Source organism: Campylobacter concisus, assembly GCF_002165815.1.
GTDB classification, from domain to species: Bacteria; Campylobacterota; Campylobacteria; order Campylobacterales; family Campylobacteraceae; genus Campylobacter_A; species Campylobacter_A concisus_BH.
Genome location: NZ_NDYN01000008.1, coordinates 1 through 54,790 on the forward strand (window position 1 = coordinate 1; position 54,790 = coordinate 54,790).

The window sequence follows — 54,790 nt, forward strand, 5'->3', positions numbered from 1 at the left end:
ACTAAACAAGGCGAGCATAAATTTACAGCTATAGCTAAGAACGAATTTGGTACTAGCGTATCAAGCAATGAAGTTACAATTGATCTTGATACAACAGCTCCAACTGTTGAAAACGTTAAAGTAACTCCAATAGATATGAGCAACCCAGCTGATAGTACACCAGAAAAAGGTAGAGTAGAGGGTAGATCTGACACTCCAGGTGCTATAGTAGTTATCAAAGATCAAGCTGGCAAAGAAATAATAGGCAGCGGTAAAGTAGGTAACGATGGTAAATTTAACATAGAAACTACTAAACCAATCAATACAGGTGATAAAGTTAAAGTGGAGATCACTGATGATGCAGGCAATACTGGCAAAGGCGAAGGAATAGCTGGTGATATAAAACATGAAGGCGACTTTGCTGCTCCTTGCGATCCAACAATCACATTTGTTGAAGACATAGCTCCAAAAGATGGCAAGCTAAATAAAGCAGAAAATAGCAGTGATAGTGATAACGCTAGTACAAAAGCGCATATTTCTTTCTTCCCAGATGTAGTTGAAGGTGATGTGATCAAATACACTATCAATAATGGCAAAGAAGAGAGCCACAATGTAACTGCAGATGACGTAAAAGCTGGCTACATAGAAGTTAAAGTACCAGTAGTTGATGGTAAAACTTCAAGTGTAACAGCTAAGATCGTTGATCAAGCAGGCAATGCAAGTGAAGCAGTAACTAGCAGTATAGATGTGGATCTAACCTCTATGACTCCGACTATCGATCAAGTAACAGATAATCAATATGGCGGAATACAAGATGGCAACAACGTTCTTGGCATTGACGATGGCTTAACAAACGACAGTACGCCTACATTTAAAGGTACAGCTGAGCCTGGTGCAACAATCGTTCTTAAAAATGGTAACGATATTATTAGTAAAGACATCATTATAAAAGCTGACGCTAATGGCAACTGGGAATTTACACCAAAAACTGCACTTGCTGATGGTGAGTATAATGTAACAGCTATAGCAACAGATAAAGCTGGCAATGTTAGCGATCCATCAAATGTTGCAACGATTAACATTGACACCAACTGCCCTAAACCTGTTATTACTGAGATTGTAGATAATACGGCCGGTGGTGTAGTAAATGGTGATGTTAAAAATGGCCTAACAAATGATAGCACTCCAACACTAAAAGGTACAGCTGAGCCTGGTTCAACTGTTAAAGTTTGGATAGATGGTTTAACTAAAGCTTCTCTTGTTAATGGTGAAGTTATTTATGATTGGACTACAACTACCAAAGGAGATGGTACTTGGGAATTTGTACTTCCAAAACTAGAAGATGGTCGTCATTTATTTGTTGTTAAAGCAACCGATAAAGCAGGCACAAATAGCCCAGATTCTGATACTGTTGGTGTAACTGTTGATACTACTGCAGGAGCTCCAAAAGTAATGATCACAGCTGATAAAGATGATAACAGCATCTTGACAGCCACTGAAGCTTCTGCTCTAACTGATGGCAAATTAAAATGGGTTATCAAGCTACCAGAGGATGCAAAAGAAGGCGATAGAATCGAAGTGACTAATAGCCATAGAGAGTGGGTGACTATATTAACCCTAAGCGCTGCTGACATAGCTAAAGGTGAAGTTGCAAGAGATGATTTTAGTGCGAATTTTGTAAAAAGCAAACCTGGCTTCGAAACTCCATCTTATAGGATAGTAGATCAAGCTGGTAATGTCAGTACAGAGCATTGGGATACAGTTAAATTTGACAAGGCTGCTCCTACAGCCCCAGTTATCAAAGAGGTTATTGATGACCATAAAGGCTATGATGATGATACTAGAGTAGGCGATGTGCTTAAAGTAGAAGGTGGTCTAACAAATGACAACACCCCAACTATCAAAGGTACAGCTGAGGCTGGTATAAAAGTTGATATTTATGACAACGGCAAGTTTATCGGAACTACAAAAGCTGATACTAATGGCAACTGGGACTTTACACCAAGCACAAGCGCAGTACTACCTGATGGCAAACATAGCATTACTGCAGTAGCTAAAAATGCTCTAGATGTAGAAAGCGCATCTAGCAATGTAGCCAACATAGATGTCGATACTGTAACACTTAAACCAACTATAGATAGCATTACCGACAATGTAGAAGGTGGTATATATAAAGGTGACGTTAAAGGTGGTTTAACAAACGACAATAGACCGGTATTTGAAGGTAAGGCTGAAAAAGGTGCATTTATTGAGCTTTTCGATAATGACAAAGTAATAGGCACAACTAAAGCTGGTGAAGATGGTAAATGGACAATACAGCCAAAAGAGCCAATGGCTGATGGCAAGCATAATATGGTCGTACAAGCAACTGACCTAGCTGGAAACAGAAGTAGATCCGACCAAACATCTTCAGATGTAGACACAACAAGTCCTGGCGTTGTCAAGATCACAGCAGTTTGTGACGATGTGGCTGGCTATAACGGTAAAGTAGGAAATATCCTTGGTGTAAATAATGGTCTGACAGACGATAGTACACCAACTATCAAAGGTACAGCAAAACCTGGTGTAACTATAACAATCAAAGATGGTGACAAGGTTGTTGATGGAGATATCAAATATAATGGTGATGGTTCTTGGGAATTTACACCAAAAACTCCACTTGCTGAGGGTAAACATGAGTTAACCGCAATAGCTACAAGCAAGACCGGTGTAGTAAGCAACCCTTCAAATGTGGCAGCTATAGATGTTGATACTAAGATAGCAGATGCGAAAGTTGAATTTATCGAAGATACAAATAACGATGGTAAATTTAGCTGGAAAGAAAATATAGAAAATACTCACACAGGACGTCTATCATGGAAGGCTCTTATACCAGATGATGGTAGCATAAAAGCTGGTGATATATTCCACTATAAATGGGATGAAACAGGCTGGCATGAGCGCGCTATAAGTCAAGCTGAAATTGATAGAGGCTACATTGGTGAGATGAAAAATAACCAAATTGACAAAGATCAGCCGGATGCTGGTAAGCCTATGCCTTATGGTAAAAATGCAAACGGAAGCGTTTATGTTGCTGAAGCATTCTTTAGTGATGCGGCTGGCAATAAAGGTGCTAAGGGTAGCGATAAAGTGGTATTTGACTTTAGTGATAATCAGCAAGTTGCGACAACTAACGTTAAGATCACAAGCATCTATGATGATGTTAGGGGCGGTCATGTAGGCAACCTTATCACAAATGAGGCTGCGCAAGTTGCAGGCTTAACAAATGATAAGACACCAACTATAAGTGGAACAGCTGAGGCTAATGCAAGCGTAAAAGTATCTGTAGTTGATGGTAAGTCACATAGTGTTTGGGAGAAAACTATAACAGCTGAAAGTGATGGTAGCTGGAAGGTAACAACTGATGATATTGCCGACGGTAACTACTCTGTAACAGCAGTAGCTACAAATAAAGCTGGTGCGGTTTCAAATCCTTATACAGTATCAAATCTTGAGATAGATACAACTATTGCTCAACCGAACATTTGGATTAAAGAAGATGCAAATCAAGATAAAATCTATGATAAAGCAGATTATGAAAATCCAGCAAATGGCAATGGTGATATAACATTTGTTGTAGATATACCACAAGACCGCGTAACTATAAAAGCTGGGGATGTTTTCCACTATATGATCAATACTAATAATCCAAGATGGGGCAGAATAAACGGTTATACCGAAGATATTACTATAACTGAAGCAGATATCAAGAGCGGTAGTATAAGTCGAGTGGTAACTCTTTGCGATGATGGCAAAGACTTTAATATGAGTCATGACGGTATGATAGTATCTATGAATGGATACTTTAAAGACCTAGCCGGTAATGCACTTTCTAATGATACAATGGTAAGGTTTGATCTAAAGAACACTTATGGTGGTAAAGTAAGAAGCACTAGAAGCTTGCCAGATGATATCTTAGACAATGATAGTGTTGATCTAAGCAATGCTGCTCGTATAAATGAGCCAAAAGCTGAGCCAAATGTTCTAAATAATAATAAAATAGGCGTTAGCGCAAATGATCTGTTAGAAACACCAAAAGATCATATCATGAATGAAGGTAAGTCAGAAGCTAAACCTTCTTATGCTACTGCAAGCTCACATGCTGGCGAAGAAAATATAGCTACAACTCATCCTATCCAAATCGAAGAGAAAGTAGAAAACCACTTCTAATTTCTTAAAAGCAGGGCGGATAAAGTCTGCCTTGCTTCGAATTTGTTTGCGGTGAAGGGAGTTTGTATGCAAAGCGAGAAGACAAAAAATTTACTCGATGAAGTAAATGAAACAATAGATTTTATATTTAGAACATGTAACAGAAATGGTGGCACAAAGAAGGCTTTAGAAGATAAAAAGCTAAGTAGAGAAATTTTAAAAGATAAATTTAAATCGATCTTTTTAAAATTTGGCCAGATAGATGAGGCTAGTTTTAAGAGTGCGATCCTCGCAAATGAGGAAGCAAAAGAGCTAAATGAGATAGCGATGGCTCTTGAGATAGATAAAGATGTAAGCTTGCTAGAGCTAGAGCGAGCGATAAATTTTGACCTAACTAGCGTCAAAGAAGAAATTTATAAATTTCAAAATAATAACTAATACACTAGGTGTGAGAGGGGGTCTCACACCAAAATTTAATAACTAAACACTTCAGGATCGATAACCATCGCTCTATAAGCGACATCATCTCTTGAAGCAGAATCCACATCCATCTCAAATTTTATATCATTTGTCTTTGGGTCGATCTCAACTAAGACCATTTTGATAGTCTTGTCAGGGCGAAGTAAATTTACATTTGAGCTTGAGATAAAGTAGGTATTTTTATCCTTTTGCCACTCGACATTGCTGGTGACTGCACTGTAAAAGTCAAAGCCACGCTCCTTGCCAAACTGCCAAGTCTGCTCAACCGTGCCCTTTTTCTCATCTATCTTATATTCAACCGCACGTGAATATTTCTCCTCTTTAAGTGCTGGCTGCTCCATACCTCTGCCATCGCCATTGTCAAAGACGCTTAGATGTTTTACGCTACCTTTGTTGTCATATCTTGGTGTTAGCCACGCAGTGTGCTGAGTCCATGACCAGTCAAATTCGCCTTCGCATTTTGAGTTTTCACATTTTATTTTATTGCCGTTGCTATCGACTGGAGTAAGCACTTTGGCTTTAAACTCTTCACTCCAGCCTTCAGGCGAAGCTAATATCCATTTTACTTTTTTATCGCGTCCTATCTTTATGATGCCTTGGTGACGAAGCGAAAGGATGATGCTATCATCGCTCTCATCGTATGAGATAGAATTTACATGCGCCCAGTTTCTGCCTGTGCCAGTGGAGGTGACATCGCCAAATGGCTGATCGTCGCTTATTTTTATCTCTTTTGCGTCCATATCGATATTTAGGCAAACAGCCCTAGCATCAAGCGCCTTTATGAGGTTGCTGCGATATACGTTGTTGCCAAAAATTTCATTTAGATCCCACTCTTCGACCACCTTGCCGGTGTTATCGACCTCGATGATGTGGTCTCTTATGGTGTGAGAAATTTTGCCATTTTTGTGGTGGTAGTTGTATTTTGCTACTCTAAGAAGTGCGTGATCATCTTTTAGTGGCATCACCTCGTGGCTTAGATCGATGTAGCCTCTAGGTAGTGGGCGGTTGTAAATTTCTTTTCCCATGAGGTCATATCTAAGATATCTTTGAGCCATGCCAAAGCTGATATCGCCGTTTTTGAGCTGATGAAAGCCCATCATCATGCCCCCATCCATCACTCTTCTCTCGCTGCGGTCGTAAAATTTCTGATAGTCAAGGTACCATCTGACCTCGCCCTTGGTATCTACGATGTAGTTTTCGGTAAAGTCGTTCCAACTAGCAGCCCCGCCATTTTTCCAATCAAGCGGTTTATAGACGCTTGTGATCGTGTTGTTTATGAGATAGAGCCTGTTTTTAAAGGCAGGATCGACCTTTTTGACGCGAGTTTTTTGCATGTGTGAGAACCTAAAATCACGGCTATATGTTACGATCGGTTGGGCGTAAATTTTATATGTCTCAACCTTTTTAGCTCCGTTAAATGTATAACTAAGCACGACCTCGTTTAGATAGTCAGGATAAAGCCCCCAAATAGGCACGCCATCATGCGTGAGCAAGGCATGCTCTGAGACGTTGTAGTCGATATCTATGCCGCCATCTGGCTTGCCCTTTACTTTGACGTGGATATCTTTGATGTCCTTGCCAGCTCTATCGATGATAGCAGTTAGCGGCGATACATCGTAGGGGTTTATAAAGACTGATCCAAGCTCGCCTTGAACCTTTACTTGATGAGCCAAGACTCCAGCGTTTAGTGGAGCACTAAAGCCAAAACCACTCACCAAAACAGCCGCAAGGGCAACAGAACCTAAGAAATTCTTGCTCATTTTCGCTCCTTTGTGAAATTTAATGATATCTTACTCCCCAAATTTCACACAAAACTAACGCTTATATAAAAAGATGCTTAAGTAAATTTATAAAGAAGTGGTTTTAAAGGGTGAAAATAAAAGAAGAATTTAGGAGCAAATGCCCCTAAATTTTAGTTATTTGCGTCAAATTTCTTAAGAGAAAAAAGAACAAATTTGTAGCTAATAAATAGCGTTACTGGCCAAAGTACCAAAAAAATTCCTGCTTCTAACATCTTTTATCCTTAGTATGCGTGAAGATCGTTTTTGATCTCATCTTGCGTGATCTTCTTGCTATCTATCGCTCTCCAGACGATGAAGATATAGGCAAGTACTACTGGCACTAGCAAGCTAACATAGGCCATAACGCCAAGTGTGTAGTGGCTAGAGCTTGCATTTTTGATAGTTAGCGAGCTAGAAAGGTCGCTAAATGACGGATAAAATGCTGTACCATTTAGTCCTGTTATCAAAAATAGTGCGGTCACAGCTAGCGTAACGCCAACGCCGTAAGCAAAAATTCCGCGAATACTTTTTGTAAATGCTCCTTGGAAAATTCCAACAAGCACCAAAAGCACGCCAACAAGTAGTAGTGCGCCAGCGACAGGCATCTCGATCAAATTTATAGCGTATTTGTAAGCAACAAGGCTAACTACGCCGTTTGCGTCATAGGCAAAGCCATCTTTTGTAAGTATCCACGCAAGAAATCCTAAGAAAAATGGCAAGAATAGCACGGTGTTGATAAGTAGCTGTTTTCTAGCGTTTTGTATAAATTCGCCATCAGCAATGTTATTCATAAGATATAAGCAGCCGCCTATGCGAGATAAGAAAAACATCGCTATGCCAAGCAAGTACAAGTAAGGATTTGATAAAGCTTCAAGACCACGAAATGGAGTCTTCCACTCGACAAAGTTGTGTTCATTTAGCACAAAATCACTACCGCTAAAAAATGTACTAACTGCCATGCCGATAAGGATAACGCCAAGTGAGCCATTTATGAAAAGGAAAATTTCATAAGTTCTAGCGCCTAAGAAGTTATCAGGCTTTTTGCGGTACTCGTAGCTTACAGCTTGGACGATAAAGCAAAATAAAATAGCCAGCCAAACCCAGTAAGCGCCACCAAAACTAGTAGCGTAAAATAGCGGGAACGCCGCAAAGCATGCACCACCAAACATAACAAGCGTCGTAAATGTAAGCTCCCATTTTCTACCGATAGAATTTATGAGCATATCTTTTTTAAGCTCGTCCTTACCAAGGCTAAAGATGAGCGTTTGACCGCCTTGAACAAACATCATAAATACCAAAAGTCCGCCAAGAAGGCTAACTATAAACCACCAATAAATTTGTAAATTTTCTAAGCTTAAACTATGCATGGTCGTTAAATCCTATCTTTATTTGCTTAAGCATGATCTTGATCTCGGCAATCAGCAAGACCGTAAATAAAACAGCAAATAATATAAATGAAATTTTGACATTTGAGTCAGATAAATTTGTAGCTCCTACGCCAACGGTCATGAGATCTTGTATCGCCCATGGCTGACGGCCGACCTCTGCTACTATCCAGCCAGCCTCAGCTGCGATGTAGCCAAGCGGTATGGTAAAGAGGCAGATCCACAAAAAGGCTCTTATGTTTTCAAATTTATATTTTCTTGAGAGATTTAGATAAAGAGTGATAACAAAAAGAGCTATGAAGTAAGTGCCAAGCGCGACCATGATGTGGAAGCTATAAAATGTAAGTGCAACTGGTGGCACAGCATCTTTTGCGTCCTTAAGATAGCCATATCCTAAGAAATTTAGATTGCTCTCTAAATTTGAAAGTGAGCTTGTCATAAGGCTCTCGTCATTTGTTTTTTTAGCCTCTTTGTAGTTTTTAAGAGCTTCGATAGCTACTTTACCTTTTGCCATCTTCTCTTCTACGCTTATTAGATTGTGCTCGCTGTTGCCGTAAAGTAGGTCGTTTATGCCTGGTGTAAATGAGTCAAGCTCTCTGTTTGCCATGATGCCAAGTGCGTAAGGCACCTTTATCTCAAGCAAAAATGGCTCAGTGTCATCGCCAAGCTTTTTAGATGGGTTTAAAATGCCAGCAGCAACTAGGCCAGCGTTTTTCTCGCCCTTGTAAAGTCCCTCCATGGCTGCTAGCTTCATAGGCTGCTTTTGAGCTGCAAGATATGCGTTCTCATCGCCACTAAGTAGCAAAAATGCCGATGTGATAAGGCCAAATGCACTAGCAACGACGATGCTTTTTTTAGCAAGCAAGATGTAGCGTTTTTGGATCAAAAACCAAGCAGAAATTCCTATCACAAAGATAGCTGAGATAGTGTAGCCGCTAGTTACTGTGTGTAAAAATTTGCTAATGCCAAGTGGATTTAGCGCGACTTCGAAGAAATTTTGCATCTCCATTCTAGCGGTATCTGGGTTAAATTTCATGCCTATTGGATACTGCATCCAGCCATTTGCGATCAAGATCCAAAGTGCGCTTAAATTTGAACCGATCGCAACAAGCCAAGTTGAAAGCAGGTGAAATTTCTTACTAACCTTCTCCCAGCCAAAAAACATAATGGCAAAAAATGTACTCTCCATGAAAAATGCGAGTATGCCCTCGATCGCAAGTGGAGCGCCAAATATATCACCGACAAACCAGCTATAGTTTGCCCAGTTTGTACCAAACTCAAACTCCATAATAATGCCAGTTGCCACACCGATAGCGAAATTTATACCAAAGAGCTTTAGCCAAAATTTCGTTATCTCAAGCCAGGCCTTATCGCCAGTTTTGACATATATCGTCTCCATAATGGCGATGATAAAACTTAGCCCCAACGTAAGCGGGACAAACAAAAAGTGGTAAATGGCAGTCAGCGCAAACTGAGCCCTAGACCAATCAACAAAATCCATCTCAGACATTTTATTCCTTTATTAAATTACGAATTACAAATTCGCTTTTTTCTTCGTCGGTTTGAAATTTGGTATTAAGAGTTTCATCAAAGATGAAGACCTTTAATATCCCAAACATAATGATAAGCTTTATCGCTATGAGAAGCCATAGTTTCTTGCCTATTTTCATATTTTTAAAGCCGTCTATATATAAAGAGGCGATGTTTTTTAAGCAGTTTTTAATCATGATGTCGAAGTCTATAACAAAAAAACTTAAAGAATAATTTTTAAAAATTGCAAGATTAATGCCTTACTAAATATTTAAGGGGTATAATCGGCAGATTAAAAAATAACTAAAGTTAAGGAAATTTTGATGGCAAAAGAGACGAAGTATATTTTTATCACAGGTGGCGTTTTAAGCTCACTTGGAAAAGGCATCGCAGCTGCGTCTATCGCGACATTACTTAAAAATTCTGGCTTAAAGGTGAGCGTTTTAAAAGCTGACCCATATATCAACGTAGACCCAGGCACGATGAGCCCGCTAGAACACGGCGAAGTCTTCGTCACAGACGATGGCGCTGAAACAGACCTAGACCTTGGTCACTACGAGAGATTTTTAGATGAGAGCCTAAGTCAGGATAATAACTTCACAACAGGCAGAGTTTATAGCTCGGTTATCGAAAAAGAACGAAGAGGCGACTACCTTGGAAAGACTATACAAGTGATCCCTCACATCGTTGGCGAGATAGTTGATCGTATCAAAAAAGCAGGCGAGGGCAAAGATGTACTCATCGTTGAGATCGGCGGAACCGTTGGTGACATCGAGGGACTACCATTTTTAGAGGCGATAAGGGCGCTAAGAGTAGAAGTTGGTAAAAAAAGAGCGCTAAATATCCACCTAACGCTCGTGCCATTTATCAAAGTAGCTGGCGAGCTAAAGACAAAGCCAACCCAGCACAGCGTAGGCGAGTTAAGACGCATAGGCATAACCCCAGATATTATCATCTGCAGATCTGAAATGCCGCTAAACCGCGAGCTAAAAGATAAGATCGCAGCAAGCTGTGGCGTGGAGAAAAACTGCGTCATAGAGAGCTTAGATAGCGCAAGTATCTATCAAATTCCACTCTCATTTTTAAAGCAAGATATATTAACGCCGATCGCTGAAAATTTAGGCTTTGGCGAGCTAAAACCAGACATGGCAAACTGGGATAGCCTAGTAAAAAGGATCATCGCCCCAACAAACGAAACTACAATCGCCTTTGTAGGCAAATATATCGATCTAAAAGAGAGCTACAAGAGCCTAACTGAGGGCATCATCCACGCTGGAGCAAATTTGGACGCTAGGGTAAATTTACGCTGGATAGATAGCGAAAAGATAGAAGAGAGCAATGTAAATGAGCTTTTAAAGGACGTGGATGGCATCTTAGTAGCTGGCGGCTTTGGAGAAAGAGGCGTTTTAGGCAAGATGCAGGCTATAAAATTTGCTCGTGAAAATAAGATCCCATATCTTGGAATTTGCCTTGGTATGCAGCTAGCGATGATCGAGTTTGCAAGGGATGTTTTGGGCTTAGAAGATGCAAATTCTATGGAATTTAACAAAGAGTGCAAAAATCCTATCATCTATCTAATAGATAGCTTCATCGATGCTCACGGCAAAAAGCAGATAAGAACGCACACAAGCCCACTTGGCGGCACTATGAGGCTAGGTGCTTACAACTGCGACATCAAGCCAAAGACACTTTTGGCTGAAATTTATGGCAACGCAAAGAGCGTAAAAGAGCGTCACCGCCACCGCTACGAGGCAAATCCAAAATATAAAGAGACCTTTGAAAAGGCTGGTCTAATAGTAAGTGGCGAAAGCGACGGACTGGTAGAGGCGGTCGAGCTAAAAGGCCATCCGTGGTTTGTAGGCGTGCAGTGTCACCCTGAATTTACTAGCCGCTTAACTAGACCAAACCCTGTGATACTAGGCTTTATAAAAGCAAGCTTGGCTAATCACGTAAAATGATAAATTTGGCAAGCTTTCTTGCCAAATTTTCTCTTTAAATTTCTCTCAAATTTATATTAAAAATAAAAGTAAATGTATTATTGATAAAATTTAAATCATTTAAGTATTTTTTAATCTTGCTAAACATACAATGCTTATGCAATCATTTATAAAGGAGAAAAAATGAAAAATTGCGTTTTAAAAAGTGTTTTGGCACTTTCACTTGCTGGCTCATTTGCTTTAGCACAAGGTGGATTTGTCGGAGTTGAGGGTGGCTATGATTTTAGCTCAAAGCTAACAGACGATACTGGTAGCGCAAAGGATAGCAGACCTAATATTGGTATCAAAGGCGGTTATGACTTTGGAGTAGCTAGAGTTTATGGTGGATACTTCTATCATACAGAGGGCAAGAAGAGCAATAAAGGCTCAGTTAATGGTGTTAGTGGCACAATAGATGCAAAATGGACTAATCATAAACTTGTAGTAGGTGGTGATTATACCCCAGCAATAACAGACAACTTTAAACTAATTGCTGGTCTTTATACAGGTATCTCAATTATTGACCTAAATTTAGAAGCTAGATCATCTACTGTAAGAGCTACTTATGACCTTACACAAGCTGGATGGTTATTTGGTGCAAGACTTGGTGCTGAGTATAGTTTTGATGAACACAATGCACTTGAGTTTGGTGTAAAAGCTGATAGATCTTGGTATGACACAGATGAAATTAAAAATCTTAAATCAACAGATATCGGCGCTTACCTAGGCTACACATATAAATTTTAATTTTTGGGGTCTTATGACCCCTTATTTTTACTTAAAATTTCTCTCATTTTTTACTTCAAATTTACAATGGCTAATTTATAAAGAGTATCAATTTAACAAAAGTTTTTTGCCCTAAAAATCTTACTTTCAATGAAAATTATAAGAAATTAAATTTCAAAAAGATATAATCAAAGCATTCAAAATAAAGACGAAAGATTACGATGAAAAAAAAGCATTTTTATTGCCAAAATTTTGGCAGTTTGGGCGTAAATTTAAGTGAGCAAATGGCATTAGTAAAAGTTGGCAGGGCGTCAAAAAGTCCTTGCCAAAGCTATGTTAACTAAAGAGGATATTAGGAATTTACTAGCACGTAGATTTTGTAACGACATACACAAAAAACTTAGTGAAATTCCAACGCCAAGCGCTCTAAAGGATATCTACAAAGGCGCTAATCGCATCAAAGAAGCGATCGAGAGAAACGAACACATCGCTATTGTTGGCGATTATGACGTTGATGGCGTAGTTTCAAGTGTGATTTTAGCCGAGTTTTTTGATGATCTTGGCGTAAAAAACTACCTAGTAAAGATCCCAAACCGCTTTAAGGACGGATACGGCTTAAACCCTGAGATCATTGACGAGCTTGCAAGCGATGTGAGCTTAATAATCACAGTTGATAATGGCATCTCGGCAAATGAGGCAGCTAGCATCTGCAAAGAAAAAGGCATTGATCTTATCATCACAGATCACCACATGCCACCAGCCATTTTGCCAGAAGCATACGCCATAATCAATCCAAAACAAGAGGACTGCAACTTTCCAAATATCGAAATTTGCGGTGCTGAAGTGGCTTGGTATTTGGTTGGAGCGCTAAAGGATGTTTGCAAGCTAAACTACGATATGAGTAAGTTTTTAGAGCTTTTAGCCATCGCGATAATCGCTGATATGATGGAGCTAAGAGATATGAACAGGATGCTCGTTCGCATGGGTATTTGCAAGCTAAATGCCTCGAAGCGCTCGGCATTTTGTGTCATAAAAGAGTTTTACGGTAAGGATAAATTTGAGTGTGATGATATCAGCTTTCTTATAGCGCCTCTTATAAATTCAGCCGGACGCATGGACGATGCGATGAATTCATTTAACTTCTTGCGTGCAAAGAGCATCGAAGAGGCTTACAACTACCTTGATACGATTATCGAGTTTAACAACTCCAGAAAAGAGGAGGAGCGCCAACTCTTTGATTGCTCACTAAAGGACGTAAAAGAGGACGATGAGGTCATCATTACTTGGGGAGAGCAGTGGCATGAGGGCGTGATAGGCATCGTGGCTAGCCGCCTGGCAAAGCACTTTGCAAAGCCAGCCATCGTCTTTAGTATCGATAAAGGCCGCGCAAAAGGCAGTGCTAGAAGCGTTGGCAAGCTTGATATCTTGTCACTCATCGCAAGCCACGAAGATTTGCTAACAAGCTACGGTGGTCACAAAGGTGCAGCAGGGCTAACTCTTGCGCCTGAAAATTTGGAAAAATTTAAAGATGCTATAAATAAAAGCTGCTCATGCCTAAATATGCAAGAGTGTAAAAGCTCAGATGAGCTACTTGGTGACATAATGCCAAGCGAGATCGACTTTGAGCTACTTGAAATTTTGGAATTTTATGAGCCGTATGGACAGAAAAATCCGCGCCCAGTCTTTAAGATAGAAAACGCCGTCGTAAAAAATGAAAGACTTATAGGCAGGGATCAAAACCACTTAAAACTTATCTTGCAAAAAGATAACAAAACGCTTGAGGCACTGTTTTTTAACTTCACAAGGCACGTTAGAGTAGGCGAAATGATAGATATCATCTTTTGCGTATCTAAAAATTCGTTCCGCGGTCTTGTTACGCCACAGCTTCTCATAAGAGAAATTTTGTAAATTTGAGATGAAAATGGCTTTAAATTTTGCTCTTTTATTAAAGTAAAAAGATGGGCAAACTAAGAAGAAAAAGAACAAGTAAAGTTAAAAATAAAAAAGAGGCAGATCCTTCTAATGCCAATAATGGCAAACTAAGCACTACTCATAAATTTATAATATCGATTGCGCTTGGCATCTTCTTGGCCCTTTGCGATATAGCTTATAAAGAGGCTAAAAAACATGAATGCGAGGATCGCTGGGATAGATCATTAGGACCAGAAGCGCTTGGCGGCGGCGGTATAGTGCGTGGCCTTTTAAAGGCTGGCTGTGGTGCTGAAAATAGCTACGAGCATCACTATATACATCATAGAAGAGGATGGTAAATTTAATACTTCGACTAGCTCTTTGTCCTCTTGCATTACACTTGCAAATGCTTCTTAGGATGCCAAATTTTTAGATATTTTTTGAAGTTTATAAATTTTATCTATTAAATTTAATGGGTTATTTGATAAAAATACAGAAAAGCTAGAAATTTAAGCTTTTTTAGAAATAGTTTATCTCCAAAAATCATTTAGCTGACCTCTTATATTGCAGCTTCTCGTGCGAGAAATTTTATAGCATTTTTGAAATTTAACGACTAGATGTTACTTTTTAATAATGCAAAATTTAATAAATTTATTTTATAAATCCCTAAAATACGAACTTTATAAACAAAGTAAATTTATCAATACTTATTTAATATTATAAATTAATAATATTTTAAATAAAAATCCGTAAAATTACATTTACATTATATTTTTAAAGGATTGAAAATGAAAAGTTCATTTTTGAAAGCTAGCATGATTGCATGTGCGGTTTGCTCATTTGCTATGGCAGAGGGAGCATTTATTGGTTACGAGGGCGGATACTCTTTTGCGTCAAATGTAAAGTTATCTGAGGCTAACGATGGAGCAAGACTTAGGAAAGGTCAATTTAACAGCGGTGTAAAAGCTGGTTATGATTTTGACAGCTTCAGAGCTTATGGTGCTTATTTTTATAATTTTCAGACTAAAAAAGAGTTAGAAGATGATGGTGAAAAATATACAATTAAGTGGAATAAACACAGCTTTCTAGCAGGTGCTGACTATACTCCAAGCATTACCAGCGATGTTAAGCTTGTAGCAGGTGCTTATACTGGCGTTTCAAGAATAAAATTTAAAGTAGATAATTCAGATAGTGCACAACACTCAACTGGTTTTGTGTTGGGCACAAAATTCGGTGCTGAGTACCTACTTGATCAAAACAATATTTTAGAGGCTGGCGTTAAGGCTGACTATACTTTTTATAGAAAAATTGAAGAAGTTAAAGTTAGAGAGAGCAACATCGGTCTTTATGTAGGCTACACTTATAAATTTTAATTTTAAACATTCCCTCCTTAAGAAATTTGCGTCCTATTTTGGGCGTAAATTTATCTCTAGTATTTTTACCATTAAATTTAATATACTTTCCAAAAAGGCTACAAAATGAAAAAGATAATATTGTCTTTATTTATGCTCTTAACGGCTACGTTTGCGGTTGATTGCAATAATGCATTTATTAAAGCTGTTGTAAGCATGATCGATGAGCCAGCTCCCACAAGAGTCGATGAAAATAGCGTAATAACGGGTGCTACATGTGAAAATGAGACCATAAAAACCACCTTTGTTATAAATGATAGCGAGGATATTAAATTTAGTAAATTTACCAAAGAGCAGGTAGATGAGTTTAAAAGGTTGCAGACTGAAATGCTAAAAGAGGACTTTTGTAGCAGTAAAAACCCTCTTATCGACAAAGCTTCGTGGATATACAACTACGAGAACGGCAAGAACTTTACTGTGATAAATTTGACAAGAGAGGATTGCAAGTAGCATTTTCTGGGGTCTCCCCCAGAAATTTAGGCTTTTTTGTCTTCAAGCTCTTTTAGATGAGCTTTTACAAACTCACCAAATTCGTCTTGAGTTAGCACTCTTTTAGCAAGTTTTTCCTTGCATTTTTTGCCAAGCTCGCCTAGTGTTGCTCTATTTTTTTGGCTTTGTGATTTGCCAAATTTTGAAAGGATCGCATTTAGCTCATGCTCTTCACCGAAATTTACTAGCTCTTTATCTAGTGCCATTTTCTCTCCTTTGATGAAAATTTCATCTAATTTTAAAATTTAATAGTAAATATAAAAAATTTAAATTTTAAAGGCTGAAAAGAGCGAAAAATAGGGCTTTGTTAAATTTAAATTTCATATAGATTAAACGCGTAATAGTAAAATCACGAAAATTTTTAAAGGAGAAGTATGAAAAATTTACTTGTAAAATCAAGCTTGGTTTTAGCTTTAGTTAGTTCAGCAGCGCTTGCACAGGGCGCATTTGTCGGTGGCGAGGGCGATTATTCGTTCAACTCAAAGATCAAAACTAAAAATATCGCAAAAAGCGAAAAAAATAACTTCAACAAAGGTCACTACGGACTTGGCTTTTATGGCGGTTATGATTTTGACAGCTATAGAGCGTATGGTGGCTACTACTACGACTTTAAAGCTAGAAAAAATGCTGGCGAAGCAGACGCAAAATGGAGCAAGCATAAGCTTATAGCAGGCGCTGACTACACTCCAAACATCACTGAAAACTTTAAAGCCGTACTTGGCGGTTACGCTGGTCTTGGTTATCTAAGTGTTAGACAAAGCTTTGAAAACGAAACTAGCAAGAAAAATTTCAAAGGTTTGTTGATTGGTGCAAAAGCTGGCGGTATCTACTCATTTGACGCTCACAACGCACTTGAGTTTGGTCTAAAAGCTGATAAGACATTTTATAAGAAAAATAGCGGCGCTCAGCTAAGAGATACAAGTGTGGGAATTTACACAGGCTACACTTATAAATTCTAATAAATTCTAATTCAAGGCAAGGCTTAGGCTTTGCCATCTTTTACTCACGTAGATGATTTGTTAAAATTTTAACCTATCCAAGCAACCTTTAAGCGGGGGGGGGGGTAGAATGATTTCTACTTTAAAAAAAAGGAAAAAAATGAAAACAAAATCACTCTATCTTATTATGGTATCTGCTATTTTTAGTGGTTGCACTCTCCCGGATCTGCCTAGCCTACAAACACCAACAAATGGCAGTCAAGGCGCAACAATAATCACTCCGTCCGTTCAAGATAATGTATCTAAGGCTAAAGTTGCAAGGGAGTATCAAGCAAAATTTGATAGTGCAAAGCCTAGGATGCAGGAATTTTTAGCAAATATGGCATGCTATAAGGCTAATAAAAATGATAAATTCATGGAAGGTGGCACAAGGGCACCTGCGCTAAGAAAAGATGAAAGTCTTTTAAGAACTTTTAAATATACATATGCTGATTGTGTCAATATTTTACGTATAGAAAATATTAAATTTATCGCCAAAAACGCATTTAGTTTTGATGTGACATTTATTACTCCAGATAGCGAAGAAGTAGCAAAATTTGATGATATTATATTTACGCAGCACCCTAGCGGTGAGTGGCTGGTTAGGTGGTAGTTGTAGAGGTAAAGCCTCTACTCTCTGCCCTCAAGAAGTGGCACAAAAAGACACTCGTCTAAGTACTCTTTTTCTAAATTTCCACTCTCATCTTTTCTAAATTTAGCGATAAACTGCTTGCCATCTTTTTTCATCGGAGCGACCAAAATGCCGCCATTTTTTAGTTGAGCGAATAAATTTGGCGAGATCTCATCGGCAGCAGCCGAGAGTAAAATCCTATCAAACGGCGCGTAGCTTCGCCAGCCGTTGTTGCCATCATCATATCTTACGTGTACGTTTTTGATCTTTAGTGCCTCGAAGCGTTTTTTTGCCTCCATGGCTAGCTTTTCTATGCGCTCGACGCTAAAAATTCTATGCGCGAGCTTGCTTAGTATCGCTGCTTGATAGCCACTGCCACAGCCTATTTCTAGGATGTTATCCACGTTTTCGCACTCTAGCGCCATCGTCATCTTTGCCACAGTTAGCGGCGAGCTGATCCATTGGTTGCCTAGTATCGGCTGTGCGTCAAGCTTGTAAGCATGCGCAGGGATGGGCACGAAAATTTCACGCTCAGTCGTTGATATCGCGTCAAACAAAAGCGGACTTAGCGTGATCTCATCGGCTATGTCGCTAGCTAAATTTTGGCATTTTATCGCTTCTAATGGGGTCAAAATTTCTATCCTAAACAAATTTTAAATCGTTATTATACGATTTAAAGCTTATCTTAAAATTTATAAAAGCCCTAAATTTTTCTTTATCTGCGTGATCAAATTTGCGTCAAAAACTGCGCTTGCTTTTAGCGTGCCATCTGGCAAAAAGACCCCAGCGAGCTCAAGATCTAGCGAGCTTGAGATCATGACGTAGCAGTTATTTGCGATCGCAAGTGCCTTGCAAAGGCTAAGGTAGGCCTCTTTTCTAGCCTTGCCCCACATGGCTGGCACCATGATGATGTCACATCCTTTTAGCTTTGCCCAAAGCCTGCTATCACGCAGCTCAAAGCATATGAGCACGCCAAGTTTTAGCCCTCTAAAATCAAAAGCATTTATATCGCTCACTTCGCCAGCAGCAAATATCTCGTGCTCTAAATTTGGCCTAAAAAGCTCAGCCTTAAACTGCGAATGAAAGACGTTGTTTGAGTTAAGAAGTAAAAATTCGTTATAAATTTTTGGTTGGTGCGGATTTAGATTTGAAATTTGAGCGAGCCCTGCGCTTTTGTTTAGGCTGCTAAGGTGCGTAAAACCAAGAAATTTATCTGGGCTAAGCGCTTCTTGCAAGCGCTCAAGCAGCATCGCATCAAAGCTGCCTATCATGCCACCAAGCATCGCTTTATTTGCCCCAGCAAAAAAGCCGTCGAAATCATAGCCGCTTATGCAAAGCTCGCTTGCAAGCAGGAGAGAGTTTTCAGGTGCAGCCTCAACTAAATTTGCAAGCTCTTCTAGCCGATCTGTTGCATTTTTTGCCTTTAAAGTTAGGCTTATTAGGTTTAAATTTTCGCTCATTTATTTCCCAAATACAAATGTAGTTTGCTTTGGCGCATGACAATTTTCTGGAATTCTAAAATCCATATCCGTTCCACCGATATCAGGCGTTGGCTTTAGCAAAACAGTTATGGCTGTGATCTTGTCATCACGCCCTGAGAGCGGGTCGTTAAAGACCCAAACTTCATAAGAAAACGAGGTTTTATCGTCAAAATATACCATCCTAGTCTCTTTTAGGTCGCTATATTTGAAGTTGCATGTTTTGTTTATCTCTTTAAAAACATCAACAACAAGCGCAGAGCCAATAGGCGCTAGACTTGGCCAAACATCGCCAGCTGGCATGCTTTGGTAGGTGACGCTATCTTTAGTTTCGTTTGTTTTTGCAAGTATGTAAGGGTTAAAACTATTTAGCAAATCCTTATTTGCTATGCTGATGGCTCTTTCATTACTACTGCTCGCACACCCCACAAAAAGCACGCAGGCAAGGGCTAAGATGCCATTTTTAAAAGTCATCAAAGCTGATACTTCCCTTGCTGTAGTTTGTCACCTTTGCTTCAAAGAAATTTGACTTTTGGTCGTTAAATTTAGCAAAGTCATCGACCCATTTGATCGGGTGAGTGACGTTGTATTTGCGTTTTAGGCCGATCGCAACTAGGCGTTGGTCGATGAGATAGTGGATGTACTGCTCGATGATATCGTCGGTAAAGCCCATTATTTGGTTTTGGGTGATGTATTTGCCCCATTTGATCTCTAAATTTCCAGCTTTTTCAAACATATCATAAATTTTTGCCTCAGTTTCAGGTGTGAAAAGATCAGGCCTCTCTTTGCGGACTGAATTTATCATGTTTTGAAACAAGAGCAGGTGTGTGATCTCGTCGCGTTGGATGAAGCGTATCATCTGCGCTGAGCCTAGCATCTTGCCAGCGCGAGCTAGGGCGTAGATCGCTGTAAAGCCGCTGTAAAAGTAGATGCCCTCTAAAATTTGGTTCGCAACCATCGCTAGAAGTAGCTTCTCATCAGTCACTTCGCCTGCAAGCTCCTCATAGACGCTTGAGATGTAGTCGTTTTTCTCGCGTAAGACGTCGTCGTGCTTCTCCATCTCGTAGATGAGGTCGGTGTTGTCGCAGATCGCCTCGACCATGACAGCGTAAGACTTGCTGTGGTTTGCCTCTTCGTAGGCTTGGCGGCTTAACACGGCGTTGATCTCTGGTGCGGTGATGTAAGGGTTGATGTTGTCAGCTAGGTTGTTTGTCTGGAAGCTATCCATCGAGATGAGCTGGCTCCAGACGAGGTCATACATGCGTTTTTCAGCCTCTGTGAGGTTGTAGGCGTAGTCGCGCACGTCGTCGGTGGTATCGACCTCTTTTGGAAACCATGTGTTTGCCTCCATGAGGTCCCAAAGCTTTAACGCCCACTCGTATTTTGCCTTGGTGAAATTTAAAATGCCGTGTGGGTTGCCGTTAAAGACTCTTCTGTCGGTCAAATTTTCATTTGAACTTGGGTTGTAGATGCGTTTTCTGTTCATAAATTTCTCTCTTGTTTGTGGTAAAAATTTCTTAAAATCTTACCCAAAGCAAGGTAAAAATTTACTTTTATTTATATGGCTTTGCTCCTTTTTATGGTCATCAAAAAGCCAGTTATTATTAGCAAAACGGCGATCACGCAAGAGATGGCAAAGACGATCTGGCCAACCTCGCCAAACATCTCTCCAGTGTGCAAGCTAAGCACTTTTCGGCCAGCCTTTTTTGCCTCTGGGATGCTATCAGCCTTGCTAACAAGCTTGTTTTCTTTGATCTTGCCAGTGCTCGCGTCAAGCTTTAGTTTGCCCACTTGGCTCTCGCTAGTTTCGTAGTTTATCGTGTAGGTGCTTTGGTTGTTTTCAGGCACGTTTATCGTGAGTGATTTTAGCTCTAGTGTGACATTGTCTTTAAAAATTTGCTCCGCAGTCTCGATCTCTTTAAATTTATCATCGCTTATTGGGATTAAATTTCTTTGAGGCATTGCCCTTTGCGCCTGGCTTGGTTTTAGCTCGAAAAATACGCTATTTACGCTATTTCTGACCCAGCCATAAGACCAGTAAAGGCCAGTTAGTGACATCACGACAAGTAGGATCGCCACGTAGGTGCCAAGGCTCGTGTGGAGGTTGTAAAAGCAGGCGTAGCCCTTTGCGTTTGTTTTGATCTTTAGCGAATTTAGTAAATTTCGCTTGATCACTGGTGCGTAGAGGATGAGGCCGCTGATGGCAAGAAGCGCCATGATGATCGAGCTAATGGCGACTATTTGCTTGCCGATGTTGGCTGGGACTTTGCTATCAAGCAGGGCAAGGCCTAAATTTCTATGTAGGCTTAGTATTATCATGCGAGTTTTCTCGCCCCAGTCCTCGCTGATCACCTCGCCGCTACGTGGATCGATGAAAAAATTTAAGAGCTTTTTATCTTTAGTGACGCTGATGCTGTAAGCTTTGTTCTCGCCGCTGATTTGCACGTTTTCAAGCGTGTCAAATTTGATCTCACTTTTTGCTTTGGCGAGGATCTCGCTTAAGCTTAAATTTGGCTTTTCGCTAGGTGCTAAATTTATATATTTTTCATTTATCGCAGACTTGATCTCCTCTCTATAAGAGGCAAATGGCGCTGCAAGTGTCATGATAAGTAGCGGTATAGTCGCGATCAGACCGATTATTAGGTGGATGTTGAAAATGATTTTGTTGCGCTTGAAAAACATATATCTCCTTTTAATTTTAATAACGAATATTAATTTATTTTTTGTTAAGTAGAGATAAAATTTAGAAGATTATTTTTTAGTTATCAAGAAGTGATTTTGGATTTTGTGGCTGGCAAAAGTAGCTCAAATGTTGAAATAGCTGCATTTAGATCTTTTTTATCTAAAAATTTAAACGGCCTTAGTAGGTAGAAAAGTGGCTTAAATTTCACTATTAATCGCAAAGAGTACTCGTAAATTTCGCTACCATTAGCTTTGATGTACTCATCAATCGCCTCCTTTACAAGCTCGTTTGAAATTTTTTGTCGGTAGAGCTCGTGGATGAAAACTAGCAGATCACGACACTTTCTAAGCTCTAGATCATCGCTAAAAAATTTTGACTCAAAATCAAGAAATTTTATCTCGTCATTTTTTATGGCGATATCCCTAAGTGCTGGGCGTCCGTGTGCGAAATTTAGCGCGTGAAGTCCAGCTAATGCGTGGGCTGCTTTTAGTAAAATTTCATGCCTAAAATTTTCGTCGGTGCTATATTTAAATAGCCTAGCAACTGGCTCGCCAACATCTTCTATAACGAAAAATTCATCACTTTTTAGCACGAGTTTTGGAGCAGGGGCATTTACCTCGTTTAAAATTTCAAGCTTTTTTATCTCAGCGGCAAATGACTTATAAGGGTTTGGTTTAAAAATTTTAGTTAAGAAGCCGCCTTCAATGCTCTTTTCAATGCGCTTTAACCAAAATTTTTGCCCATCAAATTCAAAGCTAAATACACGCTCATCGTGGTGATTTTTTAAAATTTTATTTACATATTGTTTTAAATTTTGCATATTGTAAATGTAGCGAAAGAATTCTAAATTTTTACATATATTTGACTTAAAATTTCATGAAAAACGTGAAAATATTTGTTAGCAAAAAAAAGAGAGTAAAATCATGGTGGAGTTAAGCGAAAAATGATTTTAGCTCTAAAGTCCGTTATTATCGTATTTTTAGAAAATTAAAAGCAATAATTTTTACACTCAAACTTACATTCGAGCTTTTAAGGTTCAAGTGATTAAATTTTTGGTTATGAAAAGTTTAGTTTTCAATACAAAATAATTGTAAGTGCCTAAAATATGGGATTGTGAAGTTGTAAAGTTAAATGATTTAAGTTTCGGGCGCTTAAAGCAGTCGTTTTGGCTTAAGAAAAATTAGTTTTCATCTCTTTTTTGCTCGAAAACTTAATTAAGGTTATTTTGTGAAACATTACCGCCTTATTACGTTTCACGCTTCCCACTCGTTAGCCTTGTAAATGCCTAGCATATAAATAACCTCATCATCTATCAAGTAAGGTATCACATAACCTTTAAAAATCAAATCTCTTATGCTCTCATCGTTAAAATTAATAGACTTACGACAAATAAAAGGCGTCTGTGCTGTGCGTTCTATCTTTGCGATAAGTTCGTTTCTAAACTCTCGCGCCCTGCTTAGGCTATCTTTAGCTATGAAGTCAAACACTGCTTTTAATTCGAGGTTAAAGCGTGCTGTGCGTCTAATTACCATTTTTCCATCTCGGCTTTTAACGTCTCTAACGGATAGGTTTCAAGCTCTCCACGTCTGATAGCTTCAATATCCGCTTCGTAATCGGCTATCCTTTGCTTCATCGTCTTGCCATCGTCGTAAATCGGATAATCCTCATCGATAATTAGCTTTTGATTAGTCGTATTAGCTAGAGCCTTGCTTATTGCTACTATTTGGCTTATTAATGCTTCGTCTGCTTGTATGGTTAATGTTTGCATTTGTAACCCTTTCTTTTGATTATTTTAGCTTGTATTGTTAAAAGGTGGCTTACGTTCTATTTTGGTATTCACTTTTATTCACTAACTACCCACTTTATACGCTTATTGCGTGCTTGCTAGTATTCGCATAGTATTCACTTAGGCGCTCATTTCTATTTCTGATTTTTGAGTTTATCCCGATAAAAGCGTTATTTTGGCTTCAGCTGAGCGCTCATTTTTGTTCCCATTCTTTTAGTGGTAACTTTTCGCTTTTAGCCTTGTTTTTATCGTTGTTTGTATGGTAACTTTTCGCACTTACTATTTAAAACCTCTCTTGCTCCGGTTCTTGCCTTTGCGAAAGCTTTCGCCGTTTCTTTGCTGTTTTATGCTTTAGTATTTAAATAAATAGCCGTTTCTTTACATCGCATTTTTTACATATCGTTTTACGCTCGCCTTTGCTCTATCTGGCTTCATTCTATTTTGCATAATCCACTTGTAAGCCTCTAGTGGCAAAGCGTAAATTTTGGCTAACTCTTTATCGTATTTACTCACTTTCATAACTCGTAAATTGTTAATAATAGTTTCGTCCGTGTAAGGGCTGTTAAATACTTTTAGAATTAAAAAAGCTATTTCGGTTAAATAATAATCGTCTGTTCGCTTCTCCCAGTCTGGGTAAAACTTATCAAGGATTTTAAAAAAGGTTTCAAGTGTATTAAGCTCTTTTGGTAGCATTGATTTAGCCTTTTTGATTTTTTAGTATTTTATGAAAAAGGCTGTTTACGCTCTCGTGGAGTGATGAGGTTAGGGGCTAGCCTCGCCCCACTTAGATTAACTTGCTCGCATATCGTTTTGTAAGCTCGCACCTTTTAAGGGCTTGTGCCATTTAAAAATCCCTTTGGCTTTTAAGGGATTATTTTTGTTAAAGTCCTCTTTGTTTTTATCACCAGGGCTTAGGCGGTCAAGCTGTCTTTTCAAGTGCTTTACTTGTGCTTCTGCGTGCCTTAGCTCGTTAATGTAATAATCTACAAATAGCCACGCCTTAGCACCTGCTTGATAAATGGCTTCATCTCTGCTAACGTCCTGGCTTTGCTCTAGTTTGCTTATTAGCTCATCAAAGCTTCGAGCCTTTTCAAGCTCGTATAACTTTGCGTATCTCTTAGCTGTCATTTTCTTTGCTCCTTAGTCACTTTCGTGTCTTTTATTGCATAATCATCAAGCGTTGAGGCAATATCGAGCAAAATGCCACTTAGTAGATAAGTAGCGTTTAATCTCTCTTTATCGTCTATGCTCTCGTGTTTATTTGCTAGTGCTAGCATTAGCGTTGATACTTGTCCTAATACGCAAGTTATTTCAACGCCTAACTCAAAATTCTTATTGATTTCATTAAAAACTAACTTCATTTTTCTTGCTCCTTTAGTGATAATTTGCTTTTTAGCTCCGCGTTTTCTTTTTGTAGCTCGTCTATCTCATCGCACAAGGCTACGTAATTACTAGCCAGCTTTTCAAATTTTCGGTTTCTTTGTTCTATCTCGGCTTTTAATTACTCGTTTTGCTCCTCTAGCTCGACATTTTGCGCGTGAAACTTACCGTTGTGTGTTAAAACTCTAGCATTTTCGCTTCTTAGCGCATGGCTCTCATAAAATAGCGAGTATGCCACATCATAAAGCGTTTGTTCGTCTGCCTCTGTGTTACCGTTGTTATGCTCGATAACAAACTCATGAAACCTTTTAAACATTGGTCTGTCTGAATTGGTTGGGATTAACATTTTTTTGCTCCTTTAAAATATGCATTAGCATTAAAATAATTTATAAATTATATGCTTATGCACTTTAAAATAAACTTAATAAAATATACATAAGCATTTTTTAATAAGTTGTTTAATATGCTAACGCATATTTTTTTAAAGGGTTAAAAATGGATAGAGATGAATTTAACGAGCTTATGAAACGTGCAGGGCTTAATAAAAAACAATTAGCTGAAATTTTAGAAACAAGCTATCAGGGCGTAAATAGTTGGGGGACTAATGGGCGAGGTTATCCGTATTGGGTAAAAAGCTGGCTTGAAAACTACATTAAGTCGCTTGATATGGATAAAATCGTTGAGGTGGTTAAGCCCTACACTGAAAGCAAAGAGGATTAACATTATTTGTAACGAGCGACTTTTTTCGTCCGTTACAAGTAACGTTACACGTGTCACCCCCCCCCTAGGGTGTCAGCTGTGACATCACTTAAAAGCTACCTAAATTTAACTTACCCAGCTCAAAGCTACCGGTATTTAATTCCCCTAGCCCTTTTAAAAAAGCTGTATGAATTTAATTCACCTAGCTCAAAATTACGCCTAGAATAGGGCTTTTACGCTCTTTCTAGTTTTGCCACTTTGGTTTAGCTTGCTCGTTTTTTTAACCGCCGACCCCTGATTTTTTTTAACCGCGACCGCGATTATTTTTAGCCCTCTTGATAATTAATTTTTTCATTTAAGGATAAGGGGAGATTTTTTGTAACAGAAAGGTCATTGTAGGGTAGTTTTACTGGGGCACACTATACGTTCGTTTTCTTAAATCGTGATTTTCGCTCGTGCGTGGCTTACGTGCAAAGCTCTAGCCCCTCGGTGTTGGCTTTGATTTTTGATTTTAAAAGATAGACAAAAAACGCTAAAAATATGGCAAGCGGTGGCAATCTCTGCAACTACCTTTTTTATGAAAACTTAAGCAAGCAAAAAAAGGGCTGTTTTGGCTTAAGGTTAAAAGCCGTTTTCATTTTTTTGTAAAATCCATTTTTATTGTTAGGGTTTTCCCTTTTTTTGTGGATAACCTGCTCCCGTTTTTTTATGGAGGCGGATATAATCCACCCCTTTGGCTGTCATCGTTTCATTTTTTTGTAAAGCTATGAGGTAGATTAAATCTAGGTCATCTTTTAAAGCTGGCTACGTTTAACGTATGGAGCTTTTACGTTTCACTTGCAAGGCTCAAGCTTTGATAATAGGGTTGTTTGGGTTTCATTGTTAGAGCTGGTTAGACGGATAGCCTATTTTTAGGGGTCGGCCGTGTCCTTAATTTTAAGGAGACGGACAAAGCTCATATTTAAGGGGCTTCGTTACGTAAGCCAAAAATTAGGCTAACGCATAAAATTAGGGCTTCACTCACCCAAAAATTAGGGGCAGTGAATTTATATTGCGTTGAGGTAACGAGCCAAAATCTCGGCTGGTTATGCTCTTAGCTCTCTTTTGTTCTCTTTTGACTTGTAAGGCTTGATTGTGCCTTGCTCTTTAGTAGTCTTATCCAGTATGGATTTAAACTTATCTAGGGCGTAAGGGAGTTGTAAATTTAGCCTTTGCTTGAGTTGCAAGGGGTTATCTTTGCTTTTAGGATTTATGCTTACTACGGCTTCAGCTCGGTAGATAGGCAAGTTTAAATTATTCTTTTTTGCCTTGTCATAAAAATACACTCTAGTTAATACATCGTTATTTTTTAGATACTTGGTATTTTCAAAGCTAATAACCTCATCGCAAAAAGGGTCAAGGTTAAAGGGGCTATCCTTATCAAAACATAGGTCGAGAGATGAAACGTTATTTATTACGCCTAGAAGTTCCGCTATTAAGTTTTTTGGTGGTGGTGTCTTGTTATACTGCCTAAGTCCATAAACTTCAAATAATGCCTTTTGTGGCTCATTGCCTGCGTTTTTTAATGTAGCGTAGAAAATAGGCAAGTCACTAAGCATATAAATATTAACTATCTCATAATCTCGAAACTCGTAACGGCGTTCTATCTTAACGGCTTTTGCTGTCTGCTTATCCAGCTTTAGCCATTTTTTGCCATATTTTCGAGCGACTGACTTTAAAAGGTCGATTTTTTTATGGGTCTTTTGAATAATAGCTTTTTTGAAAAATGTAGCCCTTATCGTGTCTATATGAATTCCGCTCTCGGCTGGGTTGATAATACTCTCAACTTCTGCTAAAATATCCACGTTCGTAACCTTGTTAAGGGTGGCGTCTGCTCCACCCTTTTTTTACTCAGCTATTTATTTTTAATCTCATTAGGATTTTGGATATTTTCTTTTTTGCTCGGCTCTAAATAGAGCTTTGCTTTTTCTCTAGCTTCTGGCGTGTCTTTTATCCACCACTCTTTAAAATTTGCTCGCCCTTTGACGTGCATTGTTTCGGCTTCTAATATCCCCTCTTTGAAAAGCTCGCCTAAGTAGTGATTTGCGTTGCTTATATGTAAGCAATTAGCACCCGTAACCCTGCCATATTTAATCATTAGTCGTAATATCGTTGCTTTGTGTTTGCTTGTTCTCATTGTTGTATCCTTGTTCTATTAGTTCTCTTACCTGCTTTCTTAGGTTTTTGTTGATGTAAAATAAATCGTAAGCCATATTTATTAACTCTTGTGGTGCTTCTTTCACACTCGAAACGCCATAAGTTCTTAAATGGCTAGTAAATTCTTTTATCTTTTTAGGCTCGATAGCGATTATCGCTCCGCCTTTGCCTGCTGTTGTTATTTCTAACCTCATCTTATTATCCTTTCTTGCGTTGAGGTGCATTACTCGACGGCTTAGATTTTAGCCGTCGGATTTTGTCCTCTAGTTCGTTAATCTCTCTTGCTAGTTGTAGCGATGTATCGTAAAAGCTAAGGGCTATGTCTAGGGCTTCATCCGTTTGTTTGCTAGTTTCGCCCTCTTTTATGGCTTTAAGCAGGCTAGGGTTACGCTCTTTTACTATTAGCATAAAGCCTAAATAAAAATCCTCCTCGCTTAGCTTGTCATATCTTGGTTTTAGGGGCTTCATCTTTCGCCCCCTTGCTCTGGTGTCGCTCCGCCTTGCTTTTTATACATAAAGGCTTCGAGGTCATCACGTTTAAAGCGGATAGTTTGATTTGTGTAGATGATAGGTTTTGGGAAGTCGTCCATTTTTTGATAACGATAAAGAGTTGATAAGCCTATGCCTAGAAACTCCGCCGCCTCTTTTTTGTTGAATAAGTGTTGTGTTGGTGTCATTTTTTATCCTTTATCTTGATTTACAAAAGCCAACGTTAAAAACTTGCAAGTATTGTTAGTTTGCTTTGGTTTGATGTGAGAATATTAATAAATAAAAATGTTAATAGCTAGTGTAAAAGTAGCGTTAAAATCGATGCTAGAAAAATAAAAGATGTTTGTTTTTTAATGTAGGTTTTTAAAAAAATGCATTAGTTTTAATGTAAAAAATAAATTTCTTACATTGCTTTCGATGTAAGAAATTTTTAGAGGTGTTTTTTATGCTTTTAAATCGGATTTTGTCCGTATATTTGGCTTATTATTAAAAATGTTTCTTATGGTAACTCTTAATTGTGTTATTGCTTTGGCTAACTCTAGGGGGCTAATATTATTATTCTTTTTTCTTTCGTTTAGAAGTTCAAAAAAAGCTTTATCAAATTTTTTGTTTGCTATTGTAGGCGTAATATTTTCATCTTTTTCATAACAATCAATTTTTAAGTAAAGTGCGTATATTAAATCATCTATTTTTTGGCACGTTTCTTTATCGTTAGGAACGATAGCTTCTTGATATTCTTCGTCAATATCTTCACTCATAAAAAAATCCTCTTTTATGCCATATAATGTATTAATAGCTTTTTCAATTCTTTTAAGTAGGCGTTCATCTCTTGTTTGTTTGCGTTCTTTTTTCTTGGCTATGGCTTCTAAATCTTGAATGTATTTATTTATGGTAAATTTGGCGGAATAATCTACGTAAGAATTGCCCTCAGTATTAAAATCTTTTAAAAAAATTAAACTTTCTTTTAACTCATAAATACTAGCCTCGCTTTGAAATTGTGGGTATTTATTTGCATATCGCGACAAAAAATTTAATAACTCATCTTTTAACATTATTTTATCCCTCTTCATTTCTAATAATTCATTTAAGTCAATTTTGTTCTCTGTCATTGTTCTTTTACTCTTTTATTAAACTATCTAAATAATCACTCCACCACTGCATAAGCTCCGCCCTCTCGTCCAGCCTTTGGCTTCGGTCATAAATAGCTTTTACACTGCTTCGCTCTTTATGGTCTAGGCAAAGCTCTATCACATCGCTACTAAAGCCGTGATTTTTGATATTTTCATTTAGTAGCGTGCTTGCTGTCGTGCGTAAGCCGTGAAATACCATCTCATCGCCAAAGCCTAACCGCTTGATTGCTTGGTTGAGTGTGCTATCGCTTAGCGGTCTTGTCGCACTTATACCACTAGAAAAGACAAAATCGCCCCTTTTATGCTCTAGCATTGTTTTTAAAAGCTTCTTGACCTGCTTACTCATTGGCATATAAAAAACTTCTCTTAACTTCATCGCCTCGGCTGGAAATGTGATTAAATTATTCTCAAAATCCACGTATTGCCATTTTAGTTCTCTCACGTTTGCACTACGCAAAAAGGTATGCACGCCAAATATTAATGCCTGCTGTGTGCAAAACGAGCCCTGATAGTCCTGCATTGCTCCTAATAGCTCTTTTAGCTTTTTAGGTTCTGTTATGGCTTTGAAGTGATTATTTGTTGAGGTTTTGAAAGCGTCGTTAAAAATAATATCTCGTGTTGGATTATGTTCGATGTAACCTTTATTTACTGCCAAATCTAAGATTTTACGGAGTAGCCTAAAAGTTCTTAATGATGTTTCATGTGTTATCCCCCCTTTTGCTTCTCGTGCTTGTATCTGCTCTATTGCGTGCGCGTAGTCCCTGCGTTTTAGCTCGGCTATGGCTTTATCGCCTAGATATGGGATTAGATTTTTTTCGATACGTCCGATTTGCTTATTAAAAGCGATTAGCCCTTTACTCTGCTCTTTGTCTATCCACTCATCGGCTACGTCTTTAAACGTGATAGCCTTTTGCTTGGCTGTGGCTGTCTGCAAGTCCTCGCCCCTGTCTCTTAGCCTCTCGAGCTCTAAGGCTTTCGCTCTTGCTTCTGCTAGCGTAATGCTTGGGTATTTGCCTAGCCTGATTTGTTTTGTTGTTCGCTTCTCGTCGCTCTCTTGATATTTGAAATAAAAAGTTTTGGTGGTTTCTTTTTGGGTCTTGTATGCAAGCACATATAAAAATTTCACTCCGTCATCTTTTACCCACTCACGATTTTTATTTTTGAGTGTAAATTTTTTTAGTGCCAAATCGTTTGTAAAGCTTGCCATTTCGTAACCCTTGTTTTTGAGTGTAAAAAGTTACTAAAAATATTTTTTTACACTCAGATACACACTCAAAAGAGTGGAATTGTTTGAAATGCAATGATAAGAAGTGAGAGCTTAAAAAGTGATAAAAGCCCTAAATTTAGGCTTTGAAAAGCTTTTTTTGGCAAGGTTTGAAAACCCTTGAAAACGTCACTTGGTGGAGTTAAGCGGGATCGAACCGCCGACCTCTTGAATGCCATTCAAGCGCTCTCCCAGCTGAGCTATAACCCCAAAAGATTTGGTATTTTATCTTTTTATGGCTTACATTTTTTTGAAAGTTGTTTTTATAAAATAAATTTTTAAGCAACTTTTGGGTAACATTGCAACCTTTAACGCGGGAATAGCTCAAGGGGTAGAGCACAACCTTGCCAAGGTTGGGGTCGCGAGTTCGAATCTCGTTTCCCGCTCCATTAAATTTGCCCGAGTGGCGGAATGGTAGACGCAAGGGACTTAAAATCCCTCGGTAGTTTTTACCGTACCGGTTCAAGTCCGGTCTCGGGCACCACCAAAATGGCGACATGGCCAAGTGGTAAGGCATGAGCCTGCAAAGCTTTGATCCCCGGTTCGAATCCGGGTGTCGCCTCCAACTTCAAAAATAACTACATAAAGGGATAACGATGAAAAAATTGCTTTTAATAGTATGCATGGCATTTTTTGCGGTAGGTTGTTCAAACACTTGGCACGGCGTAAAAGAAGATACGCATAATGCTAAAGAATGGACTAAAGAAAAGGTTAATAGCGGCGCTAGCTACGTCAAAGAAAAAACAGAATAATTCTTAGTGGTTATAGCAAATTTTAAGCAAAGTTGGCTATAATCACAAATCTTTAATTCGGGAGATGGCTGAGCGGTCGAAAGCGGCGGTCTTGAAAACCGTTGAGGTGTGAAAGCCTCCTGGGGTTCGAATCCCTATCTCCCGGCCACTTCAAATTTAAAATCACTTTTTAATTTTTCAGTCATTTTTATTTTTAATTTTTAGAATTTGGGCTCAACATAACTTAATATAAACATGATCCGTGTTAAATTGTGGCAAAAACTGTGTTCTTGGAAAAGCTAAAAATAGCAGAATTTTAATCTCAAAAAGTGTGAGAACAAAGTAAATTTAACGTTTAGATGAAAACATACAAAAGTTACCTTGATACTAAAGAGCAAAAGGCAATAAATGTGCCTTGCCAGATGGCGAAACAAGTGTTGTTTTAAGTAATAGCAAGGTCGCTGTAAATGCCATAAAAGAGAGCGTCTTGCCAGAGGATAAAAACGTAGAGGTTTTGACTATACAGTCCATCAAAGGCCTTGAAGCGCAAAATGTCATCATCCACAACTTTTTGCCGTTTTTGCAGACCATATATAAAAATGAAAGGGAGCTTTTTTATAGAAAAATTTATGTCTTGCTAACTAGAAGCCGTGAAAATTTATACATCTCGCTGCCTAAAAATTTGGATGAAAATTTACCAGATGAGATAAAACAGGTGATAGAGATCATCAAAAAATACGCAAGCATCACGCAAGACCTGCCACCAAAAAATGAACAAATAAAAGAAAAATCAAGCCTAAAACTAGCCTCTATAAGGCTAGTTTTAAGAGATGCAAAAGAGGTTGGCGAGCTAGTGGTGACGGGCAGTCAGCTCTTTGCCATCATAGCTGGGCTATTTGCATAGTAAATTTTAATGGCAGCCGCAGCCACAACCACATCCGCCGCTTTGTTTTATCGCGTCAAAAACTGCGTCGTAGTTTGGCTCCTGGGTCACTTCAGGGACGATTTGTTTGTGGATGATGACGCCATCTTTGATGACAAAGACCGCTCTTGCGAGCAAGCCTTTTAGCACCCCATCGCTCATCAGCATGCCGTAGTTTTGGGCAAATTCGCCGTATCTAAAGTCACTTCCCACACGCAGGTTTGCTATGCCCTCAGTCGTGCAAAATCTCCCCATCGCAAATGGCAAATCATTTGAGATGATGCTAAGTTTTACGCCGTGTTTTCCAGCTACTTTTTCATTAAATTTACGTGCTTCTGCCGCGCAAACGCCAGTATCAAGTGATGGTAAGCAGACAAGCACTTCTATGCCGTTATTTCCGCCCACGCTAAATTCGCTAAGATCTTGCGCTACGACTCTTGCCTCAGGCGCATAAGAGCCGACAAATAGCTCATTCCCGCTTAAATTTACCTCACTACCTTTAAATTTTGTAGTTGCCATGATTTCTCCTTATTTTTTAGCTTTTTTAAATGCTTGTTCAAGGTCGGCTATTAGATCATCGACGTTTTCGATGCCGATGGCTAGGCGAAGCAAATTTTGCTTTATGCCGATCTTATCTAGCAACTCTTTTGGATATGCCTCGTGCGTCATCGTAGCAGGCCTGCAGATAAGGCTCTCTACGCCACCAAGGCTCACTGCTAGATCAAAAATCTCTAGCGCTTTTACAAATTTATTTACATCATATTTTTCATCAAGCTCAAATGAGATAAGAGCGCCGATATCGCTTGCTTGAGCCGCTTGCATCTTTGCCTCTTGCTCGCTGTATGAGCCAGGGAAATGCACCACGCTAACGGCGTCATTATTCTCTAAAAATTTGATGATTTTATGGGTATTTTGCGTTTGTCTGTCAAACCTAACGCTAAGCGTTTTAAGCCCACGTATTAGGTAGTATGCGTCCATCGGGCTGATGATGCCACCAAGCGTGTTTTTGGCAAATTTGATCTTTTCAGCCAAAGCATCGTCGTTTAGCGTGACGATACCAGCGATCACGTCAGCATGTCCGCCGATATACTTTGTAGCGCTATATACCACGATGTCAGCTCCGTGCTCAAGCACTTTTTGATAGTAAGGCGTCAAAAATGTATTATCCACGATGACTAGAGCGCCTTTTTTGTGAGCGATCTTTGAAATTCTAGCGATATCAGTCACTCTTAAAAGAGGGTTTGAGGGAGTTTCGATGAAGATAGCTGCCACATCGTCGCTTATGTCATCTTCGCTTAAAAAATTTAGATCATCTATAAATTCGCTCTTTATGCCGTGGCTTTCAAAAACTGTCGTGACATATCTATATGTGCCGCCATAGACGTTGCTATTTAGCAGGACTTTTTGCCCTGTTTTTATAAGGCTAAGTGCAGCTGCTGTTGCTGCCATGCCTGAGCCAAAGCTAAATGCGTATTTGCTACCTTCAACTTTAGCAAAGATATCATCAAATGCCTTTTTTGTAGGGTTGTTGCCACGTGAGTAGGCAAATTCTTGAAAATTTTCAAGGTCATCTTGCACGAATGTGCTAGCTAAAAATACTGGCGGAACGACCGCTTTGTTTGGGTTGTTTTTAGCTTCGATGCCTTTTACGATTAGAGTGTCTAGTTTCATAAATTTCCTTTTTAAAAATTTACGAAATTTTACATGATAAAGATTAATTTTCCCCAAACCCACCCAAAATATAGCCAAACCAGTAAGTGGTAGTAAAAGTGCTTTTTAAATTTGCATTTGTAAGATTGCTAAGACTAAATTTAAGCTTTTGCCTGGTCTTCGCAAGCCGCCAATGTTTGGTTTTTTACTCGCTTTTGGCTAAATTTTTACCATAAATTTTTACTCTACTAGATCAACCGACCAGTTTGCCTCCTGAAGCTTCATCTCAAGCTCTCTGATCTCTTTTGAAAGCGCATCTACTTGCTTTTGAAGTGCGCTCACATCGACTGTGCTTAAAATTTTGATCTCGCTATTTGAGTAGAGATCGACCTTTTGGCTAGCACTCGTGGCAAACTCCCTAAGCACGTTTGCTTTTAGCGTCAAAGCGTCCTTTTTAGCGATCATCTCAGTGAGGCTCATGCCATCAAATTTAGCACTTGAGTTTGTTAAATTTATAGAGCAAATGAGCCTAAAAAGCTCGCTTGTTAGCTTGTCAAGCTCTTTTAAAAGCAGCTTTGGATCCTCGCTTGGACTTTCGTTTTCTTGCGTTTTTGCGTTGCTAAGTAGTCTAACTTTTAGCTGTTCGATGCGCTTTTGCGTGTCAGATCTTAGGATGAGAGCCTGAGCTAGTTTCATCATTTTTCCTTTTTGGGTATTAAATTTTTAAATCATCTTAGTATCTTTTGGGTTATAATTGATTTAAAATTTTATTTAAGGAAAAGCTATGAAGTACGATTTTGACACATTAGTAAGCAGAGAAGGCACCAACTCATCAAAATGGCGTATGAAGAGCGATGTTTTGCCAATGTGGGTTGCAGATATGGACTTTAAGGCCGCACCTGAGATCTTAAGCGTCTTGCAAAAGCGTCTTGATAACGGCGTCTTTGGCTACTCTTTCATCCCAAAAGAGTGGAACGAAGCGATAAAAAGCTGGTGGCAAAGACGTCACAACGTGAGCTTCGAGAATGAGTGGATGTGCTTTTGCACTGGCGTCATACCAGCTATCTCGACTGCCATTAGGAGATTTAGCAGCCCAGGAGATCAAATTTTAGTGCAAGCGCCTGTCTATCACGTCTTTTTTAACTGCATCAAAAACAACGGACGTGAAATTTTATCAAACGACCTCGTCTATAAAAATGGCTCTTATGAGATCGACTTTGACGACCTTGAAGCAAAGCTAGCCCAGCCGCTAACTACAATGATGCTTCTATGTAATCCTCACAATCCAATAGGCAAAATTTGGGACAAAGAGACGCTTAAAAAGATAGGCGAGCTTTGCTATAAGCACGATGTTTTGGTTATCAGCGATGAAATTCACTGCGATATAACTGATCCTGGGCTAAACTACGTGCCATTTATCAGCGTTAGCGAGGAGTGCAAAAACAACTCCATCACGTGCATCTCGCCTACAAAGGCCTTTAACATAGCTGGCCTTCAAAGCTCAGCCGTCGTCACGCCAAATGAAAAGATCAGATCAAGGCTAAATGCCGCTATCAACTACGATGAGGTCGGCGAGGCAAATGCCTTTGCGATCATCGCCGCAATCGCTGCGTTTAACGAGGGCGAGGCGTGGCTTGATGAGCTTAGAGAGTATCTTTTTGAAAACAAAAAGGTCGTCGCAAACTTCATAAAAGAGCAAGGCTTGCCAGTGAAGCTCTTGCCATCGAGTGCGACCTATCTTTTGTGGCTTGACTGCAGTGCGTTTTGTGAGGATTCGAGCGAATTTATGAATTTCTTACGCGACAAAGCTGGGCTTTGGCTAAATGACGGCAACGCTTATAGGGGAGATAGATTTTTCCTTCGTATGAATATCGCAACGCAGCGTGAAAGGGTGCTTGAAGGGCTAAAACGCTTGCAAAATGGTATAAATTTATACACTTCAAAGAGATGATTTTGGCTGGGTGGCTTTGAAATTTAAGCCGCCTTTGCTTGATATCAAAACACCCACTCGTGGTTTTTATGCCCTCTCCCGTTTTTTGAATTTTAATCTTAAATAGAAGGCTATTTGGTCGCAATAGTGTAGGTTATAAAGCCAGTTTTGCCATTTTGCTACTTCGCTAGCGTGTATTAGCGCCAAAAAGAGCGTCATAATCGCGCTTAGGAGTTGTTTTGAGGCAATAAAATGGCGCTTATTTTGAGCATTAATGTTGCTTTGGATTATAAATTTAGCAGTTTAAATTTGAAAGATAGAAATTTAAAGGCGAGATAGTTGCGGTGATCTTGAATTGCATTAAATTTAGTAGAGGCTGGATATTAAAAGCAAGCTATTTTAGGGTTGTTTCAAGGCGTTAAAGACTTTGAGTATCAGGGCGTTTTTTAAATTTAAAGCCACTACCGACTTTGTTTGCTGGGTTAAATTTAGAAAAAGTTGCTAGTCAAAACAGAGCAATCCGTCAAAACAAGCATTTTATGCCATCTTTATGCAATAAATTTTCGTTCGTCGCACGTGTGTTATGCGGTTTTCTTATAAATTTAGAAGTTTAAATTTGAAAGTGATAAATTTAAGAGCGAGAAGTCGAGCTATTTTTGAATTGTATTAAATTTAAGCAAAAAGCCTTTAAATGCGAATGATAATGGTCGTTTTCAAAGCAGTAGATAGCGCGCCTATTGCTTGCTAAATTTAGCAACTCAAAAGAAATTTGAAAGTGAGATATCTCGCGTTAGTGTTAAATTTAAAAGAAGTCATTTTACCAAAACGAGAATTTGAGCCGTTTAAGATCGCATTATCTTTCAAAAAGTGATTTTGCTGATAAATTTACTGGTTGTAAATTTATAAAAAGGTTATTTGTCAAAAGAAGCATTTGCGCTCTTTTAAAATGATAAATTTGATATCTAAATTTGAAAAAAAGCAGAAATTTAAAGGCGGGGAGGACCCGCCAGATATTATTTATGTAGTTCTTTTGTGTAAAACTCAACTGAGCCAAGGCCCTCTTTTTGCGCCCACTCGTAAGCTTGGCTTACAAATTCCCAGTTTATATTCTCGTAAAATGTCTCTAGGTATTTTGGACGAGCGTTGAAGTTGTCGATGTAGTAAGCGTGCTCCCAAACATCAACGACTAGAAGTGGCACTTTGCCATCGCTCACTGGAGTTTTTGCGTTGCTAGTTTGTACGATCTCTAGCTTTTTGCTGCTTGGATCAAATACAAGCCACGCCCAGCCTGAGCCAAAAAGCGTTGTAGCTGCCTTTAAAAACTCCTCTTTAAAATTTGCGAAATTTGCTTCAATCGCAGCTTTTAGCTCGCTTGACATCTCGCTTTTTTTAGCGATGCAGTCCCAGTAAAAGTCGTGGTTATAAACTTGAGCGACGTTGTTGTAAAGGCCGCCTTCGCTATTTTTTAGAATTTCATAAAATGATGCGTTAGCAAATTTTGTATCTTTTATGAGATTGTTTAAATTTGCAACATAGGTCGCGTGGTGCTTGCCGTAGTGGTATTCACAGGTTTTAGCACTTACTACTGCGTTGTGGTTTGCGTCAAACGGAAGTTTTCTTAGTTCAAACATAATAATTCCTTAATAATAAAATTTGTTATTTTGCATTATAGCCACAAAAGATTAACAAACAAAATCTTTTAAAATTTAAGCCAAAAATAGGGCGTTTTTATAAAAGCTAAATTTTTCATTTATGAAAGATGAGCGAATTTGCTTTATAAATTTGTGGTTATAAGAGTGAAATTTTATAACCTAAAAGAGTAAATTTAGCTTTGCAAAAGAGAGAAAAGTAAATTTAAATTTCTCTAAATGTAAAAAATAATATAAAAATATGTGTAGAAACGTAACAAAAATAGACTATAAAAATGATAAATAAATTTTTACGTTAAATTTACGAAGCAAAAACTATCCATTTTAGATCAAAATTGTTACAAAAATACACATATAAAAATAAAGATATGTGAATTTATGAAACAAAATTTCTAAATTTTTATTTTTGAAATTTATAATGCACCTATCAAAACTATTACAAAGGATGAAAGATGAAATTCTTACAAGCTTTACTTTTTACATGTGCCATCAGTGGCTTAGCATTTGGTGCGGATAAGGTCTATACGATCAAATTTGCTCACGTTGTCGCAGCTTCTACGCCAAAGGGCAAGGCAGCTGACTTTTTTGCAAAGCGCGCTGAGGAGCTAAGTGGCGGCAAGATAAAAGTTCAAGTCTTCCCATCAGCGCAGCTACTTGATGACGATAGAGTTTTTGGTGCGTTAAAACTTGGTAACGTTCAAATGGCAGCTCCTAGTTTTTCTAAATTTACACCTATCGTGCCGCAGTTTCAGCTATTTGACCTACCTTTCATCTTTAAAGATGCAGACCATCTTCACAAGGTTCAAGATGGCGCAGTTGGCGAGGAGCTAAAAGGTCTTGTGACTAAGAAGGGCTTTGTGGCGCTTGATTACTGGGATGCTGGATTTAAGCACTTTAGCTCAAGCAAAAAACCTATCCTCACTCCAGAAGATGCAAAAGGACAAAAATTTAGAATCCAAAGCTCAAAAGTGCTTGAAGAGCAGATCAAAGCGATCGGTGGCAACCCACAAGTTCTGCCATTTTCAGAGGTTTATTCTGCGCTTCAACAAGGCGTAGTTGATGCTACTGAAAACCCACTTTCAAATTTCTATAACTCTAAATTTCACGAGGTTCAAAGCTCTCTTACACTTTCTCACCACGGATATCTAGGCTATCTAGTCGTTATGAGTGATAAATTTTGGAACAAACTACCAGATGATCTAAAAGCAAATGTAAAACAAGCTCTAAGCGAGGCTACAGCTTACGAGAGAGAAGAGACAGCAAAAGAGGACGCTCACGTCATAGCTGAACTTGAAAAATATATCGCTGCTAGCAAAAAACTAGAAATTTTCAAGATCGACGACGCACAAAAAGCTGAGTGGGAGAAGGTTATGCAGGCTATCTATCCTAAATTTTACGACGTCATCGGCAAAGAGCTAATCGAAAAAACTCTTGGGGCGAAATGATGAAAAAAATATTTGACGTCCTTGATGTTGTGATAGTTTCGCTAAACAAAACTATCGCCGTAACTGGGCTCGCATCTGGTACGCTACTAGCCTTTGCTAACGTCATGGCCAGATACTTTTTTGATAAAAGCTGGTCGTGGGCGAGCGAGTTATCAAACTACCTCTTCATTTGGTCGGCGTTTTTTGCCGCAGCGTATGGCTTTAACAAGGGCATTCACGTGAGCGTAACTATCTTGGTGGAGAAATTTCCACCAGCGCTTGCGAAAGCGTGCCTGCTCTTTTCGCACATTTTAACAACTGTCTTTTTGATATTTATCGCGGTTTATTCGGTGGATTATCTTAAAATTTTGCACGAGATCGAGCAGATGATAATAGACCTTGGCATACCACAATGGGTCCCTATGCTAGTGCTTCCAATAGCCTTTGTCACAGCTAGCTACCGCTCGGCTGAAAAAGCTATAAAAGTAGCTCTAACTCCAGCAGCAAAGGTCGTAAGCAACGAAGCGCACGAGCTAGCTCATGGTAGCGTAGTCAAAGACTAAGGAGAAAAAGATGACAATAGCATTTTTATTTATCCTGCTTTTTGCACTGATGCTAATAGGCGTGCCAGTCGCGGTTTCGCTAGGTACAAGCACCGTTTTAACGATGATATTTTTTACAGATATCGACATCGCTACGATTCCGCAGCTAATTTTTGATGGCATCAATAAATTTTCGCTAATGGCGATACCGATGTTTATCTTGGCTGGAAATTTACTAAGCAAAGGCGGCTCAGCAAGGCGTATCATCGACTTTGCAAAGTCTATGGTCGGACACTTGCCAGGTGGCTTACCTATGAGCGCGATATTTGCCTGCATCATCTTTGCAGCCGTCTCTGGAAGCTCGCCTGCGACGGTTGTAGCCATTGGCTCTATTATGTTTGCAGCGATAAAAGAGGCTGGCTATCCAAAAGAGTACGCAGTGGGCGGCATAACAACGGCTGGCTCGCTTGGAATTTTGATCCCACCTTCAGTTGTTATGATAGTTTATGGCGTAACAGCTGAGGTAAGCATCGGTAAGCTCTTTATGGCGGGCGTCGTGCCTGGTCTTATGCTTGGTGCTTTTATGTTAGTTCAAACTTATGTCGGAGCAAAAAAGCTTGGATTTAAAGCGACTAAGGCTGAGCCATTTAAAGTAAGAGTGCAGAAATTTGCAAAAGCATTTTGGGCTTTACTAATCGTCGTTGTGGTTATTGGCGGAATCTATGGAGGCATATTCACTCCGACTGAAGCTGCTGCGGCAAGTGCTGTTTATGCGCTATTTATCTCACTTTTTATCTATAGAGATATAAAGATAAGAGATCTTTGGGATATCTGCCTAGACTCAGCCCTTACAACAGCTATGATATTTTTCATCATCGCAAATGCCGTTGTTTTTGCATATTTGCTAACTAGCGAGCAGATCCCACAAGCGATCGCTTCGATGATACTTGATGCAAATATCGGCATGATAGGGTTCTTGATATTTGTAAATATCTTGCTCTTTATCATGGGTCAGTTTATGGAGCCTTCAAGCGTTATCATGATTATGGTGCCACTCTTGCTTCCGATAGCTACGCAACTTGGCGTCGATCCTATTCACTTTGGTATCATCTTGGTTGTAAATATGGAGATAGGTATGGTGACTCCGCCTGTTGGACTAAATTTATTTGTCGCAAGCGGTCTTACAAATATGAATTTAAAAGAGGTCATCATGGCGTGCTTGCCATGGACGCTAACCTTGTTCTTTGGCCTTATCTTGGTTACTTATATACCGCAAATTTCACTTTGGCTACCAAACATAATGTATGGACATTAAAATTTAGAGGCCTAGGCCTCTAAATTTATCCTTTTGGATCGTAATCCGCACTCATAACGATATTTTTACCATTTCGCTTACCGACATAAAGTAGCTCATCAGCTTGCTTGATCATGCGCTCGATATTTACCTCAGTGTTGCCGCTGTGAGCCACGACACCAAAGGTCATAGTAGCTATTATCCTATGGTTTTCAAATTCAACGACATTTTGATTAAGCGTCTCTCTGATACGCTCTAAGATGCTAACTGCTTTTGCCTTTTTAACGTCAAAGATAACAGCCAAAAACTCCTCGCCGCCAAAGCGAGCGACCCTATCTTCATTTCTGAAAGCATTTTTGAAAATTTTAGAAAGGCTCTTTAGCACTTCATCGCCTGCGCCGTGTCCGTAGGTGTCATTTATCTTTTTAAAGTTATCGATGTCGCACATCACGATAGCAAAGTCGTTGCCGTCAAATAAATTCTTTTGTCTAAAAATTTGTTGCATCGAGGCGCGGTTTAAAAGTCCAGTTAGTGGGTCGTGGTTAAAGACAGCTTTAGCAGACTCTTTCTCTTCTAAGATGCCTAAGAATATAAATAAATTTGAGCTCTCTAGCAAAAATGATGTTAGGACAGCAAACACACAAGATGCGGTTAGGTTAAATACAAAAAATATCTCTTTGTATAAAGGATCGTCCTTTGCTGGTAGATCTATCACTAGATAAAAAAGTAAAAAAGCCGCGATATCTAGCAAAGAGATAATTCTGCTTAACATTTTAAAGCTAACTGATAAGAAAAAGAGGCTAATTGTAGATGTTAAAAATAAAATTTCAAAGCCCCAGCCTAGACCAAGGATGAAGACGCAAAGTGAGGCATGGAGTAAAATTTCTACTTGCAAGATGAGCATCACGATCTTGTTGTTCTCTTCGCTATCAAAGAGTATCTTTAGTGCAAAAAGATATATGCTAACAGATAGGATGTTTGCCACAGCCAAAATTTCTTCGCCCATGAGGCAGAACATAACTAGGTAAAAAGTATGTACAGCTAGAAGTGAAAAGACGATGATCTTTTGTGAGATATAAAGTGAAATTTTAGGCATTGTCTTTGTCCTTATTTGCCTTCATGATCTCATACTCGATGCGGTCTTTGCCATTTTTCTTACCCTCATATAGCTTTTTATCAGCTTTGTTTATGACTGTGTCGATATCAGTTATAACGCCATTTGCGCAAAGGACTAGACCAAAGGTCATGGTTACTGAGCTCTTATCAGGCAGTTTTACCTGCGCTATCCTTGTGCCAAGTCTGGTTTCTACCTTTTTTACGTCTTCGGTTTTAACTTCAGGCAAGATAACTAGAAATTCCTCTCCACCCCACCTACAAATGTGGTCATTTTCTCTAAAAGTATCTTGCAAGGCCCTTGCTATTTCTTTTAAGACCTTATCGCCCCAGTCGTGTCCGTAGGTGTCATTTATCTTTTTGAAGTTATCTATATCTCCTAGCATAACGACTAAATTTGCGTCACTGCTTTTTTCTCTAAGCTCTTTTAGCTCATATCTAAGTGTTCTCTCGATCGAGCGTCTATTTAAAAGACCTGTTAAAAAGTCATACTTAGAAATTCTCTCTATCTCCTCTTTCTCTTCACTGATCTGTTTGTAGCCACTAGATGTGATCGCATCAGAGAAAAAAGAAAGTCTAAAGACCAAGTAAAAAGTAAAGAAAACGCTTATACAGGTTGAGCCTATTTGTACCATGGTGTCTATCTCAACTACTTTATCTTTATATGTAAGATATAACCACAAAAGGACAAATAGCTCAAGAAGGCAGACAGAGTAGGTAAGAAGCCTTTGGTTAAAAGCCAAAAAGTAGTTTATAAAGATAACGCCAAGGAGTGTTATCCATATATTAGAGCTCCAGCCCATGCCAACAACGCCAGCGATAACTGCGGTGATGACATTTAGTTGAAAGATGGCAGAGATTAAAAATCTGTATTTGATATTAAATCTAATCCTTAAAGCAGTGCTAATAGAAAGAAATAAAAAACAGATAAAAATGATCGTTAAGTCAAAGTAAAAACTACACAGCACGATCAAGACAAAGGCGTTACTTACTATCGCTACGTTTAATATCGTTTTGTAAATGTCATCGATAGCCTTATAGCTATCTTGCTCTATAAATTCCTGTACCAAGCATTCTCTCCGTTAATTTCATCCATTAAATTTAATTAGGCCATTTTAATACGAGTCGTAACTATCCTCATCCTCATCGCTATCTTCATAGTTGTAGTCATTTTCGTCGTAGTTATAGTCATAGCTATCGCTACTATCCTCGTCCTCATCGTTAAATTCAGAGTAGTCTTCTTCTACCTCTTCGTAGTCAAAATCATCACTCATTTTTCTCTCCTTAAATTTTATCTTTGATATTTTCGATATACAAGCTTTGGCTTGGGAATGCAAAATTTAGACCATTTTGCTTTAAAATATCCATAATTTTTAGCATTACATCTTGTTTTACATCTAAAAACTCTCCCCAAACGATAGTTTTGGCAAAACAATAAACTAGGATATTTATCGAGCTATCAGCAAAGTCATCAACCACGACAAATAAATTTGACTTATATCCAGCGTAGTCATCAACTGAAACTATGTTTTGTCTATATTTTAGACCTCTTTTATTAGCCGCGATATCTTCGCTTTTAGCGATATCTGGGTGATTTATCAGCATATTTTTGATGTCATTTACACATTTTTTGATCTCTTCTGTAGTTGGTCCATACTCGATGCCAATAACCATTCTTATGCGTCTGCCAACCTTTCTTCTGCTCCAGTTTCTAACTGGATCGCTTGCTAGCTTTGAGTTTGGCACGAAGATAAGGGCGTTATCAAAGCTTCTAACTGTTGTTTTTCTAAATCCTATCTCAACGACTGTGCCCTCAATGTCGCCACAAACTATCCAGTCGCCTTGTGAAAATGAGTTGTCAAAGAGCATCATAACAGAGGCAAAGAAGTTTGCGATGATGTCTTTAGCAGCGAAGGCAACGGCAAGACCACCGATACCAAGTGAGGCGATGAGCGCCGAGATATCAAAGCCAAGCTTTTGAAGGATCAGTAAAAGTGTGATGATCAGCACGATCACGTAGATCACTTTTAGCGCTAGGTTTATCACCTCTTTACGCTTGCTTTTTTGCGCGATCTTGTCGAGTATAGCGATGCCGTAGCCATTTAGTATGGTGAGGACAAGCCATGAAAATGCGACTATATAGATGATAGAAAAGATGTTTGCTACCGTTAGAGGCACTGGCACTGGGTAAAATCCAACGCCGATACAGATATTTAGCGCATAGATGATAAGAAGTGCTGAGATCGGCTTTTTGATGATATCAACGATCTGATTTTTAGCCTCTTTGACCCCTTCGCCTGAAGCGACGAGCGACATTAGCCAGTAGGTAAGTTTGGCTAGAATTCTAGTTAGCGAGACGAAAAATAAAAATATCGCAACGATAACAACGATCTTGCCGATGTTAAATTTACTTGAATTTATGTCAGTTGCTTTGTTTATGTATTCGACTGCATCGACTAAATTTAGCTCAGACAAGAGCATGCTTGAGCTTAGAAGATCGGCGTTATTTTTAAGATAGGTTAAAATTTCTTCTTCACTCTCTTTTTTTAGCTCAAGATCAAAAAAGGCACTGTCATAAGAGCCTGAAGTGTCATTTAGTGAGTCTTTTAGATCTTTTATGCTTACATAAGAATTTGTCTGTAAATTTAAAAGTCCATTATCTATCACATCTCTTATAGAATTTGCCTTAGCGCCCTTTTTAAAGACCTCTTCTAGGCTAATAAGCGCTGAGTAGTAAGCGTAATCAACCTTCATCTTCTCAAGCTCGATAGCACTTTGGATATAGGCGTCCTTGTTTGACTGCTTCTCAAGTCTTGCGACCTTTTTCTCTAGTGCCTCTTTTTGCAGATTATATTTATTGATATCGCTTTGTGTAACTTCGATCTGCATAACATAGGTCGGAATTTTCTCTAAAAGAGCGTTCTTTTTATTTTGAAGAGTGATCAAATTTGAGTTATCGATCTTTGAAGCGTTTAGGTCTTTTTGCTGAGATTTTATGATATTTATCTGGCTGTTTAGGGTTTGAATTTGATTTGTTATGCTGATGATATCGTCTTCTTGCGTTACGTTGTTATCAGCGCCAAAAAGAGTTATGAAAGAAAGCAGGATGATGGTTAGAAATTTACGCATTTTCGCCTCTTTTGTCCGCTAAAAGTTTAAACGTGCCCTCTTTTAAATCGTAACTGAAAATTTCACCAGTTTCTATGATGTAGTGCCAGCCATAAATTTGAAGCTTGCCACTTTCATACTCCTCTTTTACATTTGGATATGTCATTATGTTTTCGATCGAATTTATCACGTTTAGCCTCTCGGTTAGCCACGCCATTTTGGCTGGATCGTCGCTTGTAAATTTAAGCACTTCTCGCTTGATCGGCTCTATTAGCCTGATCCAGTTTCTAACGTTTGGAGTATTTTTTAGCTTCTTTTCATCAACATAAAGCGCCGCACATCCGCCACAATCGGAGTGTCCGCAAATGATGATGTTTTTGATGTTTAAAACTTCAAGCGCATATTCGATCGCCGAAGTGGTCGCCAAAAACTCTTCGCTCACCCTATAAGGTGGCACGATGTTTGCGATATTTCGCACCATAAAAAGCTCGCCTGGCAGGCAGTTTGTTATCAAATTTGGCACGACCCTTGAATCCACGCATGATATGAAAAGCGTGTGCGGATCTTGCTTGTGTTGCAGACTTTTAAAGAGCTCTTCATGCTCTAAAAAACCATCTTCCATAAATTTTACTGCACCTTCAAGTATTGAATCATCCATAAAATTTATCTCCATTTTTTATATTTTTATCGCGATTATAGCAACTTTTATTTAATCAAAAAAACGAAGCGAAAATAAAAAACCCTAAATTAATATTATTTATTAAACTACTTTTTATACATTGTTTAACAAAGTTTGGCTAAATTTAGCCCAAAAATTTTCAAGGAGAAAAAATGAGTTTATATGATAGAAACTACGCTAAGCAAAATCAAGAAGAGCTTGCGTATTCTCAAAGCTCACTAAGCACTTTTATAAAACAGACTTATCAACTTTTTGCAGCATCACTACTTTCAGCTACTGCTGGCGCTTATGTAGGCATTAGCATCGCTGGCGTTTTTGCGGCAAATAGATTTTTGTTTTGGGGACTTGTGATACTAGAGTTTGTGTTGCTTTTTGGCCTAATGGCAGCTAAACGCAAAGAGGGATTAAATTTAATACTTCTTTTTGCATTTACATTTGTAAGCGGTCTTACGCTAACTCCGCTACTTTCAGCGATCCTTGCTATGCCAAGTGGTGCTAGTATCGTGGCTCAAGCATTTGGCTTGACGACAGTTGCATTTGGTGCTTTAAGCGTCTTTGCGATGAATACAAAACGTGACTTTACAACGATGGGTAAGATGCTATTTATAACTTTGATAGTTATCATTGTAGCAGCGATCATCAATATTTTCGTTAAAAGCACGATGTTTCAACTTGTAATCGCAAGTATTTCATCGATCTTATTTAGTGCTTACATACTTTTTGATACACAAAATATCATCCGTGGCAACTACGAGACACCAGTTGAGGGTGCAGTTGCTTTGTATCTTGATTTTGTAAATTTATTTACATCATTACTACAAATTTTAGGCATTTTTAATAGAAATGACTAATGACGAGCGCATCTACCGAGTGATAGATGCGAATCTAAATAGGCTAAAAGAAGGGCTTCGCGTCGTTGAAGATATAAAAAGATATGTCTTTGACGACGCTAAGCTCGCCTATAAGATAAAATCTCTCCGCCACAAGGCAAAGATCCCACAAAAAGAATTTTTAAAATTTAGAAATTCACAAAATGATGTCTTAAAAACCAGCACAAAAAGCGAGCAAGAAAGATCAAATTTAGACGAAATCATCACTGCAAATTTCAAGCGTGCCCAGGAGAGCGCTCGCGTGCTTGAAGAGTGCTTTAAGCTTGTAAATTTAGAGCGAGCCGAGCTTTTTAAAAGCATAAGATACGAGCTTTATGAGCTTGAAAAAGAACTTTAACTAAAAATTTAAATCTTTTCTTGTATAATCGCAAACTATTTAAAAAATTTAAAGGAAATTTCGTGAGTTTAATATTTTTAATCTTGCAATTTGTTCTAGCTGTCGTTATCACGATCGCAGTTTTACTCCAAAAGAGCTCATCTATCGGTCTTGGAGCATACAGTGGAAGTAACGAGAGCCTTTTTGGAGCAAAAGGACCAGCTGGGTTTTTAGCTAAATTTACCTTTGTGGTAGGCGTTTTGTTTATCCTAAACACACTTGCACTTGGATATTTTTACAACAAAGATCTAAAACGCTCTATCGTTGATAGTGTCGATAGCAAATCTCTAGTCATACCAAAATCAAACGACGTGCCAGCAGCTCCTAGCGCACCACAAAATCCAGTAAAATAACAATGATAAAAACGTTTTTAGCGTCACTTTTGACGCTAACGTTTGCTTTGGCAGACGCTCACATCCTAGTTTATCACCGCTTTGACGATCCAAGACACGTTAGCACAGATGTTTCTATCCAAAATTTAAGAGAGCAGTTTGAATACTTCAAAAATAATGGCTACGAAGTTGTCAAGCTATCAAGGCTTGTCGATGCGGTAAATGCTGGCGAACCGATCCCTGATAACTGGATCGTTATCACCGTTGATGATGGATACAAAAGCTTTTACAATAACGCTCTTGAGCTTTTTAAAGAGTATAACTACCCATTTGCTTTGATGGTCTATGTAGAGGCAAGTGCGAACAAATATGGTGATTATCTAGACTTTGATCAGATCAAAGAGCTAGAAGCTTACGGCGAGATCGGCTACCACTCATACGCTCATCCAAGGATGACTAGACTTAGCGATGAGGCATTAAGAGAGGACTTTCAAAAGGGCGTTGAGACCTTTGAAAAGCACATGGGCTATAAGCCAAAATACTTTGCAGTCCCTTACGGCGAGATCGATAGCAGAGTTGTCTCTTTGGCAAAAGAATTTGGTTTTTTAGCACTTTTAAATCAAAACTCAGGCGCAGTTTCAGATAAAAGCGACGTTTATGATCTTTACAGAACGCCAGTGATGAATGGCACAAAGATAGCGCTAACTTTTAATAGTAAATTTTTAAATGCCCAGTGGATATTTCCAGAAGGCTATCCGCAAAATAACGCGATCGACAAGCTCATCATCAAGACCGACACAAACGCAAGTGAGGGCAGTTTTTTCATGACTGGCTTTGACGGCTTTAGAAAAGTACCTATGACAAATGGCGTTTTTGAGTGTAAATTTAACCCACCACTTGATAAGCGCAAAGTGTTAATGTCGCTAAAAGTAGATCATCACAGAAGTACAAAACTTCTAATAAAGGACACCAATGCTAAATAAAATTTATGATACCCAAAAAGAGGGTTGCGAAAAGGCGATCGCTTCTTTAAAACGCGATTTTACAACGCTAAGAACTGGCAAAGTAAATATCAACATCCTAGATAACGTTATGGTTGATTATTATGGCTCGCCAACTCCGCTTAATCAAGTAGCCACCGTGCTTACAAGTGACGCTTCGACTATCGCTATCACACCTTGGGAAAAGAGCATGATAAAAGCGATCTCATCAGCTATCCAAGCTGCAAACATCGGCGTCAATCCAAACAGCGACGGCGAGAGCGTTAAGCTATTTTTCCCACCGATGACCGTCGAGCAACGCCAAGAAAATGCAAAACACGCAAAAGCTATGGGCGAAAAGGCCAAAGTTAGTATAAGAAACGTGAGAAAAGACGCAAACGATGAGGTCAAAAAGCTTGAAAAAGACAAGGCTATAACTGAAGACGAGAGCAAAAAGGGCCAAGATGAGGTTCAAAAGATAACTGACACCTACACCGCAAAGATCGACACTCTCGTAAAAGAGAAAGAAGCCGAGCTTTTAAAAATCTAAATTTAATTAGAAATTTGCACCCCTTGCAAATTTCTAAACCCTCATTTTTTAGCCACGTAGTGTGGCTAAATTTCATCCTTTAAAGGACGACATTGCAGATCGCCACTGAACTAAAAGCTGCATTTGCTGATAAAAAAATTTTGTTTCTTACCATTTTGGCATTTAGCCTAGCTACCATTTTTCTTAGCCCCAGCCAGATAGTGGATGAGTATAGAGGTTTTTGGCTGCTTGAGCCGCTACTTTTGGTCGCTATCTACCTAAATAAAAGGCAAATTTTACTACCTTTATATTTTTTGATATTTGGAGCTAGCCTTTACTTTTTTGGACTTAAGCTAAGCGGTCACACTAGCGATCTTGTGGCACTTTATCTCATAGCTTTTGTGCTTTTATTCTCTTTAAATTTTTCCAAAGATAATGAAAAATTTATAAGTCAGAGCCTAGCAAGACTTTTAAATTTGCTCATCTCATTTGCCCTTTTTCACCTATTTTTTCTTGGCATTGTGGCTATTTGTGCAGGGCTTAACTACCTTTTTGATTTAGAGCTTCTAACTAGCCACAGGACGCAAAGGCTCTATCTGACGCTGGTCTCTTTTGGTCTGCCTTGTCTATTCATCTTTTTTGAGAGCAAATTTAGAGAGTATAGGCTCTTAAATTTCATCAAGATCGCCATAAATTTCATCCTAAATCCAGTGCTTATCATCTATGTGGTGCTTTTAAATTTATACTGCATTTATAGGCTTGTTTTGCTTGAGTTGCCACGAGGTGGAGTGGCTTATATCGTGCTTGCTTGCTTGATCGCTGGCTTTGTTTTAAGAGGGCTAAATTTACTTATCAAAAGTCAAATTTATGATCAAATTTTTAAGCTCTTGCCACTTTTTATCATCTTGCCTAGCATAATGCTTTGGTGGGGCGTTTTGCATAGGGTCGGCGAGTACGGCCTAAGCGAGCCTAGGATCTATCTCATCGCCTGCGTGATATTTGCAAATTTGAGCTATTTTGTGATGATATTTTTTAGAAATTTCCCTTACAAATTTCTAGCATTTTTTATGATATTTGGCATATTTTTCACGCATTTTGTCCTTGATACAAAGCAGCTTGTGCTAAATTCTCAAAAAGAGCTTTTATTAAGAGAGCTAAGAGCACTAAATTTACTTGACAGCAGTGGCTTGCTAAGTGGCGACTTGAGCAAGATAGGCAAAGAGAAGCTCTACTTTTTGCAAGATAAATTTGACTATCTCACAGAAAAAGGCGATAAATTTGCGTTAGAAAATAAAAAATTTGTAGCTGGTCTTGAGGTGGCTGAACAGAAAAATTGGCAGATATTTAGCATTGACTTTAGTGGCACCGCTATAAACGTGAAAGATGCAACTATCAAAACGCCCATCACAAGCAGCACAAATGGCGATGAGCTCGTCATACAGCTAGATAATGAAAGAGTTAGCATAGATATGCAAAAGCACCTAGAAAAGGCGCTCGCTAGTTTAAATTTAAAGCCAGATGGCCACTTTGGCTCAGAGGTATTTGAGCGGCTAAAAGAGCAGCTTTTGATCTTTGAAGTTGGCAAGCGCGCCTTTGTTTTGCGCTCTATGGAAATCGTGCAAGAAAACGGAGTTTATAAATTTTACGACGCAAGCGTGCTTTTTTATATGGAGGATGCGCAGCTAAAATAGCGAGCCCTGCGTGAGTTTTGGCTTTATGACAAAGCTTTTTCTATGAAAGTCCGAGTAGCCAAATTTAGCTATCGCATCTAGGTGCGACTTCGTGCCATATCCCTTGTGCCCTGCAAAGCCGTATGCTGGATAAAATTTATCCCAGCCGTTCATCAAGCGGTCACGACTCACCTTTGCTAATATGCTAGCAGCACTTACCCCAGCGACCTTGCCGTCGGCCTTTATCATAGTCGTGATGCCAACGCCGTAGTCTAAATTTCCATCATAAATGATCTCAAAGCTCTCAAAATGCGCCTTGAAAAGCTTGAGCGCTCGCCTTAGGCACTCACTTAGCCCAAGCTCGTCTATCTGGGCGTTTGAGAAGTAGACGATGAGGAAATTTGAGCTTTTTGTGATCTCTTTAAAGAGCTCCTCGCGCCTTTTTGCGGTTAGTTTTTTGGAGTCGTTTAGGCCAGAAATTTCGCTATTTAGCACACAAGCAGCCACGCTTAGTGGTCCAGCTAACGCCCCACGTCCAGCCTCGTCGATACCGCAAATTTTAGCCATTACAGCCCGACTTCATCGCTAAAGTAAGGTCTTAGCTCCTCAAGTGGCACGCTGATCTGCTCTTCGTTTAAAAATGTAAGTCCAAGTGGCGAAAGCACGAAGTTATCGCTCACGCCAGCGTTTGCAAGGATCGCTTTTAGGTGGCTGTCGTTTATATCTTTAAAAATTTGCTTTAGCTTTAGCTTTTTGTTTGTCGCAAGTGAGATCACCTCGCAGTTTGTTTTTTCGTTTTTATAGGTGCAAACGCTTTTGATCTTGTCGTTGATGTAGTAGATCTCTTTTAGGCTCTCGTACTGGTTGTTTGGCCATTTTTTGCGCTCGCTTTTTAGGTCGTAAAACTCTGCAAGAAGCTTGTTTTTATATTTTTTGGCGGAGTCTTTAGCGAAGATGTCGCTGATGATCGCCTCATATCTTGTGCCGTTTGCCTCGGTCATTTGGATGCCGATATTTAGGTTCTCATACTCGTTTGCCACCCTTAAAGTGGCGTTATGGGCTTTGTTTTTAACGACGATCTTGCCTTTTAGCTCGCCATTTTCATTTTTAACCTCTAAATTTATCTTGTCTGAGACTGCATTTAATGAAGAAATTTCGCTACCATTTTGCTCAAAAGAGCCCTTTTCATAGTCGTATTTTGTGCCGTCAAAAAAGATGTGGCCGCTTATCTTAGGCGGGACCTTAAAGCTCTTACTTTGTTTGAAATTTTCAAATTCATCTTTAAAATAGTTCATATAAACTTCAAATTTCACACCATTTGCATCGCCACTAAATTTATAAAATTTAGCCCAGTTTTCGTGGTTTATCTCATAGCCAAAAAGGCTTGCTGCGATGAATAAGATCCCAAAAAATGCTCTCATGCTCCGTCCTTCGTTTTTTTTGATTATAACTTTTTTATTTCTGTGCTTTTAAAACAATAACCAAACAAAGGGTGTAAATTTACAAACCGAGGCTCCACCTAGAAAATGGCAATATCTCGCACTTTATCCCCTCGATGCTTTGCTCGGCTTGGTTTGCGACGCTGATGATTTGAAGTTTGCTAACGCCCAGCTCTTTTAAGCTCGCGTGGAGTTTTTTAAATTTCAAAAAGACGATCTCAGGCGCAGAAAATGGCACGCAAATGATCGCAAGCTTCTTTTTAGTAAGGAAAAAATCGATCTCTTTTGTATAGTAAATCTCATCTTTAAATTTAAGCAGCTCACAAAAAACGACATTTGCAAAGACAGCGAGAAAGTCCTTTTTTAGGCACAAAGCATTACGAAGTGCGAAATTTGTAAAGTAAATTTTCTTACTCGTGCTACTCTCATCTAAATTTGGCACAAACTCAACATATCCGCTCTCATTTAGCAAATTTATCGTGCTATAAACGCTATCTTTTGAAATTTTCATCTGCTCTTTTAGGTTTTTATAAATCCCAAAGGCGCTTATGGTGTCGTGGCACTTTGTCGCGCACTCTTTTAAGATGACGATGTTTTGCTCGTTTAAATTTGCTCTTAAGAGCTGCTGTAAGTGGGCTGTGACCTCACTGGAGTCCAAAAAGGCGCTTGCTATCTCGTTGCCATGAGCCAAAAAGTAGCTAAAAAGTAGGTCTTGGTCTAAATTTTTCTTAAAAAATAGTATAAATTCCTCGTAGTCGAGGTAGTTTAAATTTATACGCGCAAAGCCATCAAGCGAGAGTGAAAATTCCTTGCTTGTAAGGATGATATTTTCAAGTGCAGCGTCCTTTAAAAAGTCTAAATTTGCAAGATCAGCGCCTTGTAAATTTTCAACTGCGAGCACCTTTATCTGGGCATTTTTTTCTAAAAACTCTTTTAAATTTGCTAAAAGTGAGGCTCTATCTATCCTTATATCGTCTAAATTTATATAAAGCCTCTCCTCACTTTTATAATGGCTCAAAAACTCATAAACAAGGGCTGTTTTGCCACTTGATACGGCACCAATGATAAGTGTCTTTGGCGAGATGATCTCATATTTTCTGGGGATAAATTTAGCATTTTTAATGGGTGCTTGATAGAGCGTTTCTAAACTTTTCAAATTTGACCTTTTAAATTTTTTGAAATTATAGCCACTTCCTTTTAAAAAGGAAAATATTGCTTTAAATTTTAAAAAATGAACAAAATTTAGAAATAAAAAATAAAAATTTAGACTAGAAATTTATAAAATTTTTGAAAAATAAATTCTCCATTTGCAAGATACCTTCCTTATCAAAAGGAAATAATTAATCAAAATTCAACAAAAAATAGCGTTTTTCTTGACAACTATAATAGCTTTTTTGTAAAATCCCTATCTCTTTACGAAAGACCTATGTCTTGCTCGTACGATCGCTTGATCCTATGCGAGTTATTTTGATGTAAAGAGGTCGCGAGTTTGCGACAAGTTCTTTTTAAAGGAAAACACATGGAAAGAATCAGGTTAAAGCTAAAAGCTTACGACCATAGAGTTCTAGACCGCACTGTTGCAGCAATCGTAGAAGCTGTCAAACGAACAGGTGCCGACGTTCGTGGCCCGGTACCAATGCCTACAAAGATCAAACGCTATACAGTCTTAAAATCTCCACACATCAACAAAGACTCACGTGAGCAGTTTGAGATGAGAATACACGCTCGTATGCTTGACATCGTAGCTGCTACTCCAGAAACTGTAGATAGCCTAACAAAACTCGACCTAGCTCCAGAAGTTAATGTCGAAGTTCGTGCGATGAAATAAGCGGACAAAAGGATAAGAGTATGGAATATATTGTAGAAAAAATAGGCATGAGTAGAACGATTGCCACGAAGAGTACGCCAGTTACACTACTTAAGCTAGTTGAGGCTAAAGTATGTGAGATCGACGAAAACAAACGTGCTATCGTAGCGTATGCCCACACTAAAGCAAACAACAAAGCTATCGCTGGTCAGCAAAAGAAATACAATCTGACTGCAGAATTTAACAAATTTGCTACGCTTGAAGTAGCTAATAGCGAAGTTGGAAACCTAGACTTTACACCATTAAATGAGGCTAAAATTTTAAAAGTTAGCTTTAACTCAAAAGGTAGAGGCTACCAAGGTGTGGTAAAAAGACATGGTTTCGGTGGTGGTCCAAAAAGCCACGGCTCACGTTTCCACAGACGCCACGGTTCAATTGGTAACTGCGAATGGCCAGGTCGTGTTCAACCAGGTATGAAAATGGCAGGACACATGGGCAATGAGAAAGTTACTGTTAAAAACGAGCTAATAAGCTTTGACGCTCAAAATGGCATCGTAGTTGTAAAAGGTTGCGTTCCTGGTCACAATGGTGCAATGGGTAAAATAAGGATTGTAAAATGAGTAAAATTCACGTACTAAACGATAAATTTGAAAATTCAGGCGAGTTAGAGCTTCCTGCAAGCTACGCTGAAGTAAATCCGCACAACCTATATCTTTATGTAAAATCTTACCTTGCTGGTATAAGAGCAAATACGGCTCATACTAAAAGCCGTGCTTTTGTAAGCGGTGGTGGTAAAAAACCATGGAGACAAAAAGGACGTGGTGGTGCAAGAGCAGGTTCAACTAGAACTAACGTTTGGGTAGGCGGTGCAGTTGCATTTGGTCCAACAAACGAGAAAAACTATTTTCAAAAAGTCAATAAAAAACAAAAAAGACTAGCTCTTGAGTACGCTTTGGCAGCAAAAGCACAAGATGGTAAAATTTTCGCAGTAGATAGCATCTCAATCGAGTCTGGAAAGACAAAAGATGCAGCTAATATCATCAAAAATTTAAAAGTAAAAGACGCGCTTATCGTTAAAGATTTACTAGACGATAAAACACTACTTGCTTTTAGAAATTTAGCAAACTGCTATGTAGTAGATGCAAATGAGGTAAA

The 54,790-nt window shown here is 38.8% G+C and carries 62 protein-coding genes and 5 tRNA genes (1 of these 67 cut by a window edge); 30 read left to right on the forward strand and 37 right to left on the reverse strand.

Annotated features, from left to right (window positions below):
* Both B9N65_RS08510 and B9N65_RS08515 read left to right on the forward strand, forming a co-directional pair.
* The coding region (locus B9N65_RS08510; protein ID WP_180385141.1) for an Ig-like domain-containing protein at window positions 1–4,188 on the forward strand (4,188 nt) is incomplete at its 5' end.
* Between the two features lie 66 nt (window positions 4,189–4,254).
* A complete protein-coding gene (locus tag B9N65_RS08515) occupies window positions 4,255–4,605 on the forward strand; it encodes a hypothetical protein (RefSeq protein ID WP_021088445.1) in 351 nt (116 codons plus the stop codon).
* Between the two features lie 35 nt (window positions 4,606–4,640).
* Here the strand turns inward: B9N65_RS08515 and B9N65_RS08520 are convergent, their stop codons facing one another.
* The 4 genes from B9N65_RS08520 to B9N65_RS08535 form a co-directional block, all read right to left on the reverse strand.
* Window positions 4,641–6,407, reverse strand: coding sequence for an aryl-sulfate sulfotransferase (locus B9N65_RS08520; RefSeq protein WP_087583583.1), 1,767 nt, complete (start codon window positions 6,405–6,407; stop codon window positions 4,641–4,643).
* Window positions 6,408–6,670: 263 nt separating this feature from the next.
* Entirely contained in the window at window positions 6,671–7,795 is a 1,125-nt protein-coding gene (locus B9N65_RS08525) for a cytochrome d ubiquinol oxidase subunit II (RefSeq protein ID WP_087583584.1), read from the reverse strand.
* The gene (locus tag B9N65_RS08530; RefSeq protein ID WP_087583585.1) at window positions 7,788–9,323 is read right to left on the reverse strand and encodes a cytochrome ubiquinol oxidase subunit I; all 1,536 of its coding nucleotides are present in this window, start codon (window positions 9,321–9,323) and stop codon (window positions 7,788–7,790) included. The genes B9N65_RS08525 and B9N65_RS08530 overlap by 8 nt, the downstream gene beginning before the upstream one ends.
* Window position 9,324: 1 nt before the next feature.
* Window positions 9,325–9,540, reverse strand: a complete 216-nt coding sequence (locus B9N65_RS08535) for a DUF4492 domain-containing protein (RefSeq protein WP_009295224.1) — start codon at window positions 9,538–9,540, stop codon at window positions 9,325–9,327.
* Between the two features lie 126 nt (window positions 9,541–9,666).
* Between B9N65_RS08535 and B9N65_RS08540 the strand changes: the two genes are divergently transcribed.
* The 6 genes from B9N65_RS08540 to B9N65_RS08565 all read left to right on the forward strand — a co-directional run bounded on the left by B9N65_RS08540 (window position 9,667) and on the right by B9N65_RS08565 (window position 15,818).
* The gene (locus B9N65_RS08540; protein WP_087583586.1) at window positions 9,667–11,301 is read left to right on the forward strand and encodes a CTP synthase; all 1,635 of its coding nucleotides are present in this window, start codon (window positions 9,667–9,669) and stop codon (window positions 11,299–11,301) included.
* A 162-nt stretch (window positions 11,302–11,463) separates the two neighbouring features.
* Complete coding sequence (locus tag B9N65_RS08545) at window positions 11,464–12,066, forward strand: outer membrane beta-barrel protein (protein WP_087583587.1); 603 nt, start codon at window positions 11,464–11,466, stop codon at window positions 12,064–12,066.
* 312 nt (window positions 12,067–12,378) lie between these two features.
* A complete protein-coding gene (gene recJ, locus B9N65_RS08550; protein WP_087583588.1) occupies window positions 12,379–13,953 on the forward strand; it encodes a single-stranded-DNA-specific exonuclease RecJ in 1,575 nt (524 codons plus the stop codon).
* Between the two features lie 50 nt (window positions 13,954–14,003).
* Entirely contained in the window at window positions 14,004–14,315 is a 312-nt protein-coding gene (locus B9N65_RS08555) for a hypothetical protein (protein ID WP_087583589.1), read from the forward strand.
* Window positions 14,316–14,744: 429 nt separating this feature from the next.
* Window positions 14,745–15,329: an outer membrane beta-barrel protein gene (locus tag B9N65_RS08560; RefSeq protein WP_223227450.1), complete on the forward strand. Its 585-nt coding sequence runs from the start codon at window positions 14,745–14,747 to the stop codon at window positions 15,327–15,329.
* Window positions 15,330–15,434: 105 nt separating this feature from the next.
* A complete protein-coding gene (locus B9N65_RS08565; protein ID WP_087583590.1) occupies window positions 15,435–15,818 on the forward strand; it encodes a hypothetical protein in 384 nt (127 codons plus the stop codon).
* 26 nt (window positions 15,819–15,844) lie between these two features.
* Here the strand turns inward: B9N65_RS08565 and B9N65_RS08570 are convergent, their stop codons facing one another.
* The gene (locus tag B9N65_RS08570; RefSeq protein ID WP_012140605.1) at window positions 15,845–16,063 is read right to left on the reverse strand and encodes a hypothetical protein; all 219 of its coding nucleotides are present in this window, start codon (window positions 16,061–16,063) and stop codon (window positions 15,845–15,847) included.
* Window positions 16,064–16,231: 168 nt separating this feature from the next.
* On the opposite strand from B9N65_RS08570, the gene B9N65_RS08575 reads away from it, so the two are divergent.
* Both B9N65_RS08575 and B9N65_RS08580 read left to right on the forward strand, forming a co-directional pair.
* Window positions 16,232–16,816: a hypothetical protein gene (locus tag B9N65_RS08575; RefSeq protein WP_087583591.1), complete on the forward strand. Its 585-nt coding sequence runs from the start codon at window positions 16,232–16,234 to the stop codon at window positions 16,814–16,816.
* 139 nt (window positions 16,817–16,955) lie between these two features.
* On the forward strand, window positions 16,956–17,447 hold the full coding sequence (locus tag B9N65_RS08580) for a hypothetical protein (RefSeq protein ID WP_087583592.1): 492 nt from the start codon (window positions 16,956–16,958) through the stop codon (window positions 17,445–17,447).
* A gap of 17 nt (window positions 17,448–17,464) precedes the next feature.
* On the opposite strand, the gene B9N65_RS08585 is transcribed toward B9N65_RS08580, so the two are convergent.
* From B9N65_RS08585 to B9N65_RS08640, 12 genes are all read right to left on the reverse strand, one after another.
* Window positions 17,465–18,097 carry a protein-L-isoaspartate(D-aspartate) O-methyltransferase gene (locus B9N65_RS08585; protein WP_087583593.1) on the reverse strand — a complete coding sequence of 211 codons (633 nt, stop codon included), beginning with the start codon at window positions 18,095–18,097 and terminating at the stop codon, window positions 17,465–17,467.
* A gap of 60 nt (window positions 18,098–18,157) precedes the next feature.
* On the reverse strand, window positions 18,158–18,925 hold the full coding sequence (locus tag B9N65_RS08590; RefSeq protein WP_087583594.1) for a carbon-nitrogen hydrolase family protein: 768 nt from the start codon (window positions 18,923–18,925) through the stop codon (window positions 18,158–18,160).
* Window positions 18,926–19,417 (reverse strand): hypothetical protein, encoded by a 492-nt coding sequence (locus B9N65_RS08595; RefSeq protein ID WP_087583595.1) that lies wholly within the window; start codon window positions 19,415–19,417, stop codon window positions 18,926–18,928.
* Entirely contained in the window at window positions 19,407–20,429 is a 1,023-nt protein-coding gene (locus B9N65_RS08600) for a ribonucleotide-diphosphate reductase subunit beta (protein WP_021092521.1), read from the reverse strand. The genes B9N65_RS08595 and B9N65_RS08600 overlap by 11 nt, the downstream gene beginning before the upstream one ends.
* Window positions 20,430–20,500: 71 nt before the next feature.
* Complete coding sequence (locus B9N65_RS08605; protein WP_087583596.1) at window positions 20,501–21,625, reverse strand: PepSY-associated TM helix domain-containing protein; 1,125 nt, start codon at window positions 21,623–21,625, stop codon at window positions 20,501–20,503.
* A gap of 83 nt (window positions 21,626–21,708) precedes the next feature.
* Entirely contained in the window at window positions 21,709–22,446 is a 738-nt protein-coding gene (locus B9N65_RS08610) for a spore coat protein (RefSeq protein WP_087583597.1), read from the reverse strand.
* Window positions 22,447–22,879: 433 nt separating this feature from the next.
* Window positions 22,880–23,158, reverse strand: coding sequence for a type II toxin-antitoxin system RelE/ParE family toxin (locus B9N65_RS08615; RefSeq protein WP_087583598.1), 279 nt, complete (start codon window positions 23,156–23,158; stop codon window positions 22,880–22,882).
* Window positions 23,152–23,394: a hypothetical protein gene (locus tag B9N65_RS08620; RefSeq protein ID WP_087581185.1), complete on the reverse strand. Its 243-nt coding sequence runs from the start codon at window positions 23,392–23,394 to the stop codon at window positions 23,152–23,154. The genes B9N65_RS08615 and B9N65_RS08620 overlap by 7 nt, the downstream gene beginning before the upstream one ends.
* 396 nt (window positions 23,395–23,790) lie before the next feature.
* Window positions 23,791–24,105 carry a hypothetical protein gene (locus tag B9N65_RS11320; protein WP_257640054.1) on the reverse strand — a complete coding sequence of 105 codons (315 nt, stop codon included), beginning with the start codon at window positions 24,103–24,105 and terminating at the stop codon, window positions 23,791–23,793.
* A gap of 96 nt (window positions 24,106–24,201) precedes the next feature.
* Entirely contained in the window at window positions 24,202–24,540 is a 339-nt protein-coding gene (locus B9N65_RS08630) for a hypothetical protein (RefSeq protein ID WP_087583599.1), read from the reverse strand.
* Entirely contained in the window at window positions 24,537–24,773 is a 237-nt protein-coding gene (locus B9N65_RS08635; RefSeq protein WP_087583600.1) for a hypothetical protein, read from the reverse strand. The genes B9N65_RS08630 and B9N65_RS08635 overlap by 4 nt, the downstream gene beginning before the upstream one ends.
* A gap of 140 nt (window positions 24,774–24,913) precedes the next feature.
* Window positions 24,914–25,138: a hypothetical protein gene (locus tag B9N65_RS08640; protein ID WP_087583601.1), complete on the reverse strand. Its 225-nt coding sequence runs from the start codon at window positions 25,136–25,138 to the stop codon at window positions 24,914–24,916.
* Between the two features lie 149 nt (window positions 25,139–25,287).
* Here B9N65_RS08640 and B9N65_RS08645 point away from each other — a divergent pair, with 149 nt between their 5' ends.
* A complete protein-coding gene (locus B9N65_RS08645; protein ID WP_087583602.1) occupies window positions 25,288–25,512 on the forward strand; it encodes an acyl carrier protein in 225 nt (74 codons plus the stop codon).
* A gap of 1,064 nt (window positions 25,513–26,576) precedes the next feature.
* Here the strand turns inward: B9N65_RS08645 and B9N65_RS08650 are convergent.
* The 8 genes from B9N65_RS08650 to B9N65_RS08685 form a co-directional block, all read right to left on the reverse strand.
* Window positions 26,577–27,335, reverse strand: a complete 759-nt coding sequence (locus B9N65_RS08650) for an aspartate carbamoyltransferase (RefSeq protein WP_087583603.1) — start codon at window positions 27,333–27,335, stop codon at window positions 26,577–26,579.
* Window positions 27,336–27,385: 50 nt separating this feature from the next.
* Complete coding sequence (locus B9N65_RS08655) at window positions 27,386–27,628, reverse strand: hypothetical protein (RefSeq protein ID WP_087583604.1); 243 nt, start codon at window positions 27,626–27,628, stop codon at window positions 27,386–27,388.
* Window positions 27,621–27,881: a hypothetical protein gene (locus tag B9N65_RS08660; protein WP_087583605.1), complete on the reverse strand. Its 261-nt coding sequence runs from the start codon at window positions 27,879–27,881 to the stop codon at window positions 27,621–27,623. Before B9N65_RS08660 ends, B9N65_RS08655 begins: the two co-directional genes overlap by 8 nt.
* A 4-nt stretch (window positions 27,882–27,885) precedes the next feature.
* Window positions 27,886–28,155 (reverse strand): hypothetical protein, encoded by a 270-nt coding sequence (locus B9N65_RS08665; protein ID WP_087583606.1) that lies wholly within the window; start codon window positions 28,153–28,155, stop codon window positions 27,886–27,888.
* Complete coding sequence (locus B9N65_RS08670; protein ID WP_087583607.1) at window positions 28,152–28,364, reverse strand: helix-turn-helix transcriptional regulator; 213 nt, start codon at window positions 28,362–28,364, stop codon at window positions 28,152–28,154. Before B9N65_RS08670 ends, B9N65_RS08665 begins: the two co-directional genes overlap by 4 nt.
* Window positions 28,365–28,619: 255 nt before the next feature.
* Window positions 28,620–29,285 (reverse strand): hypothetical protein, encoded by a 666-nt coding sequence (locus tag B9N65_RS08675; protein WP_141083846.1) that lies wholly within the window; start codon window positions 29,283–29,285, stop codon window positions 28,620–28,622.
* 7 nt (window positions 29,286–29,292) lie between these two features.
* Complete coding sequence (locus tag B9N65_RS08680) at window positions 29,293–30,513, reverse strand: tyrosine-type recombinase/integrase (RefSeq protein ID WP_087583609.1); 1,221 nt, start codon at window positions 30,511–30,513, stop codon at window positions 29,293–29,295.
* 191 nt (window positions 30,514–30,704) lie between these two features.
* Window positions 30,705–30,780: transfer RNA gene (locus tag B9N65_RS08685), tRNA-Ala, on the reverse strand.
* A 103-nt stretch (window positions 30,781–30,883) separates the two neighbouring features.
* On the opposite strand from B9N65_RS08685, the gene B9N65_RS08690 reads away from it, so the two are divergent.
* The 6 genes from B9N65_RS08690 to B9N65_RS08710 all read left to right on the forward strand — a co-directional run bounded on the left by B9N65_RS08690 (window position 30,884) and on the right by B9N65_RS08710 (window position 32,205).
* Window positions 30,884–30,959 (forward strand) — tRNA-Gly (locus B9N65_RS08690).
* Window positions 30,960–30,967: 8 nt separating this feature from the next.
* Window positions 30,968–31,054: transfer RNA gene (locus B9N65_RS08695), tRNA-Leu, on the forward strand.
* A gap of 7 nt (window positions 31,055–31,061) precedes the next feature.
* Window positions 31,062–31,135: transfer RNA gene (locus B9N65_RS08700), tRNA-Cys, on the forward strand.
* Between the two features lie 31 nt (window positions 31,136–31,166).
* Window positions 31,167–31,322 carry a hypothetical protein gene (locus tag B9N65_RS11040; RefSeq protein WP_009295236.1) on the forward strand — a complete coding sequence of 52 codons (156 nt, stop codon included), beginning with the start codon at window positions 31,167–31,169 and terminating at the stop codon, window positions 31,320–31,322.
* A gap of 58 nt (window positions 31,323–31,380) precedes the next feature.
* Window positions 31,381–31,470: transfer RNA gene (locus B9N65_RS08705), tRNA-Ser, on the forward strand.
* A 246-nt stretch (window positions 31,471–31,716) separates the two neighbouring features.
* Window positions 31,717–32,205, forward strand: a complete 489-nt coding sequence (locus B9N65_RS08710; RefSeq protein WP_087583610.1) for an ATP-binding domain-containing protein — start codon at window positions 31,717–31,719, stop codon at window positions 32,203–32,205.
* 6 nt (window positions 32,206–32,211) lie between these two features.
* Here B9N65_RS08710 and tpx read toward each other — a convergent pair whose 3' ends face one another.
* From tpx to B9N65_RS08725, 3 genes are all read right to left on the reverse strand, one after another.
* The gene (gene tpx, locus B9N65_RS08715) at window positions 32,212–32,742 is read right to left on the reverse strand and encodes a thiol peroxidase (protein WP_087583611.1); all 531 of its coding nucleotides are present in this window, start codon (window positions 32,740–32,742) and stop codon (window positions 32,212–32,214) included.
* 9 nt (window positions 32,743–32,751) lie between these two features.
* Entirely contained in the window at window positions 32,752–33,894 is a 1,143-nt protein-coding gene (locus B9N65_RS08720; RefSeq protein ID WP_087583612.1) for a trans-sulfuration enzyme family protein, read from the reverse strand.
* 219 nt (window positions 33,895–34,113) lie between these two features.
* Window positions 34,114–34,569: a DIP1984 family protein gene (locus B9N65_RS08725; protein ID WP_021089206.1), complete on the reverse strand. Its 456-nt coding sequence runs from the start codon at window positions 34,567–34,569 to the stop codon at window positions 34,114–34,116.
* Between the two features lie 88 nt (window positions 34,570–34,657).
* Between B9N65_RS08725 and B9N65_RS08730 the strand changes: the two genes are divergently transcribed.
* On the forward strand, window positions 34,658–35,824 hold the full coding sequence (locus tag B9N65_RS08730; RefSeq protein WP_087583613.1) for a MalY/PatB family protein: 1,167 nt from the start codon (window positions 34,658–34,660) through the stop codon (window positions 35,822–35,824).
* A gap of 992 nt (window positions 35,825–36,816) precedes the next feature.
* Here B9N65_RS08730 and sodB read toward each other — a convergent pair.
* Window positions 36,817–37,434 carry a superoxide dismutase [Fe] gene (sodB, locus tag B9N65_RS08735; protein WP_002941550.1) on the reverse strand — a complete coding sequence of 206 codons (618 nt, stop codon included), beginning with the start codon at window positions 37,432–37,434 and terminating at the stop codon, window positions 36,817–36,819.
* 470 nt (window positions 37,435–37,904) lie between these two features.
* On the opposite strand from sodB, the gene B9N65_RS08740 reads away from it, so the two are divergent.
* Genes B9N65_RS08740 through B9N65_RS08750 form a run of 3 tightly spaced genes read left to right on the forward strand, consistent with a single transcriptional unit; the run spans window position 37,905 to window position 40,733 of the window.
* Window positions 37,905–38,897 (forward strand): DctP family TRAP transporter solute-binding subunit, encoded by a 993-nt coding sequence (locus B9N65_RS08740; protein ID WP_087583614.1) that lies wholly within the window; start codon window positions 37,905–37,907, stop codon window positions 38,895–38,897.
* Window positions 38,897–39,439 carry a TRAP transporter small permease gene (locus B9N65_RS08745; protein ID WP_087583615.1) on the forward strand — a complete coding sequence of 181 codons (543 nt, stop codon included), beginning with the start codon at window positions 38,897–38,899 and terminating at the stop codon, window positions 39,437–39,439. The genes B9N65_RS08740 and B9N65_RS08745 overlap by 1 nt, the downstream gene beginning before the upstream one ends.
* A 10-nt stretch (window positions 39,440–39,449) precedes the next feature.
* On the forward strand, window positions 39,450–40,733 hold the full coding sequence (locus B9N65_RS08750; protein WP_087583616.1) for a TRAP transporter large permease: 1,284 nt from the start codon (window positions 39,450–39,452) through the stop codon (window positions 40,731–40,733).
* Between the two features lie 25 nt (window positions 40,734–40,758).
* Here B9N65_RS08750 and B9N65_RS08755 read toward each other — a convergent pair whose 3' ends face one another.
* The 5 genes from B9N65_RS08755 to B9N65_RS08770 are packed head-to-tail and all read right to left on the reverse strand — an operon-like array spanning window position 40,759 to window position 45,591.
* Window positions 40,759–41,808: a GGDEF domain-containing protein gene (locus B9N65_RS08755; RefSeq protein WP_087583617.1), complete on the reverse strand. Its 1,050-nt coding sequence runs from the start codon at window positions 41,806–41,808 to the stop codon at window positions 40,759–40,761.
* A complete protein-coding gene (locus B9N65_RS08760) occupies window positions 41,801–42,895 on the reverse strand; it encodes a GGDEF domain-containing protein (protein ID WP_087583618.1) in 1,095 nt (364 codons plus the stop codon). The genes B9N65_RS08755 and B9N65_RS08760 overlap by 8 nt, the downstream gene beginning before the upstream one ends.
* Window positions 42,896–42,940: 45 nt before the next feature.
* Window positions 42,941–43,099 (reverse strand): hypothetical protein, encoded by a 159-nt coding sequence (locus B9N65_RS11045; RefSeq protein WP_002941615.1) that lies wholly within the window; start codon window positions 43,097–43,099, stop codon window positions 42,941–42,943.
* 10 nt (window positions 43,100–43,109) lie between these two features.
* The gene (locus tag B9N65_RS08765) at window positions 43,110–44,954 is read right to left on the reverse strand and encodes a mechanosensitive ion channel domain-containing protein (protein WP_087583619.1); all 1,845 of its coding nucleotides are present in this window, start codon (window positions 44,952–44,954) and stop codon (window positions 43,110–43,112) included.
* Window positions 44,947–45,591, reverse strand: coding sequence for a carbonic anhydrase (locus tag B9N65_RS08770; RefSeq protein ID WP_021086289.1), 645 nt, complete (start codon window positions 45,589–45,591; stop codon window positions 44,947–44,949). Before B9N65_RS08770 ends, B9N65_RS08765 begins: the two co-directional genes overlap by 8 nt.
* A gap of 173 nt (window positions 45,592–45,764) precedes the next feature.
* Here B9N65_RS08770 and B9N65_RS08775 point away from each other — a divergent pair, with 173 nt between their 5' ends.
* The 6 genes from B9N65_RS08775 to B9N65_RS08800 all read left to right on the forward strand — a co-directional run bounded on the left by B9N65_RS08775 (window position 45,765) and on the right by B9N65_RS08800 (window position 50,410).
* A complete protein-coding gene (locus tag B9N65_RS08775) occupies window positions 45,765–46,463 on the forward strand; it encodes a Bax inhibitor-1/YccA family protein (protein ID WP_087583620.1) in 699 nt (232 codons plus the stop codon).
* Complete coding sequence (locus B9N65_RS08780; RefSeq protein WP_021089275.1) at window positions 46,456–46,839, forward strand: hypothetical protein; 384 nt, start codon at window positions 46,456–46,458, stop codon at window positions 46,837–46,839. Before B9N65_RS08775 ends, B9N65_RS08780 begins: the two co-directional genes overlap by 8 nt.
* Window positions 46,840–46,901: 62 nt before the next feature.
* Window positions 46,902–47,231: a preprotein translocase subunit SecG gene (gene secG / locus B9N65_RS08785; protein ID WP_021087232.1), complete on the forward strand. Its 330-nt coding sequence runs from the start codon at window positions 46,902–46,904 to the stop codon at window positions 47,229–47,231.
* Window positions 47,232–47,233: 2 nt separating this feature from the next.
* Entirely contained in the window at window positions 47,234–48,193 is a 960-nt protein-coding gene (locus B9N65_RS08790; protein ID WP_087583621.1) for a polysaccharide deacetylase family protein, read from the forward strand.
* Complete coding sequence (gene frr, locus B9N65_RS08795; protein ID WP_002941557.1) at window positions 48,183–48,740, forward strand: ribosome recycling factor; 558 nt, start codon at window positions 48,183–48,185, stop codon at window positions 48,738–48,740. Before B9N65_RS08790 ends, frr begins: the two co-directional genes overlap by 11 nt.
* 92 nt (window positions 48,741–48,832) lie before the next feature.
* Window positions 48,833–50,410: a DUF4153 domain-containing protein gene (locus B9N65_RS08800; RefSeq protein WP_087583622.1), complete on the forward strand. Its 1,578-nt coding sequence runs from the start codon at window positions 48,833–48,835 to the stop codon at window positions 50,408–50,410.
* Here the strand turns inward: B9N65_RS08800 and B9N65_RS08805 are convergent.
* The 3 genes from B9N65_RS08805 to B9N65_RS08815 form a co-directional block, all read right to left on the reverse strand.
* The gene (locus B9N65_RS08805) at window positions 50,402–50,956 is read right to left on the reverse strand and encodes a ribonuclease HII (RefSeq protein WP_087583623.1); all 555 of its coding nucleotides are present in this window, start codon (window positions 50,954–50,956) and stop codon (window positions 50,402–50,404) included. The genes B9N65_RS08800 and B9N65_RS08805 overlap by 9 nt on opposite strands.
* Window positions 50,956–51,810: an S-adenosylmethionine tRNA ribosyltransferase gene (locus B9N65_RS08810; protein WP_087583624.1), complete on the reverse strand. Its 855-nt coding sequence runs from the start codon at window positions 51,808–51,810 to the stop codon at window positions 50,956–50,958. The genes B9N65_RS08805 and B9N65_RS08810 overlap by 1 nt, the downstream gene beginning before the upstream one ends.
* A gap of 79 nt (window positions 51,811–51,889) precedes the next feature.
* Complete coding sequence (locus B9N65_RS08815) at window positions 51,890–52,984, reverse strand: ATP-binding protein (protein WP_087583625.1); 1,095 nt, start codon at window positions 52,982–52,984, stop codon at window positions 51,890–51,892.
* A 363-nt stretch (window positions 52,985–53,347) separates the two neighbouring features.
* On the opposite strand from B9N65_RS08815, the gene rpsJ reads away from it, so the two are divergent.
* The 3 genes in view from rpsJ to rplD are tightly spaced (at most 20 nt apart) and all read left to right on the forward strand, a layout consistent with a single transcriptional unit that may run on beyond the window.
* Window positions 53,348–53,656, forward strand: coding sequence for a 30S ribosomal protein S10 (rpsJ, locus tag B9N65_RS08820; RefSeq protein WP_009295257.1), 309 nt, complete (start codon window positions 53,348–53,350; stop codon window positions 53,654–53,656).
* Window positions 53,657–53,676: 20 nt separating this feature from the next.
* Window positions 53,677–54,255 (forward strand): 50S ribosomal protein L3, encoded by a 579-nt coding sequence (gene rplC / locus B9N65_RS08825; RefSeq protein WP_002941563.1) that lies wholly within the window; start codon window positions 53,677–53,679, stop codon window positions 54,253–54,255.
* Window positions 54,252–54,790, forward strand: partial view of a 50S ribosomal protein L4 gene (gene rplD, locus B9N65_RS08830; protein WP_021089209.1) — the 5' portion only. It continues 76 nt past the right edge of the window; 539 of the gene's 615 nt are visible here — the first part of the coding sequence; it begins with the start codon at window positions 54,252–54,254; its stop codon lies beyond the right edge, outside the window. Before rplC ends, rplD begins: the two co-directional genes overlap by 4 nt.

Excerpts from the sequence above, each read along its gene's own strand:
- B9N65_RS08780 (WP_021089275.1), top strand. The coding sequence starts at position 46,456 with ATGACTAATGACGAGCGCATCTACCGAGTGATAGATGCGAATCTAAAT.
- B9N65_RS08515 (WP_021088445.1), top strand. The coding sequence starts at position 4,255 with ATGCAAAGCGAGAAGACAAAAAATTTACTCGATGAAGTAAATGAAACA.
- B9N65_RS08750 (WP_087583616.1), top strand. The coding sequence starts at position 39,450 with ATGACAATAGCATTTTTATTTATCCTGCTTTTTGCACTGATGCTAATA.
- B9N65_RS08555 (WP_087583589.1), top strand. The coding sequence starts at position 14,004 with ATGGGCAAACTAAGAAGAAAAAGAACAAGTAAAGTTAAAAATAAAAAA.
- B9N65_RS08655 (WP_087583604.1), bottom strand. The coding sequence starts at position 27,628 with ATGATTAAATATGGCAGGGTTACGGGTGCTAATTGCTTACATATAAGC.
- B9N65_RS08560 (WP_223227450.1), top strand. The coding sequence starts at position 14,745 with ATGAAAAGTTCATTTTTGAAAGCTAGCATGATTGCATGTGCGGTTTGC.
- B9N65_RS08595 (WP_087583595.1), bottom strand. The coding sequence starts at position 19,417 with ATGACTTTTAAAAATGGCATCTTAGCCCTTGCCTGCGTGCTTTTTGTG.
- B9N65_RS08630 (WP_087583599.1), bottom strand. The coding sequence starts at position 24,540 with ATGACAGCTAAGAGATACGCAAAGTTATACGAGCTTGAAAAGGCTCGA.
- B9N65_RS08730 (WP_087583613.1), top strand. The coding sequence starts at position 34,658 with ATGAAGTACGATTTTGACACATTAGTAAGCAGAGAAGGCACCAACTCA.
- B9N65_RS08745 (WP_087583615.1), top strand. The coding sequence starts at position 38,897 with ATGAAAAAAATATTTGACGTCCTTGATGTTGTGATAGTTTCGCTAAAC.
- tpx (WP_087583611.1), bottom strand. The coding sequence starts at position 32,742 with ATGGCAACTACAAAATTTAAAGGTAGTGAGGTAAATTTAAGCGGGAAT.
- B9N65_RS08725 (WP_021089206.1), bottom strand. The coding sequence starts at position 34,569 with ATGAAACTAGCTCAGGCTCTCATCCTAAGATCTGACACGCAAAAGCGC.
- B9N65_RS08680 (WP_087583609.1), bottom strand. The coding sequence starts at position 30,513 with ATGGCAAGCTTTACAAACGATTTGGCACTAAAAAAATTTACACTCAAA.
- B9N65_RS08790 (WP_087583621.1), top strand. The coding sequence starts at position 47,234 with ATGATAAAAACGTTTTTAGCGTCACTTTTGACGCTAACGTTTGCTTTG.
- B9N65_RS11040 (WP_009295236.1), top strand. The coding sequence starts at position 31,167 with ATGAAAAAATTGCTTTTAATAGTATGCATGGCATTTTTTGCGGTAGGT.
- B9N65_RS08775 (WP_087583620.1), top strand. The coding sequence starts at position 45,765 with ATGAGTTTATATGATAGAAACTACGCTAAGCAAAATCAAGAAGAGCTT.
- B9N65_RS08590 (WP_087583594.1), bottom strand. The coding sequence starts at position 18,925 with ATGAGCGAAAATTTAAACCTAATAAGCCTAACTTTAAAGGCAAAAAAT.
- B9N65_RS08640 (WP_087583601.1), bottom strand. The coding sequence starts at position 25,138 with ATGTTAATCCCAACCAATTCAGACAGACCAATGTTTAAAAGGTTTCAT.
- B9N65_RS08675 (WP_141083846.1), bottom strand. The coding sequence starts at position 29,285 with ATGACAGAGAACAAAATTGACTTAAATGAATTATTAGAAATGAAGAGG.
- B9N65_RS11320 (WP_257640054.1), bottom strand. The coding sequence starts at position 24,105 with ATGCTACCAAAAGAGCTTAATACACTTGAAACCTTTTTTAAAATCCTT.
- B9N65_RS08720 (WP_087583612.1), bottom strand. The coding sequence starts at position 33,894 with ATGAAACTAGACACTCTAATCGTAAAAGGCATCGAAGCTAAAAACAAC.
- B9N65_RS08660 (WP_087583605.1), bottom strand. The coding sequence starts at position 27,881 with ATGAGGTTAGAAATAACAACAGCAGGCAAAGGCGGAGCGATAATCGCT.
- B9N65_RS08600 (WP_021092521.1), bottom strand. The coding sequence starts at position 20,429 with ATGAACAGAAAACGCATCTACAACCCAAGTTCAAATGAAAATTTGACC.
- B9N65_RS08575 (WP_087583591.1), top strand. The coding sequence starts at position 16,232 with ATGAAAAATTTACTTGTAAAATCAAGCTTGGTTTTAGCTTTAGTTAGT.
- B9N65_RS08810 (WP_087583624.1), bottom strand. The coding sequence starts at position 51,810 with ATGAGAGCATTTTTTGGGATCTTATTCATCGCAGCAAGCCTTTTTGGC.
- B9N65_RS08525 (WP_087583584.1), bottom strand. The coding sequence starts at position 7,795 with ATGCATAGTTTAAGCTTAGAAAATTTACAAATTTATTGGTGGTTTATA.
- B9N65_RS08570 (WP_012140605.1), bottom strand. The coding sequence starts at position 16,063 with ATGGCACTAGATAAAGAGCTAGTAAATTTCGGTGAAGAGCATGAGCTA.
- B9N65_RS08565 (WP_087583590.1), top strand. The coding sequence starts at position 15,435 with ATGAAAAAGATAATATTGTCTTTATTTATGCTCTTAACGGCTACGTTT.
- B9N65_RS08740 (WP_087583614.1), top strand. The coding sequence starts at position 37,905 with ATGAAATTCTTACAAGCTTTACTTTTTACATGTGCCATCAGTGGCTTA.
- B9N65_RS08610 (WP_087583597.1), bottom strand. The coding sequence starts at position 22,446 with ATGCAAAATTTAAAACAATATGTAAATAAAATTTTAAAAAATCACCAC.
- B9N65_RS08645 (WP_087583602.1), top strand. The coding sequence starts at position 25,288 with ATGGATAGAGATGAATTTAACGAGCTTATGAAACGTGCAGGGCTTAAT.
- B9N65_RS08765 (WP_087583619.1), bottom strand. The coding sequence starts at position 44,954 with ATGCGTAAATTTCTAACCATCATCCTGCTTTCTTTCATAACTCTTTTT.
- B9N65_RS08670 (WP_087583607.1), bottom strand. The coding sequence starts at position 28,364 with ATGACACCAACACAACACTTATTCAACAAAAAAGAGGCGGCGGAGTTT.
- recJ (WP_087583588.1), top strand. The coding sequence starts at position 12,379 with ATGTTAACTAAAGAGGATATTAGGAATTTACTAGCACGTAGATTTTGT.
- B9N65_RS08605 (WP_087583596.1), bottom strand. The coding sequence starts at position 21,625 with ATGTTTTTCAAGCGCAACAAAATCATTTTCAACATCCACCTAATAATC.
- B9N65_RS08665 (WP_087583606.1), bottom strand. The coding sequence starts at position 28,155 with ATGAAGCCCCTAAAACCAAGATATGACAAGCTAAGCGAGGAGGATTTT.
- B9N65_RS08535 (WP_009295224.1), bottom strand. The coding sequence starts at position 9,540 with ATGATTAAAAACTGCTTAAAAAACATCGCCTCTTTATATATAGACGGC.
- frr (WP_002941557.1), top strand. The coding sequence starts at position 48,183 with ATGCTAAATAAAATTTATGATACCCAAAAAGAGGGTTGCGAAAAGGCG.
- rplC (WP_002941563.1), top strand. The coding sequence starts at position 53,677 with ATGGAATATATTGTAGAAAAAATAGGCATGAGTAGAACGATTGCCACG.
- B9N65_RS08530 (WP_087583585.1), bottom strand. The coding sequence starts at position 9,323 with ATGTCTGAGATGGATTTTGTTGATTGGTCTAGGGCTCAGTTTGCGCTG.
- B9N65_RS08615 (WP_087583598.1), bottom strand. The coding sequence starts at position 23,158 with ATGGTAATTAGACGCACAGCACGCTTTAACCTCGAATTAAAAGCAGTG.
- B9N65_RS08580 (WP_087583592.1), top strand. The coding sequence starts at position 16,956 with ATGAAAACAAAATCACTCTATCTTATTATGGTATCTGCTATTTTTAGT.
- sodB (WP_002941550.1), bottom strand. The coding sequence starts at position 37,434 with ATGTTTGAACTAAGAAAACTTCCGTTTGACGCAAACCACAACGCAGTA.
- B9N65_RS08620 (WP_087581185.1), bottom strand. The coding sequence starts at position 23,394 with ATGCAAACATTAACCATACAAGCAGACGAAGCATTAATAAGCCAAATA.
- B9N65_RS08805 (WP_087583623.1), bottom strand. The coding sequence starts at position 50,956 with ATGGCTAAAATTTGCGGTATCGACGAGGCTGGACGTGGGGCGTTAGCT.
- rpsJ (WP_009295257.1), top strand. The coding sequence starts at position 53,348 with ATGGAAAGAATCAGGTTAAAGCTAAAAGCTTACGACCATAGAGTTCTA.
- B9N65_RS08635 (WP_087583600.1), bottom strand. The coding sequence starts at position 24,773 with ATGAAGTTAGTTTTTAATGAAATCAATAAGAATTTTGAGTTAGGCGTT.
- B9N65_RS08545 (WP_087583587.1), top strand. The coding sequence starts at position 11,464 with ATGAAAAATTGCGTTTTAAAAAGTGTTTTGGCACTTTCACTTGCTGGC.
- B9N65_RS08540 (WP_087583586.1), top strand. The coding sequence starts at position 9,667 with ATGGCAAAAGAGACGAAGTATATTTTTATCACAGGTGGCGTTTTAAGC.
- B9N65_RS08520 (WP_087583583.1), bottom strand. The coding sequence starts at position 6,407 with ATGAGCAAGAATTTCTTAGGTTCTGTTGCCCTTGCGGCTGTTTTGGTG.
- B9N65_RS11045 (WP_002941615.1), bottom strand. The coding sequence starts at position 43,099 with ATGAGTGATGATTTTGACTACGAAGAGGTAGAAGAAGACTACTCTGAA.
- B9N65_RS08755 (WP_087583617.1), bottom strand. The coding sequence starts at position 41,808 with ATGCCTAAAATTTCACTTTATATCTCACAAAAGATCATCGTCTTTTCA.
- B9N65_RS08770 (WP_021086289.1), bottom strand. The coding sequence starts at position 45,591 with ATGGATGATTCAATACTTGAAGGTGCAGTAAAATTTATGGAAGATGGT.